Annotated in this window: 51 protein-coding genes and 7 tRNA genes (1 of these 58 cut by a window edge); 38 read left to right on the top strand and 20 right to left on the bottom strand. The window is 73.0% G+C overall.

What is annotated here, in order from left to right:
• Positions 1-784, top strand: partial view of an ATP-binding cassette domain-containing protein gene (locus ABTZ54_RS14070; protein ID WP_351661782.1) — the final stretch only. 1,580 nt of this gene lie to the left of the window's left edge; the window shows 784 of its 2,364 coding nt (coding positions 1,581-2,364); its start codon lies off the left edge, out of view; it ends in the stop codon at positions 782-784.
• 70 nt (positions 785-854) lie between these two features.
• Here the strand turns inward: ABTZ54_RS14070 and ABTZ54_RS14065 are convergent, their stop codons facing one another.
• Positions 855-1,097 carry a hypothetical protein gene (locus ABTZ54_RS14065; protein WP_351661779.1) on the bottom strand — a complete coding sequence of 81 codons (243 nt, stop codon included), beginning with the start codon at positions 1,095-1,097 and terminating at the stop codon, positions 855-857.
• Between the two features lie 240 nt (positions 1,098-1,337).
• Between ABTZ54_RS14065 and argC the strand changes: the two genes are divergently transcribed.
• The 5 genes from argC to ABTZ54_RS14040 are packed head-to-tail and all read left to right on the top strand — an operon-like array spanning position 1,338 to position 6,201.
• A complete protein-coding gene (gene argC / locus ABTZ54_RS14060) occupies positions 1,338-2,366 on the top strand; it encodes an N-acetyl-gamma-glutamyl-phosphate reductase (RefSeq protein WP_351661776.1) in 1,029 nt (342 codons plus the stop codon).
• The gene (gene argJ, locus ABTZ54_RS14055) at positions 2,363-3,514 is read left to right on the top strand and encodes a bifunctional glutamate N-acetyltransferase/amino-acid acetyltransferase ArgJ (protein WP_351661773.1); all 1,152 of its coding nucleotides are present in this window, start codon (positions 2,363-2,365) and stop codon (positions 3,512-3,514) included. Before argC ends, argJ begins: the two co-directional genes overlap by 4 nt.
• Entirely contained in the window at positions 3,511-4,455 is a 945-nt protein-coding gene (gene argB / locus ABTZ54_RS14050) for an acetylglutamate kinase (RefSeq protein WP_351661770.1), read from the top strand. The genes argJ and argB overlap by 4 nt, the downstream gene beginning before the upstream one ends.
• 5 nt (positions 4,456-4,460) lie before the next feature.
• The gene (locus tag ABTZ54_RS14045; protein ID WP_351662357.1) at positions 4,461-5,657 is read left to right on the top strand and encodes an acetylornithine transaminase; all 1,197 of its coding nucleotides are present in this window, start codon (positions 4,461-4,463) and stop codon (positions 5,655-5,657) included.
• 7 nt (positions 5,658-5,664) lie between these two features.
• Positions 5,665-6,201, top strand: coding sequence for an arginine repressor (locus tag ABTZ54_RS14040; RefSeq protein ID WP_351661768.1), 537 nt, complete (start codon positions 5,665-5,667; stop codon positions 6,199-6,201).
• Here the strand turns inward: ABTZ54_RS14040 and ABTZ54_RS14035 are convergent.
• Together ABTZ54_RS14035 and ABTZ54_RS14030 are read right to left on the bottom strand one after the other, a co-directional pair.
• The gene (locus ABTZ54_RS14035) at positions 6,198-6,890 is read right to left on the bottom strand and encodes a L,D-transpeptidase family protein (protein WP_351661765.1); all 693 of its coding nucleotides are present in this window, start codon (positions 6,888-6,890) and stop codon (positions 6,198-6,200) included. The two genes, ABTZ54_RS14040 and ABTZ54_RS14035, sit on opposite strands and share 4 nt — an antisense overlap.
• A 90-nt stretch (positions 6,891-6,980) precedes the next feature.
• The gene (locus ABTZ54_RS14030) at positions 6,981-8,321 is read right to left on the bottom strand and encodes a hypothetical protein (protein ID WP_351661762.1); all 1,341 of its coding nucleotides are present in this window, start codon (positions 8,319-8,321) and stop codon (positions 6,981-6,983) included.
• A gap of 152 nt (positions 8,322-8,473) precedes the next feature.
• Here ABTZ54_RS14030 and argH point away from each other — a divergent pair, with 152 nt between their 5' ends.
• From argH to ABTZ54_RS14015, 3 genes are all read left to right on the top strand, one after another.
• Complete coding sequence (gene argH, locus ABTZ54_RS14025; protein ID WP_351661759.1) at positions 8,474-9,901, top strand: argininosuccinate lyase; 1,428 nt, start codon at positions 8,474-8,476, stop codon at positions 9,899-9,901.
• A gap of 140 nt (positions 9,902-10,041) precedes the next feature.
• Complete coding sequence (locus tag ABTZ54_RS14020) at positions 10,042-10,593, top strand: TetR/AcrR family transcriptional regulator (RefSeq protein WP_351661756.1); 552 nt, start codon at positions 10,042-10,044, stop codon at positions 10,591-10,593.
• Positions 10,593-12,134, top strand: a complete 1,542-nt coding sequence (locus ABTZ54_RS14015) for an MFS transporter (RefSeq protein ID WP_502997247.1) — start codon at positions 10,593-10,595, stop codon at positions 12,132-12,134. Before ABTZ54_RS14020 ends, ABTZ54_RS14015 begins: the two co-directional genes overlap by 1 nt.
• Before the next feature lie 96 nt (positions 12,135-12,230).
• On the opposite strand, the gene ABTZ54_RS14010 is transcribed toward ABTZ54_RS14015, so the two are convergent.
• Complete coding sequence (locus tag ABTZ54_RS14010) at positions 12,231-12,884, bottom strand: lysophospholipid acyltransferase family protein (protein WP_502997244.1); 654 nt, start codon at positions 12,882-12,884, stop codon at positions 12,231-12,233.
• Positions 12,885-13,138: 254 nt separating this feature from the next.
• Here ABTZ54_RS14010 and ABTZ54_RS14005 point away from each other — a divergent pair, with 254 nt between their 5' ends.
• The 3 genes from ABTZ54_RS14005 (at position 13,139) to ABTZ54_RS13995 (ending at position 15,520) form a co-directional block, all read left to right on the top strand.
• The gene (locus ABTZ54_RS14005; protein WP_351661748.1) at positions 13,139-14,338 is read left to right on the top strand and encodes a glycerophosphodiester phosphodiesterase; all 1,200 of its coding nucleotides are present in this window, start codon (positions 13,139-13,141) and stop codon (positions 14,336-14,338) included.
• A gap of 140 nt (positions 14,339-14,478) precedes the next feature.
• Positions 14,479-15,000, top strand: a complete 522-nt coding sequence (locus tag ABTZ54_RS14000; protein WP_351661745.1) for a sigma-70 RNA polymerase sigma factor region 4 domain-containing protein — start codon at positions 14,479-14,481, stop codon at positions 14,998-15,000.
• A 37-nt stretch (positions 15,001-15,037) separates the two neighbouring features.
• Positions 15,038-15,520 carry a GNAT family N-acetyltransferase gene (locus ABTZ54_RS13995; RefSeq protein ID WP_351661742.1) on the top strand — a complete coding sequence of 161 codons (483 nt, stop codon included), beginning with the start codon at positions 15,038-15,040 and terminating at the stop codon, positions 15,518-15,520.
• A gap of 18 nt (positions 15,521-15,538) precedes the next feature.
• Here the strand turns inward: ABTZ54_RS13995 and ABTZ54_RS13990 are convergent, their stop codons facing one another.
• Both ABTZ54_RS13990 and ABTZ54_RS13985 read right to left on the bottom strand, forming a co-directional pair.
• Positions 15,539-15,970 (bottom strand): hypothetical protein, encoded by a 432-nt coding sequence (locus ABTZ54_RS13990; RefSeq protein WP_351661739.1) that lies wholly within the window; start codon positions 15,968-15,970, stop codon positions 15,539-15,541.
• Positions 15,971-15,972: 2 nt separating this feature from the next.
• Positions 15,973-16,335, bottom strand: a complete 363-nt coding sequence (locus ABTZ54_RS13985; protein WP_351661736.1) for a hypothetical protein — start codon at positions 16,333-16,335, stop codon at positions 15,973-15,975.
• Between the two features lie 617 nt (positions 16,336-16,952).
• Between ABTZ54_RS13985 and ABTZ54_RS13980 the strand changes: the two genes are divergently transcribed.
• The 8 genes from ABTZ54_RS13980 (at position 16,953) to ABTZ54_RS13945 (ending at position 27,774) form a co-directional block, all read left to right on the top strand.
• Positions 16,953-18,014 (top strand): methionine ABC transporter ATP-binding protein, encoded by a 1,062-nt coding sequence (locus ABTZ54_RS13980; protein WP_351661733.1) that lies wholly within the window; start codon positions 16,953-16,955, stop codon positions 18,012-18,014.
• Positions 18,011-18,679 carry a methionine ABC transporter permease gene (locus ABTZ54_RS13975; RefSeq protein ID WP_351661731.1) on the top strand — a complete coding sequence of 223 codons (669 nt, stop codon included), beginning with the start codon at positions 18,011-18,013 and terminating at the stop codon, positions 18,677-18,679. The genes ABTZ54_RS13980 and ABTZ54_RS13975 overlap by 4 nt, the downstream gene beginning before the upstream one ends.
• 93 nt (positions 18,680-18,772) lie before the next feature.
• The gene (locus ABTZ54_RS13970; RefSeq protein WP_351661728.1) at positions 18,773-19,630 is read left to right on the top strand and encodes a MetQ/NlpA family ABC transporter substrate-binding protein; all 858 of its coding nucleotides are present in this window, start codon (positions 18,773-18,775) and stop codon (positions 19,628-19,630) included.
• Positions 19,631-19,798: 168 nt separating this feature from the next.
• Positions 19,799-20,431, top strand: coding sequence for a GNAT family N-acetyltransferase (locus tag ABTZ54_RS13965; protein ID WP_351661726.1), 633 nt, complete (start codon positions 19,799-19,801; stop codon positions 20,429-20,431).
• Positions 20,432-20,498: 67 nt separating this feature from the next.
• A complete protein-coding gene (gene cbiE / locus ABTZ54_RS13960; protein WP_351661723.1) occupies positions 20,499-21,701 on the top strand; it encodes a precorrin-6y C5,15-methyltransferase (decarboxylating) subunit CbiE in 1,203 nt (400 codons plus the stop codon).
• 308 nt (positions 21,702-22,009) lie between these two features.
• Positions 22,010-25,450 (top strand): nicotinate-nucleotide--dimethylbenzimidazole phosphoribosyltransferase, encoded by a 3,441-nt coding sequence (cobT, locus tag ABTZ54_RS13955; protein ID WP_351661721.1) that lies wholly within the window; start codon positions 22,010-22,012, stop codon positions 25,448-25,450.
• Positions 25,451-25,633: 183 nt separating this feature from the next.
• Positions 25,634-26,875: a uroporphyrinogen-III C-methyltransferase gene (cobA, locus tag ABTZ54_RS13950; protein WP_351661718.1), complete on the top strand. Its 1,242-nt coding sequence runs from the start codon at positions 25,634-25,636 to the stop codon at positions 26,873-26,875.
• Positions 26,876-26,955: 80 nt separating this feature from the next.
• Positions 26,956-27,774: a TrmH family RNA methyltransferase gene (locus ABTZ54_RS13945; protein ID WP_351661715.1), complete on the top strand. Its 819-nt coding sequence runs from the start codon at positions 26,956-26,958 to the stop codon at positions 27,772-27,774.
• Positions 27,775-27,846: 72 nt separating this feature from the next.
• Here ABTZ54_RS13945 and ABTZ54_RS13940 read toward each other — a convergent pair whose 3' ends face one another.
• On the bottom strand, positions 27,847-29,100 hold the full coding sequence (locus ABTZ54_RS13940) for a serine/threonine-protein kinase (protein ID WP_351661713.1): 1,254 nt from the start codon (positions 29,098-29,100) through the stop codon (positions 27,847-27,849).
• 801 nt (positions 29,101-29,901) lie between these two features.
• Between ABTZ54_RS13940 and ABTZ54_RS13935 the strand changes: the two genes are divergently transcribed.
• Positions 29,902-30,837, top strand: coding sequence for a phosphotransferase family protein (locus ABTZ54_RS13935; protein ID WP_351661710.1), 936 nt, complete (start codon positions 29,902-29,904; stop codon positions 30,835-30,837).
• Between the two features lie 40 nt (positions 30,838-30,877).
• A complete protein-coding gene (locus ABTZ54_RS13930; protein ID WP_351661708.1) occupies positions 30,878-31,165 on the top strand; it encodes a TFIIB-type zinc ribbon-containing protein in 288 nt (95 codons plus the stop codon).
• A gap of 109 nt (positions 31,166-31,274) precedes the next feature.
• Here the strand turns inward: ABTZ54_RS13930 and ABTZ54_RS13925 are convergent.
• From ABTZ54_RS13925 to ABTZ54_RS13905, 5 genes are all read right to left on the bottom strand, one after another.
• Positions 31,275-31,349: transfer RNA gene (locus ABTZ54_RS13925), tRNA-Val, on the bottom strand.
• Positions 31,350-31,396: 47 nt separating this feature from the next.
• Positions 31,397-31,468, bottom strand: a tRNA-Val gene (locus ABTZ54_RS13920).
• A 34-nt stretch (positions 31,469-31,502) separates the two neighbouring features.
• Positions 31,503-31,574 (bottom strand) — tRNA-Val (locus ABTZ54_RS13915).
• 1 nt (position 31,575) lies between these two features.
• A tRNA-Cys gene (locus ABTZ54_RS13910) sits at positions 31,576-31,649 on the bottom strand.
• 39 nt (positions 31,650-31,688) lie between these two features.
• Positions 31,689-31,761: transfer RNA gene (locus tag ABTZ54_RS13905), tRNA-Gly, on the bottom strand.
• 244 nt (positions 31,762-32,005) lie between these two features.
• Here ABTZ54_RS13905 and ABTZ54_RS13900 point away from each other — a divergent pair.
• Genes ABTZ54_RS13900 through ABTZ54_RS13890 form a run of 3 tightly spaced genes read left to right on the top strand, consistent with a single transcriptional unit; the run spans position 32,006 to position 34,781 of the window.
• Positions 32,006-33,058: a chorismate-binding protein gene (locus ABTZ54_RS13900; RefSeq protein WP_351661705.1), complete on the top strand. Its 1,053-nt coding sequence runs from the start codon at positions 32,006-32,008 to the stop codon at positions 33,056-33,058.
• Positions 33,055-33,885, top strand: a complete 831-nt coding sequence (locus ABTZ54_RS13895; protein ID WP_351661702.1) for an aminotransferase class IV — start codon at positions 33,055-33,057, stop codon at positions 33,883-33,885. Before ABTZ54_RS13900 ends, ABTZ54_RS13895 begins: the two co-directional genes overlap by 4 nt.
• 56 nt (positions 33,886-33,941) lie before the next feature.
• The gene (locus ABTZ54_RS13890; protein WP_351661699.1) at positions 33,942-34,781 is read left to right on the top strand and encodes a GNAT family N-acetyltransferase; all 840 of its coding nucleotides are present in this window, start codon (positions 33,942-33,944) and stop codon (positions 34,779-34,781) included.
• Between the two features lie 16 nt (positions 34,782-34,797).
• On the opposite strand, the gene ABTZ54_RS13885 is transcribed toward ABTZ54_RS13890, so the two are convergent.
• Complete coding sequence (locus tag ABTZ54_RS13885; RefSeq protein WP_351661696.1) at positions 34,798-35,310, bottom strand: DsbA family protein; 513 nt, start codon at positions 35,308-35,310, stop codon at positions 34,798-34,800.
• Between the two features lie 135 nt (positions 35,311-35,445).
• Between ABTZ54_RS13885 and ABTZ54_RS13880 the strand changes: the two genes are divergently transcribed.
• Entirely contained in the window at positions 35,446-35,871 is a 426-nt protein-coding gene (locus ABTZ54_RS13880) for a hypothetical protein (RefSeq protein ID WP_351661693.1), read from the top strand.
• A 133-nt stretch (positions 35,872-36,004) separates the two neighbouring features.
• A complete protein-coding gene (locus ABTZ54_RS13875) occupies positions 36,005-36,184 on the top strand; it encodes a hypothetical protein (RefSeq protein WP_351661691.1) in 180 nt (59 codons plus the stop codon).
• Positions 36,185-36,214: 30 nt separating this feature from the next.
• Here ABTZ54_RS13875 and ABTZ54_RS13870 read toward each other — a convergent pair whose 3' ends face one another.
• Both ABTZ54_RS13870 and ABTZ54_RS13865 read right to left on the bottom strand, forming a co-directional pair.
• Positions 36,215-36,772 (bottom strand): CGNR zinc finger domain-containing protein, encoded by a 558-nt coding sequence (locus ABTZ54_RS13870; RefSeq protein ID WP_351661688.1) that lies wholly within the window; start codon positions 36,770-36,772, stop codon positions 36,215-36,217.
• Between the two features lie 190 nt (positions 36,773-36,962).
• A complete protein-coding gene (locus ABTZ54_RS13865; RefSeq protein WP_015032345.1) occupies positions 36,963-37,376 on the bottom strand; it encodes an SsgA family sporulation/cell division regulator in 414 nt (137 codons plus the stop codon).
• Between the two features lie 189 nt (positions 37,377-37,565).
• Between ABTZ54_RS13865 and ABTZ54_RS13860 the strand changes: the two genes are divergently transcribed.
• Entirely contained in the window at positions 37,566-38,051 is a 486-nt protein-coding gene (locus ABTZ54_RS13860; protein WP_351661685.1) for a TIGR02611 family protein, read from the top strand.
• Positions 38,052-38,104: 53 nt separating this feature from the next.
• Positions 38,105-38,179: transfer RNA gene (locus ABTZ54_RS13855), tRNA-Val, on the top strand.
• 88 nt (positions 38,180-38,267) lie between these two features.
• Here ABTZ54_RS13855 and ABTZ54_RS13850 read toward each other — a convergent pair.
• Entirely contained in the window at positions 38,268-40,637 is a 2,370-nt protein-coding gene (locus ABTZ54_RS13850) for an SCO7613 C-terminal domain-containing membrane protein (protein WP_351661683.1), read from the bottom strand.
• A 91-nt stretch (positions 40,638-40,728) separates the two neighbouring features.
• Between ABTZ54_RS13850 and ABTZ54_RS13845 the strand changes: the two genes are divergently transcribed.
• The gene (locus ABTZ54_RS13845) at positions 40,729-41,175 is read left to right on the top strand and encodes an SRPBCC family protein (RefSeq protein ID WP_351661680.1); all 447 of its coding nucleotides are present in this window, start codon (positions 40,729-40,731) and stop codon (positions 41,173-41,175) included.
• Positions 41,176-41,214: 39 nt separating this feature from the next.
• Positions 41,215-41,286 (top strand) — tRNA-Val (locus tag ABTZ54_RS13840).
• A gap of 69 nt (positions 41,287-41,355) precedes the next feature.
• On the opposite strand, the gene ABTZ54_RS13835 is transcribed toward ABTZ54_RS13840, so the two are convergent.
• Complete coding sequence (locus tag ABTZ54_RS13835; RefSeq protein WP_351661677.1) at positions 41,356-42,084, bottom strand: 3'-5' exonuclease; 729 nt, start codon at positions 42,082-42,084, stop codon at positions 41,356-41,358.
• Positions 42,085-42,204: 120 nt separating this feature from the next.
• Between ABTZ54_RS13835 and ABTZ54_RS13830 the strand changes: the two genes are divergently transcribed.
• The 3 genes from ABTZ54_RS13830 to thrS all read left to right on the top strand — a co-directional run bounded on the left by ABTZ54_RS13830 (position 42,205) and on the right by thrS (position 46,040).
• Positions 42,205-42,774 carry a DUF4365 domain-containing protein gene (locus ABTZ54_RS13830; protein ID WP_351661674.1) on the top strand — a complete coding sequence of 190 codons (570 nt, stop codon included), beginning with the start codon at positions 42,205-42,207 and terminating at the stop codon, positions 42,772-42,774.
• Complete coding sequence (locus tag ABTZ54_RS13825; protein ID WP_351661671.1) at positions 42,774-43,949, top strand: hypothetical protein; 1,176 nt, start codon at positions 42,774-42,776, stop codon at positions 43,947-43,949. The genes ABTZ54_RS13830 and ABTZ54_RS13825 overlap by 1 nt, the downstream gene beginning before the upstream one ends.
• A 114-nt stretch (positions 43,950-44,063) precedes the next feature.
• A complete protein-coding gene (thrS, locus tag ABTZ54_RS13820) occupies positions 44,064-46,040 on the top strand; it encodes a threonine--tRNA ligase (protein WP_351661668.1) in 1,977 nt (658 codons plus the stop codon).
• Between the two features lie 16 nt (positions 46,041-46,056).
• Here the strand turns inward: thrS and ABTZ54_RS13815 are convergent, their stop codons facing one another.
• A complete protein-coding gene (locus ABTZ54_RS13815; protein ID WP_351661665.1) occupies positions 46,057-46,743 on the bottom strand; it encodes a potassium channel family protein in 687 nt (228 codons plus the stop codon).
• A gap of 65 nt (positions 46,744-46,808) precedes the next feature.
• Between ABTZ54_RS13815 and ABTZ54_RS13810 the strand changes: the two genes are divergently transcribed.
• Positions 46,809-47,372: an HIT family protein gene (locus tag ABTZ54_RS13810; protein ID WP_351661663.1), complete on the top strand. Its 564-nt coding sequence runs from the start codon at positions 46,809-46,811 to the stop codon at positions 47,370-47,372.
• A gap of 24 nt (positions 47,373-47,396) precedes the next feature.
• On the opposite strand, the gene ABTZ54_RS13805 is transcribed toward ABTZ54_RS13810, so the two are convergent.
• Positions 47,397-49,055, bottom strand: coding sequence for an AbeC-like domain-containing protein (locus tag ABTZ54_RS13805; protein ID WP_351661660.1), 1,659 nt, complete (start codon positions 49,053-49,055; stop codon positions 47,397-47,399).
• Positions 49,056-49,242: 187 nt separating this feature from the next.
• Entirely contained in the window at positions 49,243-51,447 is a 2,205-nt protein-coding gene (locus ABTZ54_RS13800; RefSeq protein WP_351661657.1) for an elongation factor G-like protein EF-G2, read from the bottom strand.
• A 267-nt stretch (positions 51,448-51,714) separates the two neighbouring features.
• On the opposite strand from ABTZ54_RS13800, the gene pgsA reads away from it, so the two are divergent.
• The 3 genes from pgsA to ABTZ54_RS13785 are packed head-to-tail and all read left to right on the top strand — an operon-like array spanning position 51,715 to position 54,463.
• A complete protein-coding gene (pgsA, locus tag ABTZ54_RS13795; protein WP_351661654.1) occupies positions 51,715-52,371 on the top strand; it encodes a phosphatidylinositol phosphate synthase in 657 nt (218 codons plus the stop codon).
• Positions 52,368-53,309: a phosphatidylinositol mannoside acyltransferase gene (locus tag ABTZ54_RS13790; protein ID WP_351661651.1), complete on the top strand. Its 942-nt coding sequence runs from the start codon at positions 52,368-52,370 to the stop codon at positions 53,307-53,309. The genes pgsA and ABTZ54_RS13790 overlap by 4 nt, the downstream gene beginning before the upstream one ends.
• Positions 53,306-54,463 (top strand): glycosyltransferase family 4 protein, encoded by a 1,158-nt coding sequence (locus tag ABTZ54_RS13785; RefSeq protein WP_351661648.1) that lies wholly within the window; start codon positions 53,306-53,308, stop codon positions 54,461-54,463. The genes ABTZ54_RS13790 and ABTZ54_RS13785 overlap by 4 nt, the downstream gene beginning before the upstream one ends.
• Positions 54,464-54,841 lie beyond the last annotated feature (378 nt).

The raw sequence follows: 54,841 nt of genomic DNA, 5'->3' as shown, positions 1-54,841 counted from the left end.
CGGCTCGATCCCCGCCGAGGGCGTGGTCTCGGTCGACCAGGGCGCGATCCGCGGCTCCCGGCGCTCCAACCCGGCGACGTACACCGGGCTCCTCGACCCGATCCGCAAGGCCTTCGCCAAGGCCAACGACGTCAAGCCCGCGCTGTTCAGCGCCAATTCGGAGGGCGCCTGCCCGACCTGCAACGGCGCCGGCGTCATCTACACCGACCTGGCGATGATGGCGGGCGTCGCCACCACCTGCGAGGACTGCGAGGGCAAGCGCTTCGACGCCTCGGTCCTGGAGTACCGCCTCGGCGGCCGGGACATCAGCGAGGTGCTGGCGATGCCGGTGAGCGAGGCCGAGCGCTTCTTCGGCGCGGGGGAGGCGCGGACCCCGGCCGCGCACAAGATCCTCGAACGCCTCGCCGACGTCGGCCTCGGCTACCTCACCCTCGGGCAGCCGCTGACGACGCTCTCCGGCGGCGAGCGGCAGCGGCTCAAGCTGGCGACCCACATGGCCGAGAAGGGCGGGGTGTACGTCCTCGACGAGCCGACCGCGGGCCTTCACCTGGCCGATGTCGAGCAGCTCCTCGGCCTGCTGGACCGCCTGGTCGACTCCGGCAAGTCGGTGATCGTCGTCGAGCACCACCAGGCGGTCATGGCGCACGCCGACTGGATCATCGACCTGGGCCCGGGCGCGGGCCACGACGGCGGCACGATCGTCTTCGAAGGTACCCCCGCCGCCCTGGTCGCGGCCCGCTCCACGGTCACCGCCGAACACCTGGCGGCGTACGTGGACGCCTGAGCCGGGCGACCCCCTCACGACACGGCCGGCCGGCCCCGGGAGCTCCCGGGGCCGGCCGTTCGCGTCGGTGTCAGGCTCTGACCCAGAGCACGATGATGTCGGGCCGGTCCGCGCTGAGCGGCTCGCAGAAGAAGATCGGGCCCCAGACCTGGTACCCGGCCTGGCCGGCGGCCTGGCAGTCCGCGTACGACGTGTAGTGGCTGCGGGCGTACCAGCCCGGCCCGGGGGCGGCCTCGGCCGTGGCGGCGGTGCCGAGGGCCAGGGCCCCGGCGGTGACGGCGGTGGCGAGAGCGGCTGCTGTGCGACGGTACATGGCATGTCCTCCTGAAACGCCGGAAAGACCCGGCGGAGTGCGTGACCGAACGATGCGATGCGATGTGGTGCGGTTCGTGCCGGCTGCGCAGCCGGGAGTGAACGTACCGTCACGGACAGCGGCACACAATAGGTCTAGGCCAATGTGTCAGATCGGGGATCTTGTGCGGGTTGCCGCGCGAGGGCTTTGCATAAAACTGCGGCTGTGCGTATAGTCATGCCATCCATGAGGAGGGTTTCGATGACGGTACGAGCAGCGGTCGCCGGTGCGAGCGGATACGCGGGCGGAGAGCTCCTGCGTCTCCTCCTCGCGCACCCCGAGGTCGAGATCGGGGCCCTCACCGGCCACTCCAACGCGGGCCAGCGCCTCGGCGGCCTCCAGCCGCATCTGCTGCCGCTCGCCGACCGGGTGCTCGCCGAGACGACCCCCGAGGTCCTCGCCGGACACGACGTCGTGTTCCTCGCCCTGCCGCACGGGCAGTCCGCCGCCGTCGCCGAGCAGCTCGGTCCCGATACCCTCGTGGTCGACATGGGCGCCGACTTCCGGCTGAGGGACGCCGCCGACTGGGAGGCCTTCTACGGCTCCCCGCACGCCGGCACCTGGCCCTACGGCCTCCCCGAACTCCCGGGCGCCCGCGCCGCGCTGGCGGGTTCCAAGCGCATCGCGGTGCCCGGCTGCTACCCCACCGCCGTCTCGCTCGCGCTCTTCCCGGCGTACGAGAACGGGCTCGCCGAGCCCGAGGCCGTCATCGTCGCCGCCTCCGGCACCTCCGGCGCCGGCAAGGCCGCCAAGCCGCACCTCCTCGGCTCCGAGGTCATGGGCAACATGACCCCGTACGGCGTCGGCGGCGGCCACCGGCACACCCCCGAGATGATCCAGAACCTCAGCGCACCGGCGGGGGAGCGGGTCTCCGTCTCCTTCACGCCCACCCTCGCGCCGATGCCCCGCGGCATCCTCGCCACCTGCACGGCCACCGCCCGCCCCGGCGTCACCGGCGAGACCCTGCGCGCCGCGTACGAGAAGGCCTTCGCGGACGAGCCGTTCGTCCATCTGCTCCCCGAGGGGCAGTGGCCGGCCACGGCGTCGGTCTACGGTTCCAACGCCGTTCAGATCCAGGTCGTCCACGACCCGGCCACGAACCGGATCATCGCCATCAGCGCCATCGACAACCTCACCAAGGGCACCGCCGGCGGTGCGGTGCAGAGCATGAACCTCGCCCTCGGCTTCCCCGAGGAGACCGGACTTTCCACGATTGGAGTCGCTCCGTGAGCGTCACCGCAGCGAAGGGATTCACGGCCGCGGGCATCGCGGCCGGGATCAAGCAGAACGGCAACCCGGACCTGGCCCTCGTGGTCAACACCGGGCCCCGCCGCGCCGCCGCGGGAGTCTTCACCTCCAACCGCGTCAAGGCCGCCCCCGTCCTGTGGTCCCAGCAGGTCCTGGCCGACGGCGAGCTGACCGCCGTCGTCCTCAACTCCGGCGGCGCCAACGCCTGCACCGGACCCCAGGGCTTCCAGGACACCCACGCCACCGCCGAGAAGGCCGCCGACGTCCTCGGCATCGGCGCCGGCGAGGTGGCCGTCGCCTCCACCGGCCTCATCGGCGTCCTGCTCCCCATGGACAAGCTGCTCCCCGGCGTCGAGAAGGCCGCGTCCGAACTCTCCGCGCACGGCGGCGAGAAGGCCGCCATCGCCATCAAGACCACCGACACCGTCCACAAGACGGCCGTCGCGACGAAGGACGGCTGGACCGTCGGCGGCATGGCCAAGGGCGCGGGCATGCTCGCCCCCGGCCTCGCCACCATGCTCGTCGTCCTCACCACCGACGCCGACGTGGACGCCAAGGACCTGGACGCCGCCCTGCGGCAGGCCACCCGGCTCACCTTCGACCGGGTCGACTCCGACGGCTGCATGTCCACCAACGACACCGTGCTCCTGCTCGCCTCCGGCGCCGCCGGGGTCACCCCCGCGCAGGACGCGTTCGCCGAGGCCGTACGGGAGGTCTGCGACGACCTGGCCCGCCAGCTGATCGGCGACGCCGAGGGCGCCAGCAAGGACATCCGTATCGAGGTGATCAACGCGGCCACCGAGGACGACGCCGTCGAGGTCGGCCGCTCCATCGCCCGCAACAACCTCCTCAAGTGCGCCATCCACGGCGAGGACCCCAACTGGGGCCGGGTGCTCTCCGCCATCGGCACCACCTCCGCCGCCTTCGAGCCCGACGAGCTCAATGTCGCCATCAACGGCGTCTGGGTCTGTCGGGGCGGCTCCGTCGGCGAGGACCGCGAGCTCGTCGACATGCGCTACCGGGAGGTCGTCATCACCGCCGACCTCGCCGCCGGGTCCGAGTCCGCCGTCATCTGGGCCAACGACCTCACCGCCGACTACGTCCACGAGAACAGCGCGTACTCCTCATGAGCGACTCCACGAACGAGTCCACGAGCGACTCCACGAACTCCGCCCGGAAGCACACCGCGCTGCCCAAGGCGCAGACCCTCATCGAGGCGCTGCCCTGGCTGACCCGCCACCACGGCAAGACCGTCGTCATCAAGTTCGGCGGCAACGCCATGATCGACGACGCGCTGAAGGCCGCCTTCGCCCAGGACGTCGTCTTCCTGCGCCACGCGGGCCTCAAGCCGGTCGTCGTGCACGGCGGCGGCCCGCAGATCAGCGCCGCCCTCGACCAGGCCGGACTCGTCAGCGAGTTCAAGGCCGGTCTGCGGGTCACCACCCCCGAGGCGATGGACGTCGTACGGATGGTCCTCGCCGGACAGGTCCAGCGCGAGCTCGTCGGGCTGCTCAACCAGCACGGCCCGCTCGCCGTCGGCCTCACCGGCGAGGACGCCCGCACCATCACCGCCACCAAGCACCTGCCCGTGATCGAGGGCGAGCGGATCGACATCGGCCGGGTCGGCGAGATCACCGCCATCGACACCGGCGCCATCCAGGCCCTCCTGGACGACGGCCGCATCCCGGTCGTCTCCTCCATCGCCCGCTCCCAGGACGACCAACATGTCTACAACGTCAATGCTGATACGGCGGCTGCGGCACTCGCTGCTGCGCTGGGCGCCGAGACGCTGATGGTCCTGACCGACGTCGAAGGCCTCTACGAGGACTGGCCGCACAGCGACGAGGTCATCAGCCGGCTCACCGCGAGCCAGCTGGAGAAGCTGCTGCCCGAGCTCTCCAGCGGGATGGTCCCCAAGATGGAGGGCTGTCTGCACGCCGTACGCAACGGGGTCACCACGGCCCGCGTGATCGACGGCCGGGTCCAGCACTCGATCCTGCTGGAGATCTTCACGGACGAGGGAATCGGCACGATGGTCGTGCCCGACGAGAAGACGGGGGAGACATCATGACGCAGGTGAGCAACGCCGAACTCACCCAGCGGTGGCAGCACGCGCTGATGGACAACTACGGCACGCCCCGGCTGCCGCTCGTGCGCGGCGAGGGCGCCCGCGTCTGGGACGCCGACGGCACCGAGTACCTCGACTTCGTGGGCGGCATCGCCGTCAACGCCCTCGGCCACGCCCACCCGGCCGTCGTCGAGGCCGTGACCCGGCAGATCTCCTCCCTCGGGCACGTCTCCAACCTCTTCGTCGCCGAGCCCCCGGTCGCCCTCGCCGAGCGGCTGCTCCAGCTCTTCGGCCGCCCCGGCAAGGTCTTCTTCTGCAACTCCGGCGCCGAGGCCAACGAGGGCGCCTTCAAGCTGGGCCGGCTGACCGGCCGCCGCCACATGGTCGCCACCACCGGCGGCTTCCACGGGCGCACCATGGGCTCCCTCGCCCTCACCGGCCAGCCCGGCAAGCAGACCCCGTTCCTGCCGCTGCCCGGCGACGTCACGCATGTGCCGTACGGGGACGTCGAGGCGCTGCGCGCGGCCGTCACCGAGGAGACGGCCTTCGTGATCATCGAGCCGATCCAGGGCGAGATCGGCGTCGTCGTCCCGCCCGCCGGCTACCTCAAGGCCGCCCGCGAGATCACCCGCGCCACCGGCACCCTCCTCGTCCTCGACGAGGTCCAGACCGGCATCGGCCGCACCGGCCACTGGTTCGAGCACCAGGCCCACGAGGGCGTCGACCCCGACATCGTCACCCTGGCCAAGGGCCTCGGCGGCGGCCTGCCCATCGGCGCGACGGTCGCCTTCGGCCCGGCCGCCGAGCTGTTCACGCCCGGCCACCACGGCACCACCTTCGGCGGGAACCCGGTCGCCTGCGCCGCCGGCCTCGCCGTGATCGACACCCTCGCCGCCGGTGCGGCGCTCGACGAGGTCAAGCGCATCGGCGAGAAGCTGCGGGTCGGAATCGAGGCCTTCGGCCACCCGTTGGTCTCCCATGTCCGTGGTGCGGGCCTCCTGCTGGGTATCGTGCTCACGGAGCCCGTCGCGCCGCAGGTGCAGCAGGCGGCTCAGGACGCCGGTCTCCTGGTGAACGCGCCCGCCCCCGATGTCGTACGGCTGATGCCGTCGCTCGTCATCGGCGACGACGAGGTGGACGCATTCCTCCGGGCCCTGCCCGGTGTCCTGGACGTGGTGAACGGGGAAGGACGAACCGGAGAATGAGACGACGATGACCGACGCGCAGGAGAACGAGCACGGCGGGCCGTCCGTTCCGCAGACCCGCACCGCACGCCACCGCAGGATCGTCGACATCCTCAACCGGCAGCCGGTGCGGTCGCAGAGCCAGCTCGCCAAGCTGCTCGCGGACGACGGGCTGAGCGTCACCCAGGCGACGCTCTCCCGGGACCTCGACGAGCTCGGCGCCGTGAAGATCCGCAACACCGGCGGCGAACTGATCTACGCCGTGCCCAGCGAGGGCGGCTTCCGCACCCCGCAGGCCCCCCTCGGCGAGTCCGCCAAGGAGGAGCGGATGCGCCGCCTCTCCGGTGAGCTGCTGATCTCCGCGGAGGCCTCGGCCAACCTGGTGGTGCTCCGCACCCCGCCGGGCGCCGCCCAGTTCCTCGCGTCGGCCATCGACCAGGCCGAACTGAACGCGATCCTCGGCACGATCGCGGGCGACGACACCCTGCTGCTGATCTCCCGCGACCCGGTCGGCGGCCAGGCGCTCGCCGACCACCTGCTGCGCCTGGCGCAGAAGGACCGCTAGTACCGCGTGATCGCCGTCGGCCCGCCCCGCGTGCCGACGGCGATGTGCGGCCGACGCGCCGGATCGGCCCAGGCGAGCACCCGGCGCATCGCGTCCTCCGGCACCGAGACACAGCCGGCCGTCGCCCCGCGCCCGTTCACATGCAGGAAGATCCCGGCGCCGCGCCCGCGTACCGGCAGGTCGTAGTTGAAGCCGATGACCAGCGCGTACGCGTACTGCGCGCGGTAGTCGACGAGATGCTCGGCCTCCCCGGCCCGGCAGTCCCGGGGCAGCCCCTCCACCCACCGGTTGTACGCGCGTGAGGCGTTGTCCTGGCACCACCAGGAGCGGTCGGTGACCCGGACGTAGGGGTACGCCGTCCCGGCCGGCGCCCGCCGCACCCCGAACGCGTACGGCAGCCGGTAGAGCCCGGTGGGCGTGGTGTCCGTCCCCTGCCGCCGACTCGCCCCCTCGGCGAGCCCGTTCGCGCCGAACCGAGCGGGCGCGGACCCCACCCGCACCCACCGCCCGCCGCGCCGGTCCCACCAGGTCAGCGTGCCGGTGGTGGCCCGCGTCCCGGCCGCCTCGGCGGTGATCAGCTGCGTACCGCCCCCGGTGTCCGCCATCCGCGCGGGCAGCGGCTCGGGAGCGGTGTGCGGGGGGACGGCCAGGGCGGCACCGAGCGCGCCGATCACGAGAAGGTGTCGCATGGCGCGACGCTAGGCGCTGGACCGGGCGCCCGCCAGGCCGGCGGGCCGACCGGGGGAGCGGCGGCCGGTTCGATGCGCCGGCCCGGGAGTTCAGCCCTGGGGCACCGGCCGGCCGAGCTCCCGGCCGACCCGGTACCGCACCTCGGGATCGGGGTCCTCGGCGAGCCGCCGGGCCGTCTCCTCGTACGCCCCCGAGCCGTGCTCCCGCAGCAGCCGCAGGGCGCGGACCCGGACGTGCGGGGGCCGGCCGGGCCCGGTGCGGTCGAGGAGCTCGTGCTCCGGCAGCCGGTCGGCCCACGCCGACAGGGTCTTCGCGGTCTCCCGTACGACCCCGGGGGCGGGGTCGTCGAGCAGCGGCAGCAGGCGGGCGTGGTCGGCGACCTCCAGGGCGCGCAGCCCCGCGACGGCCGAGCTCCGCACCAGCGGGCGCGGGTGCCCGGTCAGCGCCCACAGCGCGGGCAGGTCGACGGCCCGCTCGCCGCACTCGGCCAGACCCAGGGGGGCCCGGTCGGGCACGGCCGACGGCTCCGCGCAGGCCGCCCGGTACAGCGCGAGCGGGTCGGCGCCGCCCTGCCGGAGCACATAGCGCGCGCAGGCCCGGACCATCCCCGACCGGTCGTACAGATACGGCTCCGCCTCGACGTGGCGCCCGGCCCCGCGCAGCGCGGTGACCCCGGCCGCGCGGATCCGCCCGGAGCGGGCGCCGAGCAGCAGTCCGAGCGTCCCGTCCGGGGCGCCCGCGGCGACGACGGCGTCGGCGGCCCGGTCCCGGACGACCGGATCGGGGTCGGCCGTGGCGAAGCGGGCGAGCTCCTCCGGCACGAGCAGCCGCCGCGCGAAGGCGACGGCGAGGGCGAGCCGCCGGGTGGCCCGGTCCCGGTGCGGGAACAGGGGGGCGAGGACCTCGGCGGGGGCGGCGCGCAGCCGCTCCTCCAGGAGGACTGTGCCCTCGCCGCCGCGCAGCCGCCCGCCGACGCGGAGGATCACGGGAGCGACGAGCGCGAGCGTGGCCGCGTCCGCCGACGGCAGGACACCGGCCAGGACGGCCCGGGCCCTGGCGCGTACCGGGGCGGCCCAGTCGGTGGCGCGGACCGCCACGAGGGGCAGCAGGGCGGGCCGGTCGGCGGCGTGCGCGAGGGCTGCCTCGCGGACCCTGCCGTCCGGGTCGCACAGCGCGCGGACGAGCTCCGCCTCGGACGGGGTGCGCGAGAAGAGGGCGCGCGGGCCGCCGGGCTGCCCGCCGGTCAGCCAGTCGTGCCGGTTGCCGGGCCGCCAGGTGCCCCAGCGCGCCGCCGCGCGCACCCCCTCGTCCAGCTCGGTCCAGACCTCGGGGCGCCAGGCCGCCGCGTCCGGCCCGAACCCGCGCCCCTGCCGGAGGCGTCCCATCGCCGACTCGGCCGGCGTCTCCTCGTCCCTCGTCGTGCTCGACATGCGCGGAGCCTAGGCCGAGCGCACCCCATCCCGCCTGCGGTTTTCCGCCCCACCCCAGCCGCTTTGACAAAAGCATACGGAGGTCTGCATAGTTATACCCATCATCCCGACTCGTTCAGGCCTCGAAACCACCTTCAGAGGAGCAACCAGAAGTGAGCAGCAACAACGCTGATGTGCGGCTCTGGGGCGGACGGTTCGCCGACGGTCCCGCCGAGGCCCTGGCGAAGCTGTCCGCGTCGGTCCACTTCGACTGGCGTCTCGCGCCGTACGACATCGCCGGCTCCCGCGCCCACGCCCGTGTGCTGCACAAGGCCGGGCTGCTGACCGAGGACGAGCTGACCCGCATGATCGACGGTCTCGACCGGCTCGAAGCGGACGTCGCCGACGGCTCCTTCGTCGGGACCATCGCCGACGAGGACGTGCACACCGCCCTGGAGCGCGGCCTCCTGGAGCGCCTCGGCGCCGACCTCGGCGGCAAGCTGCGCGCCGGCCGGTCCAGGAACGACCAGGTCGCGACCCTCTTCCGGATGTACCTGCGGGACCACGCCCGGATCATCGGCGGGCTGATCGCCGAGCTCCAGGACGCCCTGGTCGGCCTCGCCGAGGCTCACGCGGACGTCGCCATGCCGGGCCGTACGCACCTCCAGCACGCCCAGCCGGTGCTCTTCGCCCACCATGTCCTCGCCCACGTCCAGTCCCTCTCCCGGGACGCCGAGCGGCTGCGCCAGTGGGACACCCGGACCGCCGTCTCCCCGTACGGCTCCGGCGCCCTGGCCGGCTCCTCGCTCGGGCTCGACCCGGAGGCGGTCGCCAAGGACCTCGGCTTCGAGCGGGGCTCGGCGGGCAACTCCATCGACGGCACGGCCTCCCGCGACTTCGTCGCCGAGTTCGCCTTCATCGCCGCGATGATCGGGGTGAACCTCTCCCGGATCGCCGAGGAGATCATCATCTGGAACACGAAGGAGTTCTCCTTCGTGACCCTCCACGACGCCTTCTCCACCGGCTCGTCGATCATGCCGCAGAAGAAGAACCCGGACATCGCCGAGCTGGCCCGGGGCAAGTCCGGCCGTCTCATCGGCAACCTGACCGGCCTGCTGGCCACCCTCAAGGCGCTCCCGCTCGCCTACAACCGGGACCTCCAGGAGGACAAGGAGCCGGTCTTCGACTCCTGCGACCAGCTCGAAGTCCTGCTGCCCGCCTTCACCGGCATGATGGCCACGCTCACCGTCAACCGGGAGCGCATGGAGGAGCTGGCTCCGGCCGGTTTCTCGCTCGCCACCGACATCGCCGAGTGGCTGGTCAAGCAGGGCGTGCCGTTCCGGGTGGCGCACGAGGTCGCCGGCGAGTGCGTGAAGGTCGCCGAGTCGGAGGACAAGGAGCTCGACGAGCTGACCGACGAGCAGTTCGCCAAGATCTCCGAGCACCTCACCCCCGAGGTCCGCACCGTCCTCAACGTCCCCGGCGCCCTCGCCTCCCGCGACGGCCGGGGCGGCACGGCCCCCTCGGCGGTCGCCGTCCAGCTGGTCGAGGTCAAGGCCGACCTGGTCATCCAGCACGCCTGGGCCGACGCCAAGAAGTAGCGCGTACGACGTCACCACCGCGGCGCCGTCGTCCTCCGTATCCCGGAGGGCGGCGGCGCCGTCGTGCGTCCGGAGGCCGAAAGTGAGCGATCAGGCTCTCGGGTGAGACATTGATGTCTCATTCGGTGTATGGTCGTCTCATGTCAGTCGATCGCACCGAGGTGCTCCGCTCCGCCGCGGCCCTGCTCTCCCGCAAGGCGACCGCCACCATGGACGAGGTCGCGCGGTCCGCCGGGATCGGGCGCGCCACCCTGCACCGGCACTTCGCCGGGCGGGACGCGCTCGTGCGGGCGCTGGAGCAGCTGTGCATCGAGGAGACGGAGGCCGCGCTCGACGAGGCCCGTCTCGACGAGGGACCGGCCGACGAGGCCGTACGCCGCCTGATCGGCGCCTCCGAGCCCGTCGCCCCGCTGCTCGCCTTCCTCTACACCGAGAACCAGCTCTTCGAGGACGGGCAGCAGAACGACGGCTGGACCCGGCTCGACGAGCGGGTCGCCGCGCTCTTCCGGCGCGGCCAGGAGCAGGGCGTGTTCCGCATCGACCTGACCCCCGCCTGGCTCTGCGAGGCCTTCTACGGGCTCATCGGCTCGGGTGCCTGGGCCGTCGCCGACGGGCGGGTCGCCACCAAGGACTTCCAGTACATGATCGCCGAGCTGCTGCTCGGCGGAGCACGCAGGAGCGTGGAGAAGTGATCACCGACACCGTCAAGCACGAGAGCCATACCGAGGGCGTCCGCCGCCCCGGCCGGTGGCTCGCCCTCGCCGTGCTCGTCCTGGCCGTCCTGCTCGTGGCCGTCGACGCCACCGTGCTGGGCCTGGCCACCCCCTTCCTCTCCGAGGACCTGAAGCCCTCCGGCACCCAGCTGCTGTGGATCGGTGACGTCTACTCCTTCGTCATCGCCGGTCTGCTGGTCTCCATGGGCAGCCTCGGCGACCGCATCGGCCGCAAGAAGCTGCTGCTCGTCGGAGCCGTGGCCTTCGGCGCCGTCTCCGTGCTGAATGCCTACGCGACCAGCCCCGAGATGATGATCCTGGCCCGCGCCCTGCTCGGTGTCGCCGGTGCCACCCTGATGCCGTCCACGCTCGCCCTGATCCGCAACCTGTTCCACGACCCGCGCGAGCGCAGCCTCGCCATCGGCATCTGGGGCGCCATGGCCTCGGCCGGTGCCGCCGTCGGTCCGGTCGTCGGCGGATTCCTCCTGGAGCACTTCTGGTGGGGCTCGGTCTTCCTCATCAACCTGCCGGTCATGGCCGTCCTGGTGCTCGTCGGCATCAAGCTGATCCCCGAGTCGAAGAACCCGAACCCGGGCCCCTGGGACGTGCCCAGCGTCGGCCTCTCCCTCATCGGCATGATCGGCGTCGTCTACGCCGTCAAGGAGCTGGCCGCCAACGGCGCCACCCTGGACGTGGCCGTCGCCGCCGTCGCCGGTATCGGAGCCCTGACCTGGTTCGTCCGCCGTCAGCTCACCCTGCCGGCCCCGCTCCTGGACATGCGCCTGTTCCGCAACCGCGGTTTCTCCGGCGCGGTCCTGGCCGACCTGCTGACCATCCTGGGCCTGTCGGGCCTGGTGTTCTTCCTGTCCCAGTTCTTCCAGCTGGTCCAGGGCCGCCAGCCGCTGGAGGCCGGACTCGCCGAGCTGCCCGCCGCCATCGGTGCCGTGACGGCCGGTCTGATCGCGGGCCGCGCCGCCCGCCGGTTCTCCGTACGGTCCGTGGTCACCGGCGGTCTCGCCGCCATCGGCCTGGCCCTCGCGGCCCTGACCGCGATCAGCCAGAACTCCGGCTACCCGCTGCTCGGCGCGAGCCTGCTCGTCGTCGGCGCCGGCGCGGGCCTCGCGTTCACCGTCACCGCAGACGTCATCCTGTCCAGCGTGCCGAAGGACCAGGCCGGTTCCGCCTCCGCCGTCTCCGAGACGGCGTACGAGCTGGGCGCGGCGCTCGGCATCGCGGTCCTCGGCTCCATCGTGACCGGCGTCTACCGGGGCTTCACCGCTCCGGCCGGCACCCCGTCGGACATCGCCGCCGCGGCCCACGACTCGCTCGGCGGCGCCGTCGAGGCCTCCTCGGGCCTCGCCCCGGCCCAGGCCGGCGAGCTGGTCTCGGCCGCGCAGGACGCCTTCGTCGACGGCCTGCGGATCGCGGCCGGCGTCGGCGCGGCGGTCCTCCTCGCGACCGCGGTCGCGGCCTGGTTCCTGCTGAAGGGCCAGAAGCTGGAGGACGGCGTCGAGCACTGACGCACCGCCACCCCTGATACGGCGAAGGGCGCCCCCATGACGGGGGCGCCCTTCGCCGTATGCGTCCGTATGTGTCTGTATACGCCGTACGCGTGGTTACGCGGCCTTCGCCTTGGTGGCGTACATGTCCACGTACTCCTGGCCGGACAGCCGCATGACCTCCGCCATCACCGAGTCCGTCACCGCCCGCAGGACGTACCGGTCGCGGTCCATCCCGTCGTAACGGGAGAACTCCATCGGCTCGCCGAAGCGGACCGTCACCCGGCCCGGGCGGGGGAAGCCCGCGCCGCCCGGCTGCAGCTTGTCGGTGCCGATCATCGCGAACGGGACCACCGGGGCGCCGGTCATCAGGGTCAGCCGCGCGATCCCGGTACGGCCGCGGTACAGGCGCCCGTCGGGGGAGCGGGTGCCCTCCGGGTAGATGGAGAAGATCTTGCCCTCCTCCAGCACCCGGCGGCCCGTCATCAGCGCGGCCACACCGCCCCGGCCGCCGTCGCGGTCCACCGGGATCATGCCGACGCTGGTGAAGAACCAGGCCATCAGACGGCCCTTCACGCCCTTGCCCGTCACATACTCGTCCTTGCCGATGAAGTAGACCTGACGGTCCAGGCAGATCGGCATGATCATCGAGTCGATGAAGGTCAGGTGGTTGCCCGCGAGGATGACCGGACCCGTCCCCGGGACGTTCTCGGCTCCCTCGACGCGGGGGCGGAACATGAGGCGCAGGAACGGCCCAAGAGCTGCCTTCATGAGCGCGTGACGGGACAACGCTTCCTCCGGTGTCGGGGCGGGGCGGGCGTGCGCGGCTCGGGGGGAGCGGCACGTGCAGGTGTGGACGATACTCGCGGGTCACGCCCGGTCGCACATCGGGTTCACGGAGTGGATACGCGGTGTTGACGTGTGTTTCCGCCATGTTCCGCCCAGGTCTGCCGCCCGTAGGGCCGGACTGCCTAGCGTCATGACATCAGTTGACAGGTGCGGGACATCACACCGAAGGAGTGGGCATGACACAGGGTGAGAGCAGGACCCCGGCACGGCGAGCGGTCCTCGGCGCGGCCGGCGCGGCCGTCCTGGGCGGCTCGGCCGTCCTCGGCGCCGGCACCGCGCAGGCGGTCCAGTCCGCCGTCGCCGCCGACGCCGGGGCGGACCGCGGCCGGGGCCACGGGGGCGACGGCCGCGGCTACCGCGCCCTGCCCTACCCGACCGTCATCGGCCACCGGGGCGCCAGCGGCTACCGCCCCGAGCACACCCTCGGCTCCTACCAGCTCGCCCTCGACCTGGGCGCCCACGTCATCGAGCAGGACCTCGTCCCCACCAAGGACGGGCACCTCGTCTGCCGTCACGAGAACGACATCACCGGCACCACCGACGTGGCCGACCACCCCGAGTTCGCCTCGCGGAAGACCACCAAGAGCATCGACGGCACCTCGATCACCGGCTGGTTCACCGAGGACTTCACCCTCGCGGAGCTCAAGACCCTGCGCGCCAAGGAGCGGATTCCGGCCACCCGCCAGGAGAACACCCTCTACGACGGCCGCTGGTCCGTGCCCACCTTCGAGGAGGTGCTGCGCTGGGCCGAGCGGGAGGGCCGCCGCCGGGGCCGCGAGGTCTGGCTGCACGTCGAGACCAAGCACCCCACCTACTTCCGCTCGATCGGCCTCGGCCTGGAGGAGCGCCTCGCCAAGCTGCTGCGCCGGCACGGCCGCCACCGCGCGAACTCGCCCGTCTTCCTCCAGTCCTTCGAGCCCGGCAGCATCCAGCGGCTCGCCCGGCTCGTGGACTGCCCGCGCGTGGTCCTGCTCTCCGGGGCGTCCACCCGCCCCTGGGACTTCGTCCAGTCCGGCGACCCGCGCACCGTCGCCGACCTGGTCAAGCCGGCGGGCCTGCGCTGGATCGCCTCCTACGCGCAGGGCATCGGGCCCACGCTGGACCTGATCCTGCCCCGCGACGCGAGCGGCCGTCTCGGCGCCGAGACCACCCTGGTCCGCGACGCCCACGCCGAGGGCCTGATCCTCCACCCGTACACCCAGCGCAACGAGAACACCTTCCTGCCGGCCGAGTACCGGCGCGGCACCGACCCGACGGCGTACGGCGACGCCTTCGGCGCGCTGAAGCGGTACTTCGGGACCGGCATCGACGGCCTCTTCTCCGACAACGCCGACACGGCGCTGCTGGCGGCGGCGGAGTTCACGGCGGGGCGCTGAGGCGCCGGATCGGGGCGCTGGACCGGGACATCGGGGCGCTGGACCGGGATCCGGGGTCCGGCGCCCCGCCCGTACCCCCGACCGGGTGGAATCCGCCTCCGCCCGCAACCGCCCCCGGCCCGCCCCGCATCGTGGCGGGCATGACCTCCCCCGAAGCGCTGCTCGCCACGCTCACGCCCCTGCTCGCCGCCGAGTCCCGCGCGGAGGCCCCGGCCGCCGGGATCGAGGCGGGGGACCTCGAACAGGCCGTCTGGCTCCGGCTCCTGGAGCGGCTCCGGGAGGACGGCGCCCCCGAGCGCCCGGCCGAGTGGCTGCGCCGGGCGGTCCGCGCCGAGGCCCGCGGCGCGCGCCGGGCCTCGGCGCGGGAGCGGGCCTACCGGGAGGAGCGGGCGCCCGAGCCGGACGGATCCCCCGAGGGCTCCGCCCTGGTCTCCGACCGCCGCCGCACCGTGCGCGCCGCCGTCCACCGCACCCCGGGCCACTGCCCCCGGCTGCTGACCGCGATGCTCCATCCCACGGAGCCCACCTACCGAGAAATCGCAGGAGCGTTGGGTATCTCACAGGGGAGTCTGGGCCCGATGCGTTCCCGTTGCCTGGGATGCCTGCGCAGAATGCTGGCTGCGGAGGTTCCCGTCCCCGGCGTTCGGGGAAGGGTGCCGTAGACCGACGGCGGACCAGGTGAGCGGGAGGCATGCACACATGGGCATGAGCGTGACCATCTCAGCGGCAGACGCGCAGGACGCGGAGCACATCCTCAAGCTGCAGTACCTCTGCTATCAGCGTGAGGCCGAGATCTACCAGGACTGGTCGATCGAGCCGCTGACCCAGTCGCTCGACGCCCTGCGCGCGGAACTGACCGAGGGCAAGGCCTTCGTGGCCCGCCTCGGCGACGAGATCGTCGCCTCCGTGCGCGGCCGCCTCGACGAGGACGGCACCGTGCGGATCGCCAAGCTGATCGTCCACCCGCGCCTCCAGCGCCACGGCCTCGGCGGCCGCCTCCTGGACGCCATCGAGGGCCACTACGCCGAGGACCCCGCCCCCGCCGCCAAGCGCTTCCAGCTCTTCACGGGCCACCGCAGCGAGGGCAATCTGCGGCTCTACCGCAGCAAGGGGTACGCCCAGGTCGCCACCCACGAGGTGGGCCCGAGGCTGACCCTCGTCACCCTGGAGAAGGCGGCCTGAGGGAGGCGGTCCCTCAGGTCACACGGCCGCCCGGGACCGCCGCAGCCACCAGATGCCGGAGAGCGGCAGCAGCACCGGGATGAAGATGTAGCCGTAGCCGTAGTCCGACCAGACCGTCGCGTCCGGGAAGGCCGACGGCTCGACCAGCGTCCAGGTCCCCACGGTCAGCACGCCCACGAGCTCGGCGGCGCAGCACACCAGCGCCGCCCTGCGGGCCGTCTCCCCGCCGCGTACCAGCGTGTACGTGATGAACGCGTAGACCACCGCGGCGACCGCCGACAGGGAGTACGCCAGCGGGGCCCGGTCGAACTCGGTGGCGATCTGGTAGATCGAGCGGGAGACCGCGCCCACCGACATCACGCCGTACAGCCAGACGAGCAGCATCCCCGGGCCCTTGACCAGCCGGCCGGTCCCGGGCGCGCCCTGCTGTTCCGTCTCGGTCGCGGTCATGATCAGCCCACCGTCCAGATGTCGTAGAGACGCACTTCGAGCACCGCGAGCACGACCGCGCCGGCCGCCACCGTCGCCGAGCCCCACTTGCTGCGCTCGGTCAGCGACATCAGACCGGCCGCCGGCACCGCGCACAGCGCACCCAGCAGATAGGCGATGAAGATCGTCGTGCCCTCCTCGGCCTTCTCGCCGCGGACCAGCTGCACGATCCCGACCACCAGCTGCACCAGGGCGAGGAACGTCACCACGGCCATGCCGATGAAGTGCCAGTCCTTGGTGGACTGGTCGCGGGTGAAGGCGTAGCCGCACCAGGCGGCGAGCGCGAGCGCGGCCACCGAGACCGCGACCGTCAGGGCGTCAAGCATGCGCCCGAGGGTATTACGGGCCGAATGGCCCGATGCGCGCGCCCCCCGCCGACACCCGCTCCCGCGCGGCCTCCGGCCCGGGACCGTCCCCCTCGCAGCCGCGAATTGTGGCCCTGACCACAACCCGCGTCCGCGAAGCCTCCGGCGCGGGACTCGTGGCGACCGCCGCGTCCCCGGTATCGGCGCAGGCCACGAAGGGCGGAACGGATCCCCCCATCAGCTGCCGAACCGGCCCCCGGCCGTCCGCATGCCGTCTCAGGCCTGTCCGTTATACGGACAGGCCCCTTTCGTTCGCACGTTTGCATGCTTTACTTGCAGACATGACCACGACGAGCAGCCGCACCCTTGCGACCGAGGCGATCACGACGCCCGGTGCTCGTTGTATGTGTCGAATGTGCGCCATCTGAGGGCCCCCGACCGAGACTCGCGCCCCGAAGCGAGCCCCGACGGCCAGCCGTTCCGCCCCGCCATCAGGCGCCGGACCGTGCCCGCCCCGCGCACGCGCTGCCTCCCGGCCACCAGCCGCGACAGCGACCGCCTGCGCCCGACTGTCCGAACGACGTATGCCCCGTGCACGGCGGACCCCGCGCCGCGCACTCGACAGTGACGGAAACCCTGTGATCACCACTTCGGGCCTGACCAAGGTCTACGAGTCGAGAGGCCGCCAGGTCACCGCCCTGGACGGCGTCGACCTCCACGTCCGCGAGGGCGAGGTCTTCGGCGTGATCGGCCAGAGCGGCGCCGGCAAGTCCTCCCTGATCCGCTGCGTCAACCTCCTGGAGCGCCCCACCTCCGGCACCGTGACCGTGGACGGCGTCGACCTCACCGCCCTCGCCGGCAAGGGCCGCCGCGCCGGCAAGGACCTGCGGCGCGCCCGCAGCAGCATCGGCATGGTCTTCCAGCACTTCAACCTGCTGTCCTCGCGCACCGTCAAGGACAACATCGAGCTCCCGCTGGAGATCCTCGGCGTCCCCGCCGCCGACCGCTCCCGCCGCGCCCTCGAACTCCTCGACCTGGTCGGACTCGCCGACAAGGCCAAGTCCTACCCCGGCCAGCTCTCCGGCGGCCAGAAGCAGCGCGTCGGCATCGCCCGCGCCCTGGCCGGCGAGCCCAAGGTCCTGCTCTCCGACGAGGCCACCAGCGCCCTCGACCCCGAGACCACCCGCTCCATCCTCCAGCTGCTGCGCGACCTCAACCGGCAGCTCGGCCTCACCGTCCTGCTCATCACGCACGAGATGGACGTCGTCAAGACGATCTGCGACTCGGCCGCGCTGATGCGGAGGGGCCGGATCGTCGAGTCCGGCACCGTCGGCGAACTGCTCGCCACCCCCGGCTCCCAGCTCGCCGCCGAGCTCTTCCCGGTCAGCGGCGCCGCCACGGCCCCCGACCGCACGGTCGTGGACGTCACCTTCCACGGCGAGACCGCCACCCAGCCGGTCATCTCGCAGCTCTCCCGTACGTACAACATCGACATCTCGATCCTCGGCGCGGCCATGGACACCGTCGGCGGCCGGCAGATCGGCCGCATGCGGATCGAGCTGCCCGGACGCTACGAGGACAACGTCGTCCCGGTCGGCTTCCTGCGCGAGCAGGGCCTCCAGGTCGAACCCGTCGAACCCGTCGACGCCGAACCGCAGGACGCCACCGCGCCCGTGCTGGTGAAGGAAGGTGCCAAGTGACCTGGTCCGAAATGCAGCCGCTCCTCCAGCAGGGCACCGTCGACACCCTCTACATGGTCCTGTGGGCCACCGTCGTCACCATCCTCGGCGGCCTCCCGCTCGGCATCCTCCTCGTCCTCACCGACAAGGGCGGACTGCTCCAGAACCGGCCGGTGAACAAGATCGTCGGCGCGATCGTGAACCTGGGCCGCTCGCTGCCCTTCATCATCCTGCTGATCGCCCTCATCCCCTTCACCACCTTCGTCGTCGGCACCTTCATCGGCCCGACCGCGATGATCGTGCCGCTCGCCATCGGCGCCATCCCCTTCTTCGCCCGGCTCGTCGAGACCGCGATCCGAGAGGTCGACCACGGACTCGTCGAGGCCGTCCAGTCCATGGGCGGCGGCATCCCCACCATCGTCCGCAAGGTCCTGCTCCCGCAGGCCCTGCCCTCGCTGGTCTCCGCCGTCACCACCACCGTGATCGTGCTCATCGGCTACTCCGCGATGGCCGGCGCGGTCGGCGGCGAGGGCCTCGGCTCCAAGGCCGTCACGTACGGATACCAGCGCTTCGACACCACCTTCATGCTGGTCACCGTCGTCGTCCTGGTCGCGATCGTCACCGTCGTCCAGCTCATCGGCGACGGCGTCGTACGCCTCCTCGCCCGCCGCGGCCGCACCGCGTAACCCGGCCCGGCCCACCCAGACTTCGTCATTCGAAGAAAGAGCCAGGACTTGTTGTCCAGGCGTCCACCGCTCCACCGGAAAGAGGCACTCTTCGTGCGCACCAACCTCAAGCTCACCGCCGGCATCGCCGCCACCGTCGCCCTGGCCCTGGGCCTCACCGCCTGCGGCACCTCCTCCGACCCGTCCTCCACCGCGAAGGACGCCGCCGGATCCGCGGACAAGCCGCTCGTCGTCGCCGCGTCCCCGACGCCGCACGCCGACATCCTCAACTTCGTCAAGGACAAGCTGGCCGCGAAGGAGGGCCTGAAGCTGGAGGTGCGCGAGTTCACGGACTACGTCCTGCCGAACACCGCCACCGAGACCGGCCAGGTCGACGCCAACTTCTTCCAGCACAAGCCGTACCTCGACGACTTCAACAAGAAGAACAACACCCACATCGTCCCGGTGGTGAACGTCCACCTGGAGCCGCTCGGCCTCTACTCCAAGAGCGCCAAGTCGCTGACGGACATCAAGGCCGGCCAGACCATCGCCGTCCCCAACGACACCACCAACGAGGGCCGCGCCCTCCACCTGCTCGCCGACAACGGGCTCATCACCCTCAAGGCGGGCGTCGGCACCGACGCCAAGCTGTCCGACATCGCCGACAAGAAGGGCCTGGAGTTCAAGGAGCTGGAGGCCGCCACCGTGCCCCGCGCCCTGAACGACGTCGACGCCGCCGTCATCAACGGCAACTACGCCATCGAGGCCAAGCTGCAGCCCGGCAAGGACTCCCTCGTCCTGGAGAAGGCGGAGGGCAACCCCTACGCCAACTTCCTCGCCGTCAAGGCGGGCAACGAGAAGGACGTCCGCGTGCAGAAGCTGGCCAAGCTGCTCAACTCGCCCGAGGTGAAGAAGTACATCGAGGACACCTACAAGGGCACGGTCATCCCCGCCTTCGGCGCGGTGAAGTAACACCCCGTCACCCGAGGGCCCGTCAGAGGGCCCCCGTAGTACGGTCCCCCACCAGAAGGCCCCGCGCGCCCCGTCCGGCGCGCGGGGCCTTCGGCTCACCCGCGCATGCGCCGCGGCAGCCCCATGCTGCATGCTGTGCGTTCACGGTCTTCACGTATGGAGCTGCAGATGACTACCACCTTCCCGTCCGTCTCCATCAACACGGACCGGTTGGTGCTGCGCCCGTACGAAGAGGCCGACATCCCCGCCTTCGTCGAGATGATGAACGACGAACTCGTGGTGGCCTGGACCTCCGTCCCGCACCCCTACACCCGTGCCCACGCCGAGGACTGGGTGCGCAGGATCGCTCCTGCGGAACGCGCGGAAGGCCGCGGCATCGTCTTCGCCGTCACCGAGTTCCTCACCCAGCGGCTCGTCGGCACGGTCCACCTCCACCGCACCGACTGGCGCACCCGCTCCGTCGAGGCCGCCTACGTGACCGCCCCCTGGGCCCGCGGCGAGGGATACGCCACCGAGTCCGTCCTCGCCGTCGCCCAGTGGCTCTTCGGCGACCGCGGCTTCGAGCGCATCGAACTGCGCGTCGCCGCCGACAACACCGCCTCCCAGCAGGTCGCCCAGAAGGTCGGCTGCATCAGCGAGGGCGTCCTGCGCAACGCGTGGATAGCGCGCGGTCAGACCGAGAGCGGCGAGTGGACCGACGTCCGCACCGACCTGATCGTCTGGAGCCTCCTCCCCGAGGACCTGGACAGCGCCGACCAGCTCGCCGAGGCCGGCTACTCCGGCTACGCCGACTGGAGCTGACCGGGAGCCTCCCGGGTAGGCTCATCCCGCCCCCGACCTGCACATACCTCCAGGGAGACAGAGACACATGGCCGACCGGGTCACGGTGATCGGCTGGGACGGCTCGCCCCTCACCTCGGCGGCCCGGTCCGCGCTGGCCGCCGCCACCCTCGTGGCCGGTGCCGCGCACCACCTCGCCCTCCCCGAAGTCCCCCCGGCCGCCGAACGCGTCCGCCTCGGCAGCGTCGACCTCGCCGCCCGCCGGATCGCCGGCCACCGCGGCACCGCCGTCGTGCTCGCCGACGGAGACCCCGGCTTCTTCGGCGTCGTCCGCACCCTGCGCGCCCCCGAGCACGGCCTGGAGGTCGAGGTCGTCCCCGCCGTCTCCTCGGTCGCCGCCGCCTTCGCCCGGGCCGGCATGCCCTGGGACGACGCCAGGATCGTCGTCGCCCACCAGCGCACCCTGCGCCGCGCCGTCAACGTCTGCCGCGCCCACCCCAAGGTCGCCGTCCTCACCTCGCCCGGCGCGGGCCCCGCCGAACTCGCCCTCCTCCTCGACGGCGTCCACCGCACCTTCGTCATCTGCGAGGAGCTCGGCACCGCGCGCGAACAGGTCAGCGTCCTCACCTCCGACAAGGCCGCCGACCACGTCTGGCGCGACCCCAACGTCGTCATCGTCATCGGCGGCGGCCCCGCCCCCGGCCGCGCCGGAGGCTGGCTCATGGGCGACGACACCCCGGCCGTACGGGGCTGGGGCCTGCCCACCGCGGAGACCGGCGGCCGGGCCGGCCAGGACCCCGCCCTGCGCGCCGCGCAACTCGCCCGCCTCGGCCCCCGCGTCGGCGACCTCGTCTGGGACATCGGCTGCGCCGAGGGCGCCTTCGCGATCGACGCCGCCCGCTTCGGCGCCGCCGTCATCGCCGTCGACGCCGACCCCGAGGCCTGCGCCCGCACCGAGGCCACCGCCCGCCGCGAGGGCGTCCTGCTCCAGGCCGTCCCCGGCCGCGCCCCGCATGTACTGGAACGCCTGCCCGAACCCGACGTCGTACGCATCGGTGGCGGGGGAGTCCCCGTCGTCACCGCCTGCACCGACCGCAGGCCCGAACGGATCGTCGCGCACGCCACCACCCGCGACGAGGCCGAGGCGATCGGCGCCGCCCTCGCCGACGGCGGCTACACCGTGGAGTGCCGGCTGCTCCAGACCGTGGGCCTCGACCCGGCCGACTGGACCGAACGCGAGCGGACCCTCGCCTTCCTGCTCAGCGGGGCCCGGGCGCACCGCTCCCCGTGATCGCGGGGCCCGCCGGGGAAGGTAGGCTGGCCGATTGTTGTACCGCACCGGGATGTTCGGCGTTTTGTTCGCCAAGGTCCCGAATCAGGGGCCGCTTTGGGCCCCTGATGTGGTACGGAGCCATGAGGGCCGCGCGACGTGGCGCAGTCCACAGCGAACCATGTCGGATCCGCCTGCCAGGATGGCCGGGGGCCGGGACAATGCATGGGTGTCCGCGCGTCCTTCGTGCCGCACGGCACGCACGCTCGTTCTTGTTGTGGCGGGCGAAGGTCTGAAGGAGCACAACCGATGGGCGAGGGGTACGCAGCATGACGGACACCGGCCAGATCCCGGGCGAGGGGCTGCCGGAGAACGCAGGCATGGTCGAGCAGCCGGGCATCCCCGCCCCGGGCGCGTACACCTTCCTGGACCCCTCCGAGCACGCAGCCGAGGACGACGACCTGCTCCTGATGCCGGGCGCCCAGGGCGCCTGGAGCGAGCTCCAGCCGGGCGTCCAGCCCGCACCGCCGGTCGCCGTGCCCGCCCCGCTCGTCGACCCGCTGACGGCCCCGCTGGACCAGGTGACCGCGACCCCGCCGCAGGGCGTCCCGCTGCCCCCGCACACCCCGGCGCACGGCGTGCCGCTGGAGCCCGGGTACGGGTACGAGCCCGGCGTCCTGGACACCGGCGCCCACGAGGCCGCCGGCCGCGACACCGGCTCCGTCGACCTCGGCGGCGTCCGCGTGCCCGCCCCGGCGGGACCGCCGCCGGCCCGCCGCCCCCTGCACATGGGCCCGCCGGTCCCCGAGGGCACCGGCCCCGCGGTCCGCTCCCTCGCCGACCGCGGCCCCGCCGCCCCGGCCCCGGTCGCCGCGACGGCGCCCGCCCCGATGCCGGTCCGCACCCAGGGCCCGCCGACGGCCGGGCTCGAATACCTGGACGTCGCCCAGGAGCAGCAGACGGCCCCGCAGGGAGCCGTCCCGTGGACCGTCCAGCCCGAAGCCGCCCTCGCGGAAGCGGTCGCCCCGCCGGCCGCCCGCTTCGTCCCGGTCGAGGGCACCGTCCCGACCACCCCGCACCTGGCCCCCACGCCTGCGGCCGAGGCGGAGGCCCCGGCGGCGGAGGCTCCGGCGCCCGAGGCCCCCGTGGAGCAGGCGGCGGTCGCGGAGCAGACGGCCGAGCAGGCCGTGGCTGAGCCGACGGTGGCTGAGCCTGTGGCGGTCGAGCCTGCGGCGGCTGAGCAGGCCGTGGCCGAGGCGCCGGTGGCCGAGCAGCCGGTGGCCGAGGCCCCGGTAGCTGACGCTCCGGTAGCTGACGCGCCGGTCGTCGAAGCTCCGGTGGCTGACGCGCCTGGCGTCGAGGCTCCGGCGGCGGAGGCCCCCGTGGCCGATGCGCCGGTCGTCGAGGCCCCGGTGGCCGACGCGCAGGTGACCGATGCGCCCGTGGCTGAGGCCCCGGTCGTCGAGGCTCCCGTGACCGATGCCGCCGTGACCGAGGCCCCGATCGTCGAGGCCCCCGTGACCGAGGCTCCCGTGACCCAGGGCCCCGTGACCGAGGGCCCCGTGACCGAGGGCCCCGTGACCGAGGGCCCCGTGACCGAGGCCGCCGTGACCGAGGCCCCCGCAGCCGAGGCCCCCGCAGCCGAGCAGCCGCTCGCTCAGGAGCCCGTCGCCGAGCAGCCCGTCCCCGTACAGCCCCCGGCCGAGCAGCCCGCCCCCGTACAGCCGGTGGTCGAGGCGTCCCTGGAGGCCCCGGCGGAGGTCATGGTCCCCGCCCCGCGTGAGCCGGAGCCGCTGCCCGTGGAGGCCGCGGAGCCCCAGGCAGAGGCGCCCGTGGCGGAGCCTCAGGTCGAGCAGCCCGCCGAGGCGGCCCCCGTAGTGGTGGCGGCCGAGGAGATCCCGGTCGTGGCCGAGGACGCCCAGGCCCCGCAGCCCGAGGCCGTCGAGGCCCCGGAGCAGCCGCAGCCGCAGACGCCCGAGCCGACGGCCCCGTCGGACGAGACCACCCCCTCGGACGACCAGGAGCCGGTCCAGGAGGGCGCCCCCGCCCCCGGCTACGACGACGCCGAGCGCGAGGCGGTCCTCCGCGTCATGCGCGAGCGCCGTGACATCCGCAACGGCTTCCGTTCGGACCCGATCCCGCACGAGGTGCTGCTCCGCGTCCTGGAGGCGGCCCACACGGCGCCCAGCGTCGGCCACTCGCAGCCCTGGGACTTCGTCGTCATCCGCAGCGCCGAGACGCGCCGCACGATGCACGAGCTCGCCGCCCACCAGCGCGAGGCGTACGCGAAGTCGCTCCCCAAGGGCCGGGCGAAGCAGTTCAAGGAACTGAAGATCGAGGCGATCCTCGACACCCCGGTCAACATCGTCGTGACCGCCGACCCGACGCGCGGCGGCCGCCACACCCTCGGCCGCTACACGCAGCCGCAGATGGCCCCGTACTCCTCGGCCCTCGCCGTCGAGAACCTGTGGCTCGCCGCCCGCGCCGAGGGCCTCGGCGTCGGCTGGGTCAGCTTCTTCGACGAGCGCGAGATGGTCCGCGCCCTCGGCCTGCCCGAGCACCTCGAAGTGGTCGCGTACCTCTGCGTCGGCTACGTCGACGAGTTCCCGGAGGAGCCGGAGCTCATGCAGGCGGGCTGGTCCAAGCGCCGCCCGCTGTCCTGGGTCGTCCACGAGGAGACGTACGGCCGCCGCGCGCTGCCCGGCGAGGAGCCGCACGACCTGCTCCAGGAGACCGTCGCCAACATCCGCCCGCTCGACGCCAAGGCGCTCGGCGAGGCGTGGGAGCGGCAGAAGCGCATGACCAAGCCCGCCGGGGCCCTGGGCATGCTGGAGATCATCTCCGCCCAGCTCTCCGGTCTCTCCCGCACCTGCCCGCCGCCGATCCCGGAGCCCGCCGCCGTGGCGATCTTCGCCGGCGACCACGGGGTGCACGCGCAGGGCGTCACGGCGTGGCCGCAGGAGGTGACCGGCCAGATGGTCGCGAACTTCCTCGGCGGCGGCGCGGTCTGCAACGCCTTCGCGAACCAGGTCGGCGCCGAGGTCTGCGTCATCGACGTGGGCGTCGCCGAGGACCTGCCCTCCACGCCGGGCCTCCTGCCCCGGAAGGTCCGTCCGGGCACGGCCGACTTCACCATCGGCCAGGCGATGACCCACGAAGAGGTCGTCGCCGCGATCGAGGTCGGCATCGAGACCGCCCGCGACCTGGTGGCCGCGGGCAACAAGGCCCTGCTGACCGGCGAGATGGGCATCGCGAACACCACCGCGTCCGCCGCCCTCATCTCGGTCTACACCGGCGTCGACCCGACCGAGGTCACCGGCCGCGGCACGGGCATCAACGACGAGATGCACGCCCGCAAGGTGGACGTGGTCCGCCGCGCCCTCGACCTCCACAATCCGGACCCGGCGGACCCGATCGGCGTCCTGGCGGCGGTCGGCGGCCTGGAGCACGCGGCGCTGGTCGGCCTGATCCTCGGCGCGGCCTCCCTGCGTACCCCGGTGATCCTGGACGGCGTCTCCACGGGAGCGGCCGCCCTGGTGGCCCGGGCCATCGCGCCCGAGTCCCTGGCGGCGTGCATCGCGGGTCACCGCAGCGCGGAGCCGGGCCACGTGGCGGCCCTGAACAAGCTGGGCCTGCGCCCGCTGGTCGACCTGGACCTGCGCCTCGGCGAGGGCACGGGCGCGCTCCTTGCCCTCCCGCTGGTCCAGAGCGCCGCGCGCGCGATGCACGAGGTGGCGACCTTCGACTCCGCGGGAGTGACGGAGAAGTAGCAGCACCCCCCCCGAGCGGCTGTCCCCCACCTGGAGCGGTGGGGGACAGCCGCTCGCGGCCCCCGGGGCGTCCCTCGCCCCGGCCGCCCGCCCACCGGCGGGACATCCGTCACAGCGTGACAAGCCCTGGTCACCGATATCGTTGGTGCCCAAACGCACCGCCCTCCGAGGAGCCGCCCGCACATGGCCGACCACGCCGACCACGCAGAGCACCCCGCCTACCCCGTCGGACTGCGCCTCAAGGGCCGCCGCGTCGTCGTGCTCGGCGGCGGCCAGGTCGCCCAGCGCAGGCTCCCGGCGCTGGTCGCCGCGGGCGCCGACGTCACGCTGATCTCCCCCTCCGCGACCCCCTCCGTCGAGGCGATGGCCGAGTCCGGCGAGATCACCTGGACCAAGCGCCGCTACGAGGACGGCGACCTCGCCGACACCTGGTACGCGCTTGTCGCCACCACCGACCCGGCCGCCAACGCCGCGGCGTCGGCGGAGGCCGAGCGCACCAGGACCTGGTGCGTCCGCTCGGACGACGCGGAGGCCGCCACCGCCTGGACCCCGGCCACCGGCCGCAGCGAGGGCGTCACCGTGGCGGTGCTCACGGGCCACGACCCGCGCCGCTCCGCCGCCGTGCGCGACGCGATCGTGGAGGGCCTGCGCGACGGCTCGCTCGCGGCGCCGACCCACCGCGCCCGCACCCCCTTCGTCGCCCTGGTCGGCGGCGGCCCCGGCGACCCGGACCTCATCACGGTGCGCGGCCGCCGGCTGCTCGCCGAGGCCGACGTGGTGATCGCCGACCGCCTCGGCCCCCGCGACCTCCTGAACGAGCTGCCGCCGCACGTCGAGGTGATAGACGCGGCGAAGATCCCGTACGGCCGTTTCATGGCCCAGGAGGCCATCAACAACGCGCTCATCGAGCACGCGAAGGCCGGAAAGTCCGTCGTACGCCTCAAGGGCGGCGACCCGTTCGTCTTCGGCCGCGGCATGGAGGAGGCCCAGGCGCTCGCCGCCGAGGGCATCGCGTGCACGGTCGTCCCGGGCATCTCCAGCTCCATCTCGGTCCCCGGCGCCGCCGGCATCCCGGTCACCCACCGGGGCGTGGCCCACGAGTTCACGGTGGTCAGCGGCCATGTGGCCCCGGACGACCCGCGCTCCCTCGTGGACTGGGCGTCCCTGGCGAAGCTCACCGGGACCCTGGTGATCCTGATGGGCGTCGACAAGATCGGAAAGATCGCCGAGGCCCTGATCGCCCACGGCAAGTCCCCGGACACCCCCCTGGCCCTCGTCCAGGAGGGCACGACCGCGACCCAGCGCCGCGTCGACGCCACCCTGGCGACGGTGGGGGAGACGGTGAAGGCTCAGGAGGTCCGCCCGCCGGCGGTGATCGTCATCGGCGACGTGGTCGGGGAGTCCCCGGACAAGCCGACCAGGTAGCGCCGCCTCCGGCGTACCACCCGTACAGCCCCCACACCCCGCACATTGGCACCACACCCCGGACAAGGCAGTATCACCCCGTGGCCGAACTCATCACGATCGACGACCCCGACGACCCCCGCCTGAGCGACTACACCGGGCTGACCGACGTGGAGCTCCGCCGCCGGCGCGAGCCCGCCGAGGGCCTGTTCATCGCCGAGGGCGAGAAGGTTATCCGCCGCGCCAAGCAGGCGGGGTACGAGATGCGGTCGATGCTGCTCTCCGCGAAGTGGGTCGACGTCATGCGGGACGTCATCGACGAGGTCCCGGCGCCCGTGTACGCGGTGCAGCCGGACCTCGCCGAGCGCGTGACCGGCTACCACGTGCACCGCGGGGCGCTCGCCTCGATGCAGCGCAAGCCGCTCCCGGACGCGACCGAGCTCCTGAGCACGGCCCGCCGGGTCGCGGTCATGGAGTCGGTCAACGACCACACCAACATCGGCGCCATCTTCCGCAGCGCCGCCGCCCTTGGCATGGACGCGGTGCTGCTCTCCCCGGACTGCGCGGACCCGCTGTACCGCCGTTCGGTGAAGGTCTCGATGGGCGCCGTGTTCTCGGTGCCGTACGCCCGCCTGGAGACCTGGCCGCGCGGCCTTGAGGCGGTCAGGGAGGCGGGCTTCAAGCTGCTCGCGCTCACGCCCGCCGACCGGGCCACCTCGATCGACGAGGCCGCCCCGCACCGGCTGGACCGGGTCGCGCTGATGCTGGGCGCGGAGGGCGAGGGCCTGTCGACGCAGGCGCTGCGCGCGGCGGACGAATGGGTCCGCATCCCGATGGCGCACGGCGTGGACTCGCTGAACGTGGGCGCCGCCGCCGCGGTCGCCTTCTACGCGGTGACGAGCGGCCGCCCGCAGTCCTGACCCTGTAGGACCGGCGTCGTAGGACCGACCGCTCAGGACCGACCGCCTAGGACCGGCCCCGGGCCCCCGGGGTCAGCTCTGTAGCGCCTGGGCGGCGGCGATCCCCAGGGCCACGACCAGCGTCACCACGACGAAGACGAAGAGCCGCTGGCGCAGCAGCCGGGGGTTGGCCGGGCGCCGCCCGGTGGACGTGTTCCGCGCACCGGGCCGCGTGCCGGGCCGGGAGTGCGGGGCGCCCGCGCGCGAGGCGGACGGACGCCCGCCGCCCGCCCGCCCCTGCGTACCGGTGGAACGCTCGGTGGCCCGGTCGGCGTGCCGCTCCCCGTGCTGCCTCTCGACACCCCGCTCGCCGGCCCGCTCGGCCGTGCGCTCGGTGTACCGCTCCGTGGGCCGCGCGGCGGGCCGCACCGCCTGGCGCTCCTCGGCCCGGTCACGGTCCCTGTCACGGTCCCTGTCCCGCTCGCGTTCCCGCTGCCCCGGCGGCCGGGGCGCCGCGGGAAGCCCCTGGGCCTCACGGGCGGCGATCTCCTTGAGCCGCATCGACAGCTGGAGGGTGCTGGGACGTTCCTCCGGATCCTTGGCGAGGCACGCCCGTACGAGCGGGGCGAGCGCGTCCGGGACGCCGTGCAGCTGGGGCTCCTCGTGCACGACCCGGTAGAGCATGACCTCGGAGCTGCCGTGCCCGAAGGGGGAGTCGCCCATGGCCGCGTACGCGAGGGTGGCACCCAGCGAGAAGACGTCCGTCGCGGGGGTGACGGCGGCGCCCCGCACCTGCTCGGGCGCGAGGAAGCCGGGGGAGCCGACGGCGGTCCCGACGTGGGTGAGGGTGCTGGCCCCGGTCGCCCAGGCGATGCCGAAGTCGATGATGCGGGGGCCCTTGGGCGACAGCAGGATGTTCGAGGGCTTCAGGTCACGGTGGACGACCCCGGCCTCGTGGACGGCGACCAGACCCTCGGAGAGCGCGGCCCCGATCGCGGCGACGTCGGCGGCCCGCAGGGAGCCCTCCTCGGCGACCCGGTCGTGCAGCGAGGGACCGGGGACGTACTGGGTGGCGAACCAGGGGCGCTCGGCCTCCAGGTCCGCGGCGACGAGCCGGGCCGTGCAGCCGCCCCGGATACGCCGGGCGGCGGACACCTCGCGGGCGAAACGGGACCGGAACTCCTGGTCCTCGGCGAGGTCGGGCCGGATGACCTTGAGCGCCACGCGCTGTCCCCGCCGGTCCGAGCCGAGATACACGACTCCCATCCCGCCGGCTCCGAGCCTGCGGTGGAGCCGGAACGACCCGACGATCCGCGGGTCCTCGCGCCGGAGCCGCATCATCGCCATGTCCGTCCCCTCGTCCGTTCGACGTGGCACAGCTTACGTACCCCCGCCCCGGTGCGCTCACAGGCCGCGCCCTCGCGGCCGCATCGATTGTCAGTGCTGGAGGGGACACTTGAGGGTCGGTCAGTCGTGGGAGTCATCAACACCCGCTCCTATCACAACAGTTGGGAGGAGGTCCCGACGCCGCCCCGGAACGTCCGCCGGGACGTGAGGGAGGTCACGCGACCCCTCCGGGAAGACCCTGACCAGGGGGAGACGGCCTCCACCCAGGGGAGTACGCCGAGTGGACGGGCGTCATCCTCCCGGAGGCCTGGAAGTCGGTACGCGGGCATGACGTCCGGGGCCTCCCCGCTGCCTAGTGTTGAGGTCAAGCGGCGGGTGCAGCACTCGTCCCCCGAGGTCACCGCACCCGCCGCGTCAGACACGACAGGAGAGGAACCATGGCGTACCCGGCACCGCGGATGACCCCCCGCCCTTCCAGCCACCGTCACCCCTTGGTGGCGACCGCCATGGTCCTCCCTCTCGCGGCCCTGCTCGTAGTCGTCTTCGGCGGCTGGGACGCGGTGGTCACTCAGGCGTCGTCCGTGGGCGTGATGCTGGGGCGCTGAGCGGCGCCTCGGACCCGGGAGAGCGGCCCGGGTCGGGGACATCCGGCCGGAAACCCCGTGGGGACGGGGGTGCGGCGGACGGCAGCGTGTGGCCGGTCAGCTGGGGAGCTGACCGGCCCTCGCGCTTTCCCGCGACCGATCAGGGACAGATCAGGGACAGGTCGGGTTCTGATCGGGGTTGTCTAGGCTCCTCCTCGTGGAGGAGACCGTTCTCGTACAGCTGCACGCCCTCGCCCGCGCCGCCGCGCACCCGGGGGCGCCTTCCGGGTGCCCGTGCGCCGTTGCAGTGCTCGCCGACCGCGACGACGGCACGGTCGTACGGCACGGGCGTCTGGTCCTGAAGTCGCACGCGCCCGGTGGCGAGACGGAGGCGCTCCGGGCGCGGGTCGGGGTCGCGGGCCTGCCCGCCCTGGCCGAGGTGCTCCTCCCGCCGCTGCCGAACCCCCGCGCGGCGCTCGACGGGCGCGTGCTGACCGCCTGGCCGTACGGCGTCCCCGTCGACCCGGAGGATCCCGGCGCGGCCCCTTGGGAGGAGGCGGGCCGCCTCCTCGCGCTGCTGCACCGGACCCCGCCCCCGCCCGGCCTCCCGCCGATGCGCGCCCCGCTGAAGGCGGCCCTGGCCGTCGACCGCATGCGCCGGGCCGCCCCGGACCACCCGGCCACGGCCACGGTCCTCGCCGCCTGGCGCACCCTGGCCCCGCAGGACGGCCCGCCGCCCGGACCCCTGGCCCTGTGCCACGGCGACTTCCACCTGGGTCAGCTGGTCCGCGCTCCCCACTGGCGCCTGATCGACGTCGACGACCTGGGCGTCGGCGACCCGGCCTGGGACCTGGCCCGCCCCGCGGCCTGGTTCGCGGCGGGGCTGCTGCCGCCGGAGGTCTGGTCACGCTTCCTGGGCGCGTACGAGGAGGCCGGCGGTCCGGCCACCGGGGGCCTGGGCGGTCCGGGCGGCGATCCGTGGGCCCGGCTTGACGTCCCGGCCCGGGCCCTGACCGTGCAGACCGCGGCCCTTTCGCTCGCGAAGTCGACCGCCGAGGGGCGCCCGCTGGACGAGGTGGAGCAGGTGATGATCGACACCTGCGCCCGAATCGCCTCGCTCCGAACCGAGTTGGCTCCGCCGGCGTCCTCGTAGGGTGAGAGCACCATCCGAACGGCAGGGAGTTGAGCCGAGCATGCAGTGTCCCAAGTGCCACGCGCCCATGCACACGTACAACCGCAACGGTGTCCAGATCGAGCAGTGCAGCGGCTGCCGCGGCATATTCCTGGACTACGGCGAGCTGGAGGCCCTGACCCGCCTGGAGTCGCAGTGGGTGCAGCAGGCCCCGCCCCCGCAGGCCTACCCGGCGCAGCCCGCCGCTCCCGCCTGGGGCGCCCCGCAGCACGGCGGTCACGGTGGTCACCACGGCGGCCACCACGGGGGTCACCACCGCGGGTTCGGCCGGATGCTCTTCTCGTCCTGATCCTCCTGGACGCGAGCTCGGCCCCTGAGTCCCACTCAGGGGCCCAGCGGGCACGCCCGGGTGACACGAAGAAGCCCCGTCCGCGAGCTGAGGACGGGGCTTCTTCCGATGGTGCGCGATACTGGGATTGAACCAGTGACCTCTTCCGTGTCAGGGAAGCGCTCTCCCGCTGAGCTAATCGCGCGGGACGGTCAGGATCGTACAGGACGAACCCGGACCTATCGTACTGCGTGCGCGATACTGGGATTGAACCAGTGACCTCTTCCGTGTCAGGGAAGCGCTCTCCCGCTGAGCTAATCGCGCGGGTGATCCGAAGATCCAGGACCCGAAGGTCCAGTGGACGATACTGGGATTGAACCAGTGACCCCTTCCGTGTCAGGGAAGTGCTCTCCCGCTGAGCTAATCGTCCTTGGAGGTGGAGACGGGATTTGAACCCGTGTAGACGGCTTTGCAGGCCGTTGCCTCGCCTCTCGGCCACTCCACCAGGAGTGAATACAGGGGTTCGGGAAGATCCCCCACATCGAGCGGACGACGAGATTCGAACTCGCGACCCTCACCTTGGCAAGGTGATGCTCTACCAACTGAGCCACGTCCGCTTGTCTTTTCCGTTTCGCTTGCGCGTCCCGGCGACGTGTTGAACTCTAGCGGATTCCTGGGCCAGTACAAAAACGCGTTTCCGCAGCGTGCTGACCTGCGCCCCCGCCGAGGGGTCCGGAAGCGTTCGTACGGCGTTCACTCCACGTGTCCCCGAGGTGGCAGCCGGCGGCCCCTCGGGCCGGTGCGCCCTCCTCACTTGTCCGCCCCCGCGGGGGCGCCCCTCGCGCGCCTAGACTCGCAACCGTGCACCCCCTCGCTCCCATGGCCCGCTTCGGCGGCCTCCTCGCCACCGACCTGCGGGACGTCACCCGTGACCCCGAGGCCCTGGACTCCTCCGGCTTCTGGGCCGTCTGCGCGGACTTCGAGGGCCGTCTCACCTGCGCCCGCTTCGGCGACGTGCGGCCCGACCCGGTCCCCGCGCCCGTCCCGGGCGCCTGGCGCGGGCCCGCGGCCGACGACTGGACGTCCTCCCTCGACCGCGCCGCGTACACGGCGGGCGTGCGCCGCGTGCGCGAGCACATCGCGCGCGGGGAGGTGTACCAGGCGAACCTCTGCCGGGTGATGTCCGCGCCGCTGCCCGATCCGGCCCTGGCCGACGTGGACGCGCTCACCGCCCTCCTCGCCCGCGGCAACCCGGCCCCCTACGCGGGGACGATCCGGCTGCCGGCGCACGGGGTGGAGATCGCCACCGCGTCCCCCGAGCTCTTCCTGCGCCGCGAGGGCGCCCTGGTGACCTCCGGGCCGATCAAGGGCACCGGCCGCACCGCCGACGACCTGCTCCCGAAGGACTACGCGGAGAACGTGATGATCGTCGACCTGGTCCGCAACGACCTGGGACGCGTCTGCGAGACCGGCAGCGTCACCGTGCCCGCCCTGTGCGCCGTCGAGGAGCACCCCGGCCTGGTGCACCTGGTCTCCACCGTCAGCGGTCTGCTGCGCGAGGACGCGGGCTGGTCCGGGCTGCTGGCCGCCACGTTCCCGCCCGGGTCCGTCACGGGCGCGCCCAAGTCCAGCGCCCTGCGGATCATCGAGGCGCTGGAGACCGTGCCGCGCGGCCCCTACTGCGGCGGCATCGGCTGGGTGGACGCGGACGCGGGCACCGCCGAGCTCGCCGTCGGCATACGCACCTTCTGGATCGACCGGCCCGAGGGCGTCCTCCGCTTCGGCACCGGCGCCGGCATCACCTGGGGCTCGGACCCCGAGGGCGAGTGGGCGGAGACCGAGCTGAAGGCCTCGCGGCTGGTCGCGATAGCGTCGGGCGCGTACGAGGCGAGTGGAAAGGCCATATCTCGATGAAACTCTGGGTCAACGGCGCACTGCACGATGCCGAGACCGCGCGGGTGTCCGTCCTGGACCACGGCCTGACCGTGGGCGACGGCATCTTCGAGACGGTCAAGGCGGAGCGTGGCGAAACGTTTGCTCTCACCCTCCACCTGGAGCGGCTCACCCGCTCCGCGCGCGGCCTCGGGCTGCCCGACCCGGACCTCGACGAGGTCCGCCGGGCCTGCGCCGCCGTCCTGGAGGCCAACCCGATGGAGCTCGGCCGGCTCCGCATCACGTACACCGGCGGTCTCTCCCCGCTCGGCTCCGAGCGCGGCGACGCGGGCGCCAGCCTCGTCGTGGCCCTCGGCGAGACGGGCCGACGCCCGGACTCCACCGCGGTGATCACCGTCCCGTGGACGCGCAACGAACGCGGCGCGGTCACGGGCCTGAAGACCACCTCGTACGCGGAGAACGTCGTGGCGCTCGCCAGGGCGCGCGAGGCGGGGGCCTCGGAGGCGCTCTTCGGCAACACCGTCGGGCAGCTCTGCGAGGGCACCGGCTCCAACGTCTTCGTGGTGATCGACGGCCGCGTCCACACCCCGCCGGTCTCCTCCGGCTGCCTCGCGGGCATCACGCGCGCGCTCGCCGTGGAGTGGACCGGGGCGGTGGAGACGGATCTCCCGCTGGAGGTGCTGGAGAGCGCCGAGGAGATCTTCCTGACCTCGACCCTGCGCGACGTCCAGGCCGTCCACCGGGTCGACGGCCGGGAGCTCGCCGGGGCGCCGGGGCCGGTCACCGCCAAGGCCATGCGGGTCTGGGACGAGCGGGCCGCCCAGGACCGCGATCCGCGACTCGGTTAGCGGCGGGCGCGGAAATCAGGATGACGGGTGGCCGTCCAGTGGGTACAACACCCGTGATGACCACCACCCTGCGGCCGTCCGAGCCGCTCCAGCACTCCGCCGACGGCGGCCGTTCGCGTGCCTACGACATCTGCGTGAACAGCCGCCGGGTCGGCTCCGTCCGCCTCGCCACCGACGCGGCCTTCGGCGGGTCCATGGGCGTGATCGAGGACCTCGTGGTCGACGAGCGGGACCGGGGCAGGGGCCGGGGCACGGTGGCGGCGCTCGCCTCGGAGGAGGTGCTGCGCGGCTGGGGCTGCGGCGAGGTGCGGATCTCGGTGCCCATGGAGTCGGCGCCCGCGCGGCGGATGGCGGACGCCCTCGGGTACACCGAACGCAGCCGCAACATGATCAAGGACCTCTCCGCGGGGCCGCCGGAGCTGCCGGCGGGCTTCACGTTCCGGCCGGTCACCGAGGCGGAGTTCGCCGAGTGGCAGGAGCGGTCGCTGGCCGCCTTCGCGCAGAGCTGGATCGACCGGGGCATGGCGGAGGAGCTGGCCCGCGCCAAGGCCGAGGACAGCCGTCGCAGATTCCTCCCGCAGGGCCTGGCGACCCCCGGCGTCTCCGTGGTCGTCGCCCTGCGGGACGCGGACGTCGTGGGCTGTCTCTGGACCGGCGACATCGAGCTGGAGCCGGGGGAGCGGGTGGGCTACGTCTTCGAGGTCGAGGTCGCCGAAGGGCAGCGCGGCAAGGGGTACGGCCGCGGCCTGATGCTGCTGGCCGAGCGCGTGTCGCTGGCCGCCGGGGAGCGCCTGCTCGGACTGCACGTCTTCACGGGCAACACCCCGGCGATCCGGCTCTACGAGTCGCTGGGCTACCGCACGACCCACCTCAACAGCGCCAAGACGCTGCGGTAGGCCGCGAGGGGAGGGCTCAGCCCTTCAGGAGGCGGTCCGCGATCTCCTCGATGCGCTCGCGCAGGCCGTCCTGGCTCTGGCCGCCGTCGAGCCGCTCACCGTCGATCACATAGGTCGGGGTGCCGGTGACCTTGATCGCCTTGCCCTCGGCCTCGTCGGCGTCGACCGTCAGCAGGTGCCGGCCGTCGATCAGGGCGGTGTCGAACTCCTCGGCGTCCAGGCCCAGTTCGCCGGCCACCTCCAGGAGCACGGGCTCGCCGCGCTCGCCGAGCTCCTCGGCCCTGGCCAGCAGCGCCTCGGCGTACTCCCGGCCCTTGCCCTGGTCGGTGGCCTCCTCGACGGCCTGGGCGGCGGCGTACGCGTGCTTGTGCTTGGCCAGCGGGAAGTGGCGCAGGCGGACGTCGAGGCGCTCGCCGTACTTCTCGCGCAGCGCGCGCATGTCGTCGAGGGCCTTGAAGCAGTCGGGGCACTGCAGGTCGATCCAGGCGTCCAGGACGACGGGGGAGACGGGGGTGGTGGACTCACTCATGAGGAGAGTCTCCCATCCGCCCTTCCCTGGGGGACGACCCGGAGATCTCCCTGATCCGGGGGCCGGGGCATGGCCGGAAGGGGCGGGGACGGTGCAGGATGGAAGGGACGTATCACCCGGGATCTGGAGGATCGCATGCTCGCCGAGACCATCTGCTCCGCGGTGTCCGTGGCGGGCCTGGGCATCGCCGCGGTCACGGCGTACCGCAAGCGGTTCCTCAAGGCGGCCCGGATCGCCGCCTACTCGCTCGTGCCGCTGGGCCTGGTGATGACCGGAGCCGTGGCCTGGCTCGCGGACACGGCCTTCAGCCCGACCGCCTGGGCCGGCTTCGGAGTGCTCGGCGGGGCATGGCTGCTCCTCTCGACCACGCGAGCGGTCGAGCGGCGCCGGGCCGGGCGCGGGGAGGCCGGCCGGGGCGAGGCCCCGGAGGCCGTGGCGCCCCGGGCGTCCGCGCCCTCGCTCGGCGCCGGACAGCGCGCGGCGGCCCCCAGGCCGCAGGCCAAGCCGGCCGACGAGGACTTCAGCGACATCGAGGCGATTCTGAAGAAGCACGGAATATGACCGGGATCCGACGGTGATCTGACCGCTTCTGGCGGTTCTCGTTCCCGGCATCCACGGGATGGGGTGAACGGGCCCTGCCGTGGGGTGTGTTGCGTGATCTTCGGGGGCGGCCGTGCGCCATCATCCCCCCGAGATGCTGGATACCTCGCGGGACCCCGCCCCCGCCCCCACGCCCACGGCGAGCGCCCCGGAGGCCCCGGAGGAGCCGAGAGGCTGCCTGTTCGCGCTCTCCCAGCCGCCGCTGATGATCTTCCTCGCGGTGATCGGCGCCCTGCTGCTGATGGCCGCCCTCCACGATCTGTTCCTGCTGTGAGCCCGGCGGTGCGGCCGGACCCGGGCGGGCTCAGCCCGCGGCTTCCTTGCGGCGCGCCCGGTAGGCGGCGACATGGAGGCGGTTTCCGCAGGTGCGGCTGTCGCAGTAGCGGCGGGAGCGGTTGCGGGAGAGGTCGACGAAGGCCCGGCCGCAGTCCGGTGCCTCGCAGCGGCGCAGCCGCTCCTGCTCGCCCGCCACGACGATGAAGGCGAGCGCCATGCCGCAGTCGGCGGCCAGATGGTCGGAGACCGAGGCGCCGGGCGCGAAGTAGTGCACGTGCCAGTCGTAGCCGTCGTGGTCGGTGAGCTGCGGGGTCGTGCCCGCGGAGGCGACCAGCTGGTTGATCAGGGAGGCCGCGATCCGGGCGTCCGGCGCGGAGAAGACGGCGGTGAAGCGGTCGCGCACATCGCGCACGGCCCGCAGGTCCCCGGCTCCGAGCTCGCCCACGTCGCTGATCTTGTGGGCGCGCACGAAGGTCCGCAGCGCCGGGAGGTCGTCGAGTTCGTCGTCACGGTCGCCCTGCGGCGCGGTGTTCATCAGATCGACGACGGTGTCGAGCGCGATCCGGGTGTCGTGGGGGATGAGCACGCTTCGCTCCCTGGCCGGCTGCGGGCGGGCGCCCGCGAATTGCGCTGACTCTAGCGCGACCCGGAAACGGGCATCGGCGCCCCGCACCGCGCCGGCTGCGCGGTGGGGAGCGCCGATGCCCTCCGTATGTGACTGCCCGCGCGGCGCCGTCGCCCCGAGTCGGACGGCGCCGTGCGGCTCTCGGCCTGGCTCAGCTGTCGGCCAGGATGTGGGAGAGCTCCGTGTCGAGGTCGAAGTGCCGGTGCTCGGTGCCAGGTGGCACGGCAGCGTCGGTCCTCTTCAGGAACGACTCCAAGGCCCTCGCCGGGGCCTCGAGCAGGGCTTCGCCCTCGGGAGAGCTCAGTGCGATGCAGACGACGCCCTGGCCATGACTACGGGAAGGCCAGACCCGGACGTCGCCCGTGCCGGTGGGCCGGTGCAGCCCCTCGGCGAGAAGGTCGCGGGCGAAGACCCACTCGACCGTCTCTTCGGCTCCGGTGTGGAAGGTGGCGTGCACGGCATACGGATCGGCCGTGTCATACCGCAGGCCCGCGGGTACAGGCAGTGAGGACTCGCTCGACACAACGAGGCGCAGGTGCAGCTCGCAGCTGACCGTGGTGTTCATAAGCGCCAGGGCCTTTCGCTCAGTGTGCGCTCGGGGATTCGCACGTCGGCGAAATCGACATGCCACCTACGGTGCCGTTGTAAACCCCTCTGTCTGTTTTGTGATCGTTCAGGTAGCTCGTATGGACGCGTGTAACTTTGGGTAATACCTCCATTCCGGCAAGGTCGGCCCGTCCGGTAGGTTGGGTCCATGAATGCGGAGAGTGACGAGCGCACGGGGGAGTCCGCGGTGAGCGGGGAGCAGAGTCCTGAGGGGCCCGGGAAGTCCGGTGGGCCCGGGAAGGCCGAGGGCGGCGCCGAAGAGGCCCCGCTCGGCTCCAGGGCCCCCGAGTTCATCAAGGCCCGCCGGACCCTCCACCTGAGCTGGCAGGTCGGTGTCTTCGTCGTCGGCCTCGCCGTCGTCGGCACCGGCATCGTGATGCTGCCGCTGCCCGGCCCCGGCTGGCTGGTGATCTTCGCCGGCATGGCGATCTGGGCGACCGAGTTCGTCTGGGCCCAGCTGGTGCTCCGCTGGACCAAGCGGAAGGTCACCGAGGCGGCCCAGCGGGCGCTCGACCCCAAGGTCCGGCGGCGGAACATCATCCTCACCACGGTCGGCCTGGTGATCGTCGCGGCACTCTGCGCGGTCTACCTCTGGAAGTTCGGCCTCGTCATGCCGTGGAAGATCGACGAGTGACCCGCGGATGGTTCGGGAGCCCCGCTGACATGGGGTAATGTTTGCGGTGCGCCGGGCGATTAGCTCAGTGGGAGAGCACTTCGTTCACACCGAAGGGGTCACTGGTTCGAACCCAGTATCGCCCACCACCCGGCCCGAAGGCCCGGAGACGACACGTCTCCGGGCCTTCGGCATTTCCCCCGATCGGGGCCCGAACGGGGGCTGATCGGGGGCCGGTCAGCGCATCCGCCCCAGCCGCTCCCGCAGCCGGCGCGCGTCGCGCAGCCGCTGCTCGTACGTCGCCCCCACCGCGAGGAGCAGCAGACCGGCCAGGGCCGGCGGCAGCCAGCGCGGCAGCGCGCCCACCACCTGCACCACGTACGGCGCCAGCTCGTGCAGCCCGTCCAGGGCCAGCACCGTGCCGCCGAGCACCAGCAGCGCCTGCAGCCGGAACCGGGCGCCCAGCAGCGTCACCGCGAGCGCCGCGAGGCCCAGCAGCAGCGGGCGCGCCCACTGCGGGTCCGTCCAGGCCGCCAGGAGGCTCGGCAGCAGCGTCACGGCGAGACCGGGGCCGTACGCCGTCCAGGACGACGCCTCCGGGTCCCGGCGCCGCCGCAGCACGCCCACCACCAGGGCCGGGACGGTCACCGGCAGCGTGTACGCCTCCGGCGCCGTCACGTCCCACACCGCGAGCCGCACCCAGCCGGCCAGGAGGAACAGCGCCGCGGCGGTCCACGACGCGACCCGGCGGCGCTCCGGCCGTACCGCCGTCGCCGCGGCGAGCACCCCGCAGAGGGCCAGCGCGAGCGCCAGCAGCGCGGGTCGCCCCACGGTGAGCCCGAACGCGCACAGCGCCACGGCGGCGCCCGTGGCCTCCACGGCCACCGCCACCGGACGGCGCCGCAGCCACGCCCCGATCCCGACCGTCCCGGCCGGCACGGCAAGGAGCAGGAGCCCGGCCACCTCGGGACCCGCCTGCGCGGCCACGGCCCCCGCGCCCACCAGGCCGGCCGCCGCGAGCACGGCACCGCAGGCCCCGACGAGCCGCCGGACGCCGGTCGCCAGCACCGCGACCCCCGTGAGCAGCGCGAGAACCACCCCGAGCACCGCGAACGTCGCCGCCCGCACGTCGAGCCCCAGGGCCACCGCCCCCACGGCCGACGCGAGCCCACCGGCGTACCCGAGCCACGCCACCGCCTCGGCGGGCGCGGCGAGCGGCCCCGGCTCGGGCAGTCCGCGCGTCAGGAGCGCGGGCCGCACCGCCACGCCCAGCGCCGCCACGGCCGTCAGGAGCTGGAGCGCGAGCGTCGCCGCGTACGGGAGCCCCAGGGACACCGGCAGGGCGGTGAGCAGCGCCCAGGCCAGGGCCAGGGCGGCACAGCGGGCCCACAGGCGGGGGACCGTCGCCAGGGCGGCGGCCGCGAGCAGCAGGACGAGCGGCGCCGTCGCGGGATACGAGCCCAGGAGCGGCTCCGCGTGCTCGCCCGACCACGGCGCCGTCGTGCGGGCCAGCGGCCCCAGCAGCCCCGCCGCCACCGAGGGCAGCGCCCACGACAGCGCGAGAGCGAGGACGCCGCCACCGGCGCACGCCAGGCCGCGCCGGATCGCACCCGCCTCCGGCAGCGCCGTCCCACGCGTGAGAGCCCGCAGGGCCACTGCCGCCAGGACCACCCCGCACAGGGCGTACCCGGGCACGGTCCAGACCTCCGGGAGCGCCGCGCGCAGCAGGCCGCCGGCCGAGGCGATCAGGGCCACTCCCGCGAGGGCCGCCGCGGGCAGCGCCGCCGGGGCGGTGCGCACCGCCACGTACAGCAGGACCGCGGCGCAGGCGAGCAGCAGTGGGGTCGCGCGCAGCGGCGTCCCCGTCGACAGCGAGAGGCCGGTGATCAGCGGCAGGCCGCCGAGGGCGCCCGCCATGACGAGGGCGGTGATCCGCGCAGGGGCGGGCAGGGCCCGCCGGGCGGCCGCCAGATCGAGGACGGCCGTGGCCAGCGCCGCCCACGCGAAGGACAGCATGCCGCCGCCGGCCGCCAGCACCCCGAGGGGCAGCGGGAGTTGGGCCATGGCCACGGCCGCCGGGAGCGGGATCCGCAGCCGGGTGAGGGCGGCGCCGTACCCGGCCCAGACGGCCGCGAGGACGGCGGCGGCCGACGCCGTGTAGGACAGGGCGCCGGTGTCCGGGAGCGCCACCCGGTGGAGGGCGTACGCGTCGAGGAGCGTGAGGACCAGGCCGAGGGCCGCCACCGACTCCGCCGTGGAGCGCAGCCCCTTGCGCAGCAGCGCCACCGGCGCGAGCAGCGCCGCCGAGGTCACGACGCCGAGGACGGCCGCCCGTCCGCCGATGCCCATGGACCCCCAGCTCACCAGGGTGAAGGCGACGGCGGCGACGGTCAGCAGCACGCCGCCGAGGGTCAGCAGCACGTTCTGGGCGCTGCGCGGGGTCGCCTCGGGCCGTGGCGTCGTCACCGGGGCCGCCGCCACCGGCGTGTACAGCACCCGCAGCAGCCAGTCCCGGCGGGCGAGCAACTGGGCGCGGTGGGCGTCGAGTCGGGCCAGTTCTCGGTCGACGAGCACCAGCTCTTCCGCGGGAGGCAGGGAGGAGTCCATACGCGGAGTGTGCGGCCGGACACGGCGGCGGGGGATGGGCGCGGGTACTCAGATCCGGGCCTGAGTAGCCCACGTAACCCACACTGGGCTCATGGACTGGTGCCGCTACCGCTTCCGCAGCGTCTGGCGCCTCGCCGCTCCGCCCGACGCGGTCTACGCCGTGCTCGAACGCGCCGAGGAGTACCCCCGCTGGTGGCCCCAGGTGCGCGAGGTCGTCCCGCTCGACGAACTCACCGGCACCGCCCGGCTCCGCTCCCTCCTCCCGTACGACCTCGTCGTCACCGCCCGGGCCCGGCGCCGCGACCCCGGCGCGCGGGTCCTGGAGGTCGGCCTGAGCGGGGACCTGGACGGCTGGGCCCGCTGGACCCTGGCCCCCGAGGGGAACGGGACCCGGGCCCTGTACGAGCAGGAGGTCGAGGTCCGGGCGCCGCTGATGCGCGCGCTGGCCGTCCCCGGGCGGCCCGTGTTCCGCGCCAACCACGCGCTGATGATGCGGGGCGGGCGGCGCGGGCTGGCGGCCCGGCTGCGGGCGGTTTGAACGAGACCCCGAAAGCCCTGTATGGTTCAACCCGTTCCCGGGCGATTAGCTCAGCGGGAGAGCACTTCGTTCACACCGAAGGGGTCACTGGTTCGATCCCAGTATCGCCCACCGGGAGAGGCCGGTCCGTCAGACGACGGACCGGCCTCAGCCATTTCCGGCACCCTTACGGGGCTGCCCTCAGGCCGCCGTCCTCAGCTCAGGACGCAGCGGCCACGCCGGGTCCACCGCCTCCGGGGTGCCCTGCCGGGCGAACCAGGCCTGCAGACCCCGGGCCTGCGCCGCGTGCCACACCGCCTGCAGCGTGTGCAGTTCCGGCGGCGACAGACGCTCCAGGCGCGAGGCGAAACGCCGCCCCACCGACCGTACGACCTCCAGCGCGGCCGAGGCGTCCGCCGCCGCGTCGTGGGCGCCGTCCAGCGGCACGCCGTACTGCTCGCACAGGTCCGTCAGGGTCCGGCGGCCCTTGCGGTACCGGTCCAGGTGCTTGTCCAGGACCCGGGGGTCGAGCACGCACAGCGGGACGCCGTCCAGGTAGGTCCCGAGCGAGGAGGCGCGGTGCCGGCGCAGCTCGCGGTCCAGGATCGTCAGGTCGAAGGGCGCGTTCATCACCACCAGGGGCCGCCCCGCCGAGCTCTGCTCGGCTATCGCCCGGGCCAGCTCCTCCACCACCGGTGAGGGCCAGCGGCCGTTGCGCTGGAGGTGATCGTCCGTCAGCCCGTGCACGGCGGTGGCCCCCGCCGGCACCGGGATGCCGGGGTTCACCAGCCAGCGCGTCACGCGCGGGCGCATCCCCGAGGCGTCCTGGACGACGAGGGCGGCGGACACGATGCGGTCCTCCTCGACGTCGACTCCCGTGGTCTCCGTGTCGAATGCGGCCAGGGGCCCCTCGAACCAGTGCGTCGTCATCCCCGAACTCCTCGCACGCGCGCGGCAGATGGCCATCCCCCTGCCCGAAACGGTGATACCCGGGCTGTTTGCACCGTACGCAAACCGGTCACAACAGAGCTGACGGGGGAGGGAATTGACATGGCGATAGCCCAGCCCGAATGGGGCGGGCCGCCGCCCCAGGGGACGGCACCGCTGCGCGGCTCGCTCGCCACCACCGCCTGCATGGAGACCCTCCAGGTGGGGTACCTCCACGCGGTCGCGGCGGCGGCGGGCTGCTCGCTGTCGCAGCCGTTCCCGGACAACGGCATCGACTGGCACGTCAGCCACAGCGCCCCCGGGCACACGGTCGACGACGAGGTCACCATCAAGGTGCAGCTGAAGTGCACCTACCAACTGCCGCCGCGCACGCCCGGCGCTCCCGCCTTCTCGTTCACCCTGGACAACGAGCACCTGGTGAAGCTGGCCCGGACCCCCGTGGCCGTGCACAAGATCCTGGTCGTGATGCTCGTGCCGAGGGACCGGGAGGACTGGCTGCGGGCCGGCCACGACCGGCTGGACCTGCGGCACTGCTGCTACTGGATCAACCTGGCCGGCCACCCGGTCACGGGACGGCGCAGGACCACCGTGCGCATCCCGACGGCGCGGATCTTCGACGACCGGGCGCTCTGCGAGATCATGGCCCGGGTCGGCGTGGGAGGGAGACCCTGATGCGGCCGATCGACGAACCCGACCCCGGCGGGGTCGACCCGCGCGTGCTCGGCGCGCTGCTCGCCCGGCACGGCTGGCGGCGGCACGGCGGCGCCGCCGGACGCTACAGCCGCTGGGCCCCGCCCGGGCCCGAGCCGGCCGGCCGGGGCACCAGCCTCCTGGTGCCGGACAGCCGGGCCTTCCCGGACTGCGAGGACTTGATCGGCGAGGCCCTGACGGCGCTCGCCCGCAGCGGTACGCCCTCCGCCCGCGAGGTGCTGACCGGGCTCACCGTGCCCAGCGACGAGATCCGCTGGTGGCGCGATGTGCCGCCGGGCCCGTCCGGCGGCGTGCCCTGGCCCGTGCAGGAGCAGCTGAGGGCGGCCGCCCGCTCCATGCTGCTGGCCGGCGCGCTCGCCGTGCGCGACCGGGCCGGGTACCACGGGGCCCGGCACCGGCGGCAGGCCCGGTCCGCCCTGGAGAACGTCGTCGTGGACGGGGCGCCGGACGGCGGGCTCACCGCCTTCCTGCCCGTCGACCCGGGCCGGGCCGTCTCCGTGCGCCTCTACCACGCGCTCTACGCCGCCCGGGAGGCCGTCGACTACCAGCGGGCGACCGGCGGCATGGAGGCCTTCGACACCGCCGTCGAGGCCGGGGTGAGCCGTGAGCTCACCGAGGCCCTGGTGGCGCTGGTGCGGGGCACCGAGGGCGCCGGGGTCGCCCTGGAGTGGTCCCCGGCGGCCGGCACCCCGGTGGGCTGCGCCGCCCGCCCCGAGCCCGTCGAGTTCTCGCCGGGCGACCTGCCCGCGCTGCGTGAGGCCGCCGCCCGCTACCTGGCCGACGAGCCCTCCGTACCGGTACGGATCACCGGCAGCGTCGTCCGGATGCGCCGCTCGGGACCGCGCGGCGAGGGCACCGTACGGCTGCGCGTGCTGGCCGGGGCGGACGTGCGGCACGTCCGGGTGACCCTCGACGAGGACGCGTACCGCACCGCCGGGCACGCCCATCTGGTCGGGCTGCCGATCCGGGTCGTGGGCAGGCTGGAGAGCCGCGGCGGCTTCCGGCGGCTCGCCGACGCGAGCGGGGTGGTGCCGGTGCAGGTGGACGAGGCGGTCAGGGACCGGCTGATGAAGTCGATGCAGGAGACGATCGAGAACGCGGACTTCTTCGAGGACCCCTGCGGCGGGGAGGACTGAGGGGCGGGACACGGACCCCCGGTAGGATCAAGGCCTGCGCGGCACCTCGTCTCTGCCGCGCACCGCCGGCGCCGGCACCTCGTGTCTGCCAGCGCCCCTATGTATGGAGCATCCGTGTCTGAAGTCCGTGTGACCGTCCAGTCCGCCTCGGGAGCAGAGGAGAGGACGGTGAGCGCGGGCACCACGGCCGGCGCCCTGTTCGCCGACGACCGCACCGTGATCGCCGCCCGTGTCGCGGGCGAGCTGAAGGACCTGGCGTACGAGCTCGCCGAGGGCGATGTCGTCGAGGGGGTGGAGATCTCCTCGCCGGACGGTCTCGACATCCTGCGCCACTCCACCGCGCACGTCATGGCCCAGGCCGTGCAGGAGCTCTTCCCCGAGGCCAAGCTGGGCATCGGCCCGCCGGTCCGGGACGGCTTCTACTACGACTTCGACGTCGAGAAGCCCTTCACTCCCGAGGACCTCAAGGTCATCGAGAAGAAGATGCAGGAGATCCAGAAGCGCGGCCAGCGCTTCTCGCGCCGTGTCGTCACGGACGAGGAGGCCCGCGAGGAGCTCGCGGCCGAGCCGTACAAGCTGGAGCTCATCGGCATCAAGGGCGCGGCCTCGACCGACGACGGCGCCAACGTCGAGGTCGGCGGCGGCGAGCTGTCGATCTACGACAACCTGGACGCCAAGACCGGCGAGCTGTGCTGGAAGGACCTCTGCCGCGGTCCGCACCTGCCCACCACCCGGAACATCCCGGCGTTCAAGCTGATGCGCAACGCCGCCGCCTACTGGCGCGGCAGCGAGAAGAACCCGATGCTCCAGCGCATCTACGGCACCGCGTGGCCGTCGAAGGAGGAGCTGAAGGCCCACCTCGACTTCCTCGCCGAGGCCGAGAAGCGCGACCACCGCAAGCTGGGCAACGAGCTGGACCTGTTCTCCATCCCGGACGAGATCGGCTCCGGTCTCGCCGTCTTCCACCCCAAGGGCGGCATCATCCGCCGGGTCATGGAGGACTACTCGCGCAAGCGGCACGAGGAGGAGGGCTACGAGTTCGTCTACTCGCCGCACGCCACCAAGGGCAAGCTGTTCGAGAAGTCCGGTCACCTCGACTGGTACGCCGAGGGCATGTACCCCCCCATGCAGCTCGACGAGGGCGTGGACTACTACCTCAAGCCCATGAACTGCCCGATGCACAACCTGATCTTCGACGCGCGCGGGCGCTCCTACCGTGAGCTGCCGCTGCGCCTGTTCGAGTTCGGCACCGTGTACCGGTACGAGAAGTCCGGCGTCGTGCACGGTCTGACCCGGGCCCGGGGCTTCACCCAGGACGACGCGCACATCTACTGCACCCGCGAGCAGATGGCGGAGGAGCTCGACAAGACGCTCACCTTCGTCCTGAACCTGCTGCGCGACTACGGTCTGACCGACTTCTACCTGGAGCTGTCGACCAAGGACCCGGAGAAGTTCGTCGGCTCGGACGAGGTCTGGGAGGAGGCCACCGCGGTCCTCCAGCAGGTCGCCGAGAAGCAGGGCCTGCCGCTGACCCCCGACCCGGGCGGCGCCGCGTTCTACGGCCCGAAGATCTCCGTGCAGGCGCGGGACGCCATCGGCCGTACCTGGCAGATGTCGACCGTGCAGCTCGACTTCAACCTGCCGGAGCGCTTCGACCTGGAGTACACCTCCCCGGACGGCACCAAGCAGCGCCCGGTCATGATCCACCGCGCCCTGTTCGGTTCGATCGAGCGCTTCTTCGCGGTGCTCCTCGAGCACTACGCGGGCGCCTTCCCGGCCTGGCTCGCCCCGGTGCAGGCGACCGGCATCCCGATCGGCGACGCGCACATCCCGTACCTCCAGGAGTTCGCCGCCAAGGCGAAGAAGCAGGGCCTGCGGGTGGAGGTCGACGCCTCCTCGGACCGGATGCAGAAGAAGATCCGCAACGCGCAGAAGCAGAAGGTCCCGTTCATGATCATCGCGGGCGACGAGGACATGGCCAACGGCGCCGTCTCCTTCCGCTACCGCGACGGTTCGCAGGAGAACGGCGTCCCGGTCGACGAGGCCATCGCCAAGATCGCCAAGATCGTCGAGGACCGCGTCCAGGTCTGAGCGGACTGAGGAACGGTCAGGAGGCCCCCGGGGAGTTCCCCGGGGGCCCCTTCTCGTCCTCCCGGGTGAACGCCTGGATCAGCCAGGACGAGAAGGAACCCGTCACCGCGCCGAGCAGTGCCAGGCCGACCCCCATGATCCCCACCGCCGTCAGCCGCCCCATCGGGGTCACCGGCGTCACGTCGCCGTAGCCCACCGTCGCCAGGGTCGCGCAGGCCCACCACACCGAGTCGCCGAAGGTGCGGATCGTCGCGCCGGGGGCGCCGTACTCGAAGTGGTAGACGGTCAGCGCCCCCGCGAAGCCGAGCAGCCCCGCCGTCATTCCCCCGTACGCCATGACCCGGGCGTACAGCGAGAGCCGGGGCTTGTCGCGGCGGCGCTGCACCCGGTCGTAGACGCTGACGATCCGCAGCGGGCGCAGCAGCGGCAGGATCAGCACCACCGTGTCGAGGAGATGGTGGCGGACGAAGCGCAGCACGCCGAGGCCGCTCAGCCCGACCCGTACGACATAGTCCACGAGGAAGACGGCCCAGGCAGCGAACGTCAGTGCGAGGCAGAGGTCCCGCACCGGCCCCGGCAGGTCGTGTCCGAGCACCCGCACCGCGTAGGCGGCCAGGTAGACCAGGGCCATCACCGTCAGCGGGGTCTCCATCCAGCGGTCCCAGCGCTCCTGCGCGGGCGGTACGGTCGGCCTGTCTCTCATCGGTTCAGGATGGCCTCTGTGTGGATCTTCCGCCCCGGCGACACGATCCGAACGGGCGAAGCAATATGCTGCACAGCATGACGACTGAGCCGGAGCAGCAGATCGGAGTGGGGACGCAGGACGCGTTCCAGCGCCTGTGGACGCCTCACCGGATGGCCTACATCCAGGGCGAGAACAAGCCCACCGGGCCGGGCGCCGAGGACGGCTGTCCCTTCTGCACGATCCCCTCGAAGTCGGACGAGGACGGCCTGGTGATCGCCCGGGGCCGGAGCGTGTACGCGGTCCTCAACCTCTACCCGTACAACGGCGGCCACCTGATGGTCGTCCCGTACCGTCACGTCGCCGACTACACCGACCTCGACCCGGCCGAGACCGCCGAGCTCGCCGAGTTCACCAAGGCGGCCATGGTCGCGCTGCGGGCCGCCTCCGGCGCGCACGGCTTCAACATCGGCATGAACCAGGGCACGGTCGCCGGCGCCGGGATCGCCGCCCATCTCCACCAGCACGTCGTGCCCCGCTGGGGCGGCGACACCAACTTCATGCCGGTGGTCGGCCACACCAAGGTGCTGCCGCAGCTCCTCGCCGACACCCGGAAGATGCTGGCCGACGCCTGGCCGGCCGGCATCTGAGCCGGTCCCGGCCCGGCGCCCGCCCTACGCGTCGTAGAGGTCGGCCTTCTTCGGGCCGGGGTCCTGGATGCCGCCGCCGAGGACCAGCGAGCGGTTGGTGAAGCGCTCCGTGTCCACGCCGTGATCGTCGAGCACCTTGATGGTCGCGGCGTGGACCGCCCGCAGGACGGGGGTCGCGGCGCGGATGGCGTCGTCGGCCATGAAGCGGTTCTTCCAGGGCGGGCTCGCCCAGGGGTGCCGCAGTCCGAAGGGCTCCGGCAGCACCAGCTTGCCGCCCAGGAAGTCCAGGACCGGCGGGAACCAGGTCAGCGGCGCGCGGACGGCCTGCCGCACCACGTCGTCCGTGTCGGTCAGCGGCAGCTTGATCTCCCGGGTCTCCCAGAACCTGACGGTCTTGGAGACCTCCTTGGTCTTCGCCTTCGGCTTGCTGGTGAACAGCGAGTGGACCGGGCCGAGGGCGTGGCCGGTGACCTCGACGCGCAGTGTGTGGTGCAGCGAGGTGACCGTCACCATCATGGTGAGGACCAGCTGCCCGTCCCAGAGGGTGAACTGGACGCCCAGATAGTGCCGGTTTCCACTGCCGAACTGCTGGTCGTTGCAGATGCGCTGTATCTCGTGCGGCTTCACCTGGAAGGCGACGACGTTCTCGCCCTCGGGGCGGCCCACCTCGTCGGCGCCCTCGCCGACCGGCGAGACGATCCAGTGCTTCACCGTGGGTTTGGGGAAGCCCGTCTTCAGAGAGCCGCGCTCCAGGAGCGTGAGCTGGGTGTGGATCTCGCGGACCACGTCCCAGGCGCGGAAGTCGTGGATCTCCTTGCCGTTCTGCGGGATCAGCTCCTCGGCGAGGGTCCAGCTGCCCCAGCGGGTGCCCATGCCCAGTATTCCCTTGGGGCCCGCGTAGAAGACGACGTTGGACTGCTGCTCGGCGGCCAGCTTCTCCAGGTTCTGGCGCAGCTCCTCGGCGGTCTTCTCGGCCGGGTCCTGCGGCACGGCCTCGGGGATCTTGGCGCCGATGCCGCCGCCGCTGAGCAGCGCGGTCCAGCGCTCGCGCAGGTCCTGGGCGGTGTTCTCGCAGATCCGGCGGGCCAGGTACCAGCCGAGCACCGGCGCCACCACCATGGCGCGCAGATAGTTGGGCAGCACGCCGTCGAAGGGCAGCTTCAGCAGCACCAGGGCGGCGAAGATGCCGGCGACGACCAGCACGAAGGTGCCGATGGCGCTGGTACGCCGGTTGTCGGAGCCGGCGGCGACCCGGCGCAGCTGGATCACGCCGAGCCACAGCAGCAGCCCCGGCAGGAAGAGCAGACCGAAGAGCAGCGTCACCAGGGTCAGCTTCACATCGCGCTGCCTGCGGATGCCGGTGGCGGCCAGGCAGTGCTCGACGACCGGCTGGGGGTCGGCCCCGAAGGACTGGATCAGGGGCTTGCGGGCGCCGCCCAGCATCCGTACCTGCACGGCTCGGGAGAAGGCCTCACCGAGGTCGGGGCGGAACAGCTTGTGCCACTTGCCCTCCTTGACCGTCGACTTGTGCCACTCGCTGTTGGCGTCGAGGATCACCCCGACCGGGCTGTCGCGGTACGCGGCGGAGGCGAGGGCATGGGTCGCCGCCGTCTGTGCGTCCGAGCCCTGCAGGGGAATCTGCGCCCCGATGCCGAAACTGCCGATCGTCACTGCCGCCCCCATCACCACGGTCCCTGTGCGGGCTGTTCCCAACTGCCGCGCCCCGCACACCTTCTGAGCTGGGCACCACAGCGTAACCGGGCGACGACGGATGCGTCACCGGAGTGGACGGACGCGGCCGAATGCCGCCCGCCGGGAGGGAGTTGGGCGGGCGGCGTCGGGTGCCGGCCGGGCGACGGTCCGTCAGTCGCTATCCCTTTTGGCTCTGTTCGCGCACTTTGTCGGCCAGGTGCGGAGGCATCGCCTCGTGCCGCGCGTACGTGCGGTCGAAGCTGCCCGTGCCGTGCGAGACCGACCGCAGGTCGATCGCGTACCGCCCGATCTCGATCTCGGGCACCTCCGCCCGGACCAGCGTCCGCCCGGGCCCCGCCTGCTCGGTGCCGACCACCCGGCCGCGCCGCCCCGACAGATCGCTCATCACCGGACCCACATAGTCGTCCGGGACCAGCACCACCACCTCCGCCACCGGCTCCAGGAGCCGGATCGGCACCTCGGCCGCCGCCTCCCGCAGGGCCAGGGCGCCCGCCGTCTGGAAGGCCGCGTCGGAGGAGTCCACCGAGTGCGCCTTGCCGTCCCGCAGGGTGACCCGGATGTCCACCAGCGGATAACCCGCCGCGACCCCGCGGGCCGCCTGCGCCCGGATGCCCTTCTCCACCGAGGGGATGAAGTTGCGCGGCACGGCGCCGCCGACCACCTTGTCGACGAACTCGATGCCGCTGCCCGCCGGCAGCGGCTCCACGTCGATCTCGCAGATCGCGTACTGGCCGTGCCCGCCGGACTGCTTCACATGCCGCCCGCGCCCGGCGGACGCGCCGCCGAAGGTCTCGCGCAGCGACACCTTGTGCGGCACGGTGTCGACCTGCACCCCGAAGCGCCCGCGCAGCCGCTCCAGTGCCACGTCCGCGTGCGCCTCGCCCAGGCACCACAGGACGACCTGACGGGTGTCCTGGTTCTGTTCGAGCCGCATCGTCGGGTCCTCGGCCACCAGCCGGGCCAGCCCCTGGGACAGCCGGTCCTCGTCGGCCTTGCTGTGCGCCTCGATCGCCAGCGGGAGCAGCGGCTCGGGCATCGCCCACGGCTCCATCAGGAGCGGGGCGTCCTTCGCGGACAGCGTGTCGCCCGTCTCCGCGCGGGCCAGCTTGCCCACACAGGCCAGATCGCCCGCGACGCACTGCGACAGGGCCCGCTGCTGCTTGCCGAACGGGGAGGTCAGCGCCCCCACCCGCTCGTCGACATCGTGGTCCTCGTGGCCCCGGTCGGTCAGCCCGTGCCCCGACACGTGCACGGTCTCGTCCGGGCGCAGGGTGCCCGAGAAGACGCGGACCAGGGAGATCCTGCCCACATACGGGTCCGACGAGGTCTTCACGACCTCGGCGACCAGCGGTCCGTCCGGATCGCAGACCAGCGCCGGACGCGGCGCGCCCTCCGGGCTCGTGACCGCCGGCGCCGCGCGCTCCAGCGGGGTGGGGAAGCCGCCGGTGATCAGCTCAAGGATCTCCACCGTGCCGAGCCCCTGCTTGCCGCCGTCCGCCGCCGGGGCGGCCGCGAGCACCGGGTGGAAGGTGCCGCGCGCGACCGCCTTCTCCAGGTCCTCGACGAGCGTCTTGAGATCGATCTCCTCGCCGCCGAGATAGCGGTCCATCAGGGTCTCGTCCTCGCTCTCGGCGATGATCCCCTCGATCAGCCGGGCGCGGGCCTCCGCGATCAGCGGGCGCTGCGTCTCCTCGGGCGGGTCCTCCCGGCGTACCCCCGTCGCGTAGTCGAAGATCCGCTCCGTGAGCAGCCCCACGAGCCCCGTGGCCTGGGCGTGCCCGTCGGGGCTCTCCGGGCCGCGCACGGGCAGGTACAGGGGGAGTACGGCGTCGGGGTCGTCGCCGCCGAACAGTCCGGCGCAGACCTCGGTGAGCCGGTCGAAGTCGGTGCGCGCCGTGTCGAGATGGGTCACCACGATCGCCCGCGGCATGCCGACGGCGGCGCACTCCTCCCACACCGCGCGCGTCGAGCCCACGACCGCGTCGGCCTCCTGCGCCGCCGAGACGACGAAGAGGGCCGCGTCCGCCGCGCGCAGACCGGCCCTCAGCTCACCGACGAAGTCGGCGTATCCCGGTGTGTCCAGGAGGTTGATCTTGCACCCGCCCCATTCCACCGGGACGAGGGAGAGCTGTACGGAGCGCTGCTGGCGGTGCTCGATCTCGTCGTAGTCGGAGACCGTCCCGCCGTCCTCGACGCGCCCGGCCCGGTTGACCGCGCCCGCGGTCTGGGCCAGGGCCTCGACGAGGGTCGTCTTGCCCGATCCGCTGTGGCCGACCAGCACCACGTTCCGTACGGCCGAGGGCCGGTCGGCCGTTGGAGCCCTGCCGGCGGCCCCGGAGTGCGCGTTCGCCTTGTCGCCCATGATGTCTTCCTCCCGACTGCTCGTACGGTGAGGTCGTCCTTCGAGCTTTGCACCGACGTCACGGTGCGTCCATACGTCGTATGCCGGGTGTGGGCTGGGCGTGGTCCGGATGCGGTCCGGGTGCGCTCCGGGTGCGCTCATGGTGCCTAAATGTGGCGGCACGGGCGTCGTGGGCGGGTGCCGACGCTTTCGCGGGGGCGCGCGTGGCTACGATGGGTGAGCCGGTGGTCGTAGGGGCCGCGCGGCCCACCGAACCTCGGGAAGGCCATGCTGAACAAGTACGCGCGTGCCTTTTTTACGCGTGTCCTCACACCGTTCGCCGCGTTTCTGCTCCGCCGGGGCGTCAGCCCCGACGCCGTGACGCTCATCGGCACCGCCGGGGTGGTGGCCGGCGCGCTGGTCTTCTTCCCCCGCGGGGAGTTCTTCTGGGGCACGATCGTCATCACGCTGTTCGTCTTCTCGGACCTCGTCGACGGCAACATGGCCCGCCAGGCGGGCATCTCCAGCCGCTGGGGCGCCTTCCTCGACTCCACCCTCGACCGGGTGGCCGACAGCGCGATCTTCGGCGGCTTCGCGCTCTACTACGCGGGCAAGGGCGACGACAACGTCCTGTGCGCCGTCGCGATCTTCTGCCTGGCCAGCGGCCAGGTCGTCTCGTACACCAAGGCGCGTGGAGAATCGATCGGCCTGCCGGTCGCCGTCAACGGTCTCGTCGAGCGCGCCGAACGCCTGGTGATCTCGCTGGTCGCGGCCGGTCTCGCCGGTCTGCACACCTTCGGCGTGCCCGGCGTCCAGATCCTGCTGCCGATCGCCCTGTGGATCGTGGCCGTCGGCTCGGCGGTCACCCTGGGACAGCGTGTCGTGACGGTACGCCGGGAGTCCGCCGAGGCGGACGCGGCGGCGCGGGCGGGCGAGGCCACGTGACCGACGCGAAGGAGCAGGCCCCCACGAGCCTCAAGGACCGGGTCACCGACGGTCTCTACGGGCTCGGCTGGGCCACCGTGAAGAAGCTGCCCGAGCCGGTCGCCAAGGGGCTCGGACGCCGGATCGCCGACACCGCCTGGAAGCGGCGCGGCAAGAGCGTCCTGCGCCTGGAGTCCAACCTCGCGCGCGTGGTCCCCGACGCCTCCCCCGAGCGGCTGCGGGAGCTCTCCAAGGCCGGGATGCGCTCGTACATGCGCTACTGGATGGAGTCCTTCCGGCTGCCCACCTGGAACGCGGAGCGCGCCGCCGGCAGCTTCGACCCCAAGGGCGTCCACCACCTCAAGGACGCCCTCGCCTCCGGGCGCGGTGTCGTCCTCGCCCTGCCCCACATGGGCAACTGGGACCTCGCCGGTGTCTGGGTCACCCGCGCGCTCGGCGTGCCCTTCGCCACCGTCGCCGAGCGGCTCAAGCCCGAGTCGCTGTTCGACCGGTTCGTCGCCTATCGCGAGTCCCTCGGCATGGAGGTGCTGCCGCACACCGGCGGCTCCGCCTTCGGGACGCTGGCGCGGCGGCTGCGGGCCGGTGGGCTGGTGTGCCTCGTCGCCGACCGGGACCTGTCCGCGTCGGGGGTCGAGGTCTCCTTCTTCGGCGAGCCCGTCCGGATGCCCGCGGGGCCCGCGATCCTCGCCCAGCAGACCGGGGCGCTGCTGCTGCCGGTGACCCTCTGGTACGACGACACCGACGTCATGCGCGGGGAGATCCACGCGCCGCTCGACGTGCCCGAGTCAGGTACCCGGACCGAGAGGACGTCCTCCGTGACACAGGCCCTCGCCGACGTCTTCGCCGCGGGCATCGCGGACCACCCGGAGGACTGGCACATGCTCCAGCGACTGTGGCTCGCCGACCTGGAGGAGCGACGGGAGGACGGTTCTACGTGAGGATCGGCATCGTCTGCCCGTACTCCTGGGACGTGCCGGGCGGCGTCCAGTTCCACATCCGCGACCTCGCCGAGCACCTGATCCGGCTCGGTCACCAGGTCTCCGTCCTCGCGCCCGCCGACGACGAGACGCCGCTGCCGCCGTACGTCGTCTCCGCCGGCCGCGCGGTGCCCGTGCCGTACAACGGGTCCGTCGCCCGGCTCAACTTCGGCTTCCTGTCGGCGGCGCGGGTGCGGCGGTGGCTGCACGACGGCACCTTCGACGTCGTCCATATCCACGAGCCGACCTCGCCCTCGCTCGGGCTGCTCACCTGCTGGGCGGCGCAGGGGCCGATCGTCGCCACCTTCCACACCTCCAACCCGCGCTCGCGGGCCATGATCGCCGCGTATCCGATCCTTCAGCCGGCGCTGGAGAAGATCAGCGCGCGGATCGCGGTCAGCGAGTACGCGCGGCGCACCCTCGTCGAGCACCTCGGGGGCGACGCCGTCGTCATTCCGAACGGCGTCGACGTCGACTTCTTCGCCCGCGCGGAGCCGCGGAAGGAGTGGCAGGGGGGCACGCTCGGGTTCATCGGGCGGATCGACGAGCCGCGCAAGGGGCTGCCCGTGCTGATGCGGGCCCTGCCCCGGATCCTCGCCGAGCGGCCCGGCACGCGGCTGCTCGTCGCCGGGCGCGGTGACGAGGAGGAGGCCGTCGCCTCGCTGCCTCGCGAGATGCGGTCGCGGGTCGAGTTCCTCGGGATGGTCAGTGACGAGGACAAGGCGCGGTTGCTGCGGAGCGTGGACGTGTATGTGGCGCCCAACACGGGGGGTGAGAGCTTCGGCATCATCCTCGTCGAGGCGCTCTCGGCGGGTGCGCCCGTCCTCGCCGCCGACCTCGACGCCTTCGCGCAGGTCCTCGACCAGGGGGCGGCGGGCCAGCTCTTCGCCAACGAGGACGCCGACGACCTGGCCGCCCAGGCGATCCGGCTCCTCGGCGACGAGACGCGGCGGGAGGAGCTGCGGGAGCGGGGCTCGGCGCATGTGCGGCGGTTCGACTGGTCGACGGTGGGGGCGGACATCCTGGCCGTCTACGAGACGGTGACGGACGGGGCGGCGTCGGTGGCGACGGACGAACGGGCGAGCGGGGGGTTGCGGGCGCGGTTGGGGCTGTAACAGGGGCTGCTGCCCCTGGACCCCGCCTCTGCCCCGCCCCCCGCTGTGGGCAATCGTCCCGCCCCCGCCCCCGCCCCCCCCGTTGTGGGCAATCGTTCCGCTGGGGCGGAACGGGTGGGCACAACGGAACGGCGCCCTATGCGGGCGCCTCCGCCCCCTGTCTGCACCTGGCCCACGACGACGGCCCGTGACACCACCGCCGCCCGGTACCTCCGCGGGGGTGGGGGTGTCCGGACTGCGACCTTCACTTCGCTTCGCTCGTTACGGGCGCCGCCACGTCCGGCGCGACGGAGGCGTGGAAGAGGTAGGTCTCCTGGGAGACGACCCCGACGGCCCCCGCGAGGGTGTCGAAGCCGAGGTCGCGCACGTCGGTGCCGT

It is taken from the genome of Streptomyces sp. NPDC094032 (assembly GCF_040303965.1).
Classification (GTDB): Bacteria; Actinomycetota; Actinomycetes; order Streptomycetales; family Streptomycetaceae; genus Streptomyces.
The sequence above is the reverse complement of the archived record's forward strand: the minus strand, read 5'-3'. Positions and strand labels throughout refer to the sequence as shown.

Excerpts from the sequence above, each read along its gene's own strand:
- ABTZ54_RS13845 (WP_351661680.1), top strand. The coding sequence starts at position 40,729 with ATGGACTGGTGCCGCTACCGCTTCCGCAGCGTCTGGCGCCTCGCCGCT.
- ABTZ54_RS14030 (WP_351661762.1), bottom strand. The coding sequence starts at position 8,321 with ATGTCGAGCACGACGAGGGACGAGGAGACGCCGGCCGAGTCGGCGATG.
- ABTZ54_RS14005 (WP_351661748.1), top strand. The coding sequence starts at position 13,139 with ATGACACAGGGTGAGAGCAGGACCCCGGCACGGCGAGCGGTCCTCGGC.
- ABTZ54_RS13850 (WP_351661683.1), bottom strand. The coding sequence starts at position 40,637 with ATGGACTCCTCCCTGCCTCCCGCGGAAGAGCTGGTGCTCGTCGACCGA.
- ABTZ54_RS13985 (WP_351661736.1), bottom strand. The coding sequence starts at position 16,335 with ATGCTTGACGCCCTGACGGTCGCGGTCTCGGTGGCCGCGCTCGCGCTC.
- ABTZ54_RS13860 (WP_351661685.1), top strand. The coding sequence starts at position 37,566 with ATGAATGCGGAGAGTGACGAGCGCACGGGGGAGTCCGCGGTGAGCGGG.
- ABTZ54_RS13825 (WP_351661671.1), top strand. The coding sequence starts at position 42,774 with ATGCGGCCGATCGACGAACCCGACCCCGGCGGGGTCGACCCGCGCGTG.
- ABTZ54_RS13815 (WP_351661665.1), bottom strand. The coding sequence starts at position 46,743 with ATGAGAGACAGGCCGACCGTACCGCCCGCGCAGGAGCGCTGGGACCGC.
- argB (WP_351661770.1), top strand. The coding sequence starts at position 3,511 with ATGAGCGACTCCACGAACGAGTCCACGAGCGACTCCACGAACTCCGCC.
- ABTZ54_RS13940 (WP_351661713.1), bottom strand. The coding sequence starts at position 29,100 with ATGGCGATGATGCGGCTCCGGCGCGAGGACCCGCGGATCGTCGGGTCG.
- ABTZ54_RS13805 (WP_351661660.1), bottom strand. The coding sequence starts at position 49,055 with ATGGGGGCGGCAGTGACGATCGGCAGTTTCGGCATCGGGGCGCAGATT.
- ABTZ54_RS14010 (WP_502997244.1), bottom strand. The coding sequence starts at position 12,884 with ATGAAGGCAGCTCTTGGGCCGTTCCTGCGCCTCATGTTCCGCCCCCGC.
- ABTZ54_RS13865 (WP_015032345.1), bottom strand. The coding sequence starts at position 37,376 with ATGAACACCACGGTCAGCTGCGAGCTGCACCTGCGCCTCGTTGTGTCG.
- ABTZ54_RS14040 (WP_351661768.1), top strand. The coding sequence starts at position 5,665 with ATGACCGACGCGCAGGAGAACGAGCACGGCGGGCCGTCCGTTCCGCAG.
- ABTZ54_RS14000 (WP_351661745.1), top strand. The coding sequence starts at position 14,479 with ATGACCTCCCCCGAAGCGCTGCTCGCCACGCTCACGCCCCTGCTCGCC.
- argC (WP_351661776.1), top strand. The coding sequence starts at position 1,338 with ATGACGGTACGAGCAGCGGTCGCCGGTGCGAGCGGATACGCGGGCGGA.
- ABTZ54_RS14065 (WP_351661779.1), bottom strand. The coding sequence starts at position 1,097 with ATGTACCGTCGCACAGCAGCCGCTCTCGCCACCGCCGTCACCGCCGGG.
- ABTZ54_RS14020 (WP_351661756.1), top strand. The coding sequence starts at position 10,042 with ATGTCAGTCGATCGCACCGAGGTGCTCCGCTCCGCCGCGGCCCTGCTC.
- cobA (WP_351661718.1), top strand. The coding sequence starts at position 25,634 with ATGGCCGACCACGCCGACCACGCAGAGCACCCCGCCTACCCCGTCGGA.
- pgsA (WP_351661654.1), top strand. The coding sequence starts at position 51,715 with ATGCTGAACAAGTACGCGCGTGCCTTTTTTACGCGTGTCCTCACACCG.
- ABTZ54_RS13880 (WP_351661693.1), top strand. The coding sequence starts at position 35,446 with ATGCTCGCCGAGACCATCTGCTCCGCGGTGTCCGTGGCGGGCCTGGGC.
- ABTZ54_RS13990 (WP_351661739.1), bottom strand. The coding sequence starts at position 15,970 with ATGACCGCGACCGAGACGGAACAGCAGGGCGCGCCCGGGACCGGCCGG.
- ABTZ54_RS13930 (WP_351661708.1), top strand. The coding sequence starts at position 30,878 with ATGCAGTGTCCCAAGTGCCACGCGCCCATGCACACGTACAACCGCAAC.
- ABTZ54_RS13885 (WP_351661696.1), bottom strand. The coding sequence starts at position 35,310 with ATGAGTGAGTCCACCACCCCCGTCTCCCCCGTCGTCCTGGACGCCTGG.
- ABTZ54_RS13810 (WP_351661663.1), top strand. The coding sequence starts at position 46,809 with ATGCTGCACAGCATGACGACTGAGCCGGAGCAGCAGATCGGAGTGGGG.
- ABTZ54_RS13995 (WP_351661742.1), top strand. The coding sequence starts at position 15,038 with ATGGGCATGAGCGTGACCATCTCAGCGGCAGACGCGCAGGACGCGGAG.
- ABTZ54_RS13890 (WP_351661699.1), top strand. The coding sequence starts at position 33,942 with ATGACCACCACCCTGCGGCCGTCCGAGCCGCTCCAGCACTCCGCCGAC.
- cbiE (WP_351661723.1), top strand. The coding sequence starts at position 20,499 with ATGGCCGACCGGGTCACGGTGATCGGCTGGGACGGCTCGCCCCTCACC.
- ABTZ54_RS13835 (WP_351661677.1), bottom strand. The coding sequence starts at position 42,084 with ATGACGACGCACTGGTTCGAGGGGCCCCTGGCCGCATTCGACACGGAG.
- ABTZ54_RS13830 (WP_351661674.1), top strand. The coding sequence starts at position 42,205 with ATGGCGATAGCCCAGCCCGAATGGGGCGGGCCGCCGCCCCAGGGGACG.
- ABTZ54_RS14035 (WP_351661765.1), bottom strand. The coding sequence starts at position 6,890 with ATGCGACACCTTCTCGTGATCGGCGCGCTCGGTGCCGCCCTGGCCGTC.
- ABTZ54_RS13895 (WP_351661702.1), top strand. The coding sequence starts at position 33,055 with ATGAAACTCTGGGTCAACGGCGCACTGCACGATGCCGAGACCGCGCGG.
- ABTZ54_RS13800 (WP_351661657.1), bottom strand. The coding sequence starts at position 51,447 with ATGGGCGACAAGGCGAACGCGCACTCCGGGGCCGCCGGCAGGGCTCCA.
- ABTZ54_RS13875 (WP_351661691.1), top strand. The coding sequence starts at position 36,005 with ATGCTGGATACCTCGCGGGACCCCGCCCCCGCCCCCACGCCCACGGCG.
- ABTZ54_RS13965 (WP_351661726.1), top strand. The coding sequence starts at position 19,799 with ATGACTACCACCTTCCCGTCCGTCTCCATCAACACGGACCGGTTGGTG.
- cobT (WP_351661721.1), top strand. The coding sequence starts at position 22,010 with ATGACGGACACCGGCCAGATCCCGGGCGAGGGGCTGCCGGAGAACGCA.